The sequence below is a fragment of the Paenibacillus marchantiophytorum genome, from assembly GCF_014640555.1.
Classification (GTDB): domain Bacteria; phylum Bacillota; class Bacilli; order Paenibacillales; family NBRC-103111; genus Paenibacillus_E; species Paenibacillus_E marchantiophytorum.
In genome coordinates this window covers 1-57,671 of the sequence record NZ_BMHE01000042.1, presented here as the reverse complement: position 1 = coordinate 57,671, position 57,671 = coordinate 1, and the positions used below count along the sequence as shown (strand labels likewise).

Annotated in this window: 42 protein-coding genes and 2 pseudogenes (1 of these 44 running past the window's edge); 33 read left to right on the top strand and 11 right to left on the bottom strand. The window is 47.6% G+C overall.

Annotated elements, in window-relative coordinates; genetic code table 11:
- From IEY34_RS27615 to IEY34_RS27595, 6 genes and pseudogenes are all read left to right on the top strand, one after another.
- On the top strand, nucleotides 1-626 hold the 3' portion of the coding sequence (locus IEY34_RS27615; protein WP_189018085.1) for a carbohydrate ABC transporter permease. 220 nt of this gene lie to the left of the window's left edge; only the last 626 of its 846 coding nucleotides appear in the window; its start codon lies off the left edge, out of view; its stop codon occupies nucleotides 624-626.
- A gap of 325 nt (nucleotides 627-951) precedes the next feature.
- Nucleotides 952-2,160: pseudogene (locus tag IEY34_RS36985) on the top strand (family 8 glycosyl hydrolase); the annotation flags it as partial.
- A 27-nt stretch (nucleotides 2,161-2,187) separates the two neighbouring features.
- On the top strand, nucleotides 2,188-2,850 hold the full coding sequence (locus tag IEY34_RS36980) for a discoidin domain-containing protein (RefSeq protein ID WP_229757877.1): 663 nt from the start codon (nucleotides 2,188-2,190) through the stop codon (nucleotides 2,848-2,850).
- Nucleotides 2,851-3,183: 333 nt separating this feature from the next.
- The gene (locus IEY34_RS27605) at nucleotides 3,184-3,354 is read left to right on the top strand and encodes a hypothetical protein (RefSeq protein ID WP_189018078.1); all 171 of its coding nucleotides are present in this window, start codon (nucleotides 3,184-3,186) and stop codon (nucleotides 3,352-3,354) included.
- Between the two features lie 202 nt (nucleotides 3,355-3,556).
- Nucleotides 3,557-3,848 (top strand): annotated as a pseudogene (locus IEY34_RS27600) (transposase zinc-binding domain-containing protein); the annotation flags it as partial.
- An 833-nt stretch (nucleotides 3,849-4,681) separates the two neighbouring features.
- Entirely contained in the window at nucleotides 4,682-5,479 is a 798-nt protein-coding gene (locus tag IEY34_RS27595) for a sugar phosphate isomerase/epimerase family protein (RefSeq protein ID WP_189018072.1), read from the top strand.
- Between the two features lie 8 nt (nucleotides 5,480-5,487).
- Here IEY34_RS27595 and IEY34_RS27590 read toward each other — a convergent pair whose 3' ends face one another.
- Nucleotides 5,488-6,876 carry a sensor histidine kinase gene (locus IEY34_RS27590; RefSeq protein WP_189018069.1) on the bottom strand — a complete coding sequence of 463 codons (1,389 nt, stop codon included), beginning with the start codon at nucleotides 6,874-6,876 and terminating at the stop codon, nucleotides 5,488-5,490.
- The gene (locus IEY34_RS27585) at nucleotides 6,869-7,516 is read right to left on the bottom strand and encodes a response regulator transcription factor (RefSeq protein ID WP_189018066.1); all 648 of its coding nucleotides are present in this window, start codon (nucleotides 7,514-7,516) and stop codon (nucleotides 6,869-6,871) included. The genes IEY34_RS27590 and IEY34_RS27585 overlap by 8 nt, the downstream gene beginning before the upstream one ends.
- A 676-nt stretch (nucleotides 7,517-8,192) precedes the next feature.
- Here IEY34_RS27585 and IEY34_RS27580 point away from each other — a divergent pair.
- Both IEY34_RS27580 and IEY34_RS27575 read left to right on the top strand, forming a co-directional pair.
- Nucleotides 8,193-10,034 (top strand): glycoside hydrolase, encoded by a 1,842-nt coding sequence (locus IEY34_RS27580; RefSeq protein WP_373291356.1) that lies wholly within the window; start codon nucleotides 8,193-8,195, stop codon nucleotides 10,032-10,034.
- Between the two features lie 104 nt (nucleotides 10,035-10,138).
- Nucleotides 10,139-11,419: an L-cysteine desulfidase family protein gene (locus IEY34_RS27575; protein ID WP_189018060.1), complete on the top strand. Its 1,281-nt coding sequence runs from the start codon at nucleotides 10,139-10,141 to the stop codon at nucleotides 11,417-11,419.
- Between the two features lie 74 nt (nucleotides 11,420-11,493).
- Here IEY34_RS27575 and IEY34_RS27570 read toward each other — a convergent pair whose 3' ends face one another.
- Together IEY34_RS27570 and tgl are read right to left on the bottom strand one after the other, a co-directional pair.
- Nucleotides 11,494-12,084 (bottom strand): hypothetical protein, encoded by a 591-nt coding sequence (locus IEY34_RS27570; protein ID WP_189018057.1) that lies wholly within the window; start codon nucleotides 12,082-12,084, stop codon nucleotides 11,494-11,496.
- 81 nt (nucleotides 12,085-12,165) lie between these two features.
- Nucleotides 12,166-12,993 (bottom strand): spore coat transglutaminase TGL, encoded by an 828-nt coding sequence (gene tgl, locus IEY34_RS27565; protein WP_189018054.1) that lies wholly within the window; start codon nucleotides 12,991-12,993, stop codon nucleotides 12,166-12,168.
- 186 nt (nucleotides 12,994-13,179) lie between these two features.
- On the opposite strand from tgl, the gene IEY34_RS27560 reads away from it, so the two are divergent.
- The 13 genes from IEY34_RS27560 to IEY34_RS27495 all read left to right on the top strand — a co-directional run bounded on the left by IEY34_RS27560 (nucleotide 13,180) and on the right by IEY34_RS27495 (nucleotide 32,943).
- Nucleotides 13,180-14,994, top strand: a complete 1,815-nt coding sequence (locus tag IEY34_RS27560) for a cache domain-containing sensor histidine kinase (protein ID WP_189018051.1) — start codon at nucleotides 13,180-13,182, stop codon at nucleotides 14,992-14,994.
- Nucleotides 14,991-16,541, top strand: coding sequence for a response regulator (locus IEY34_RS27555; protein ID WP_189018048.1), 1,551 nt, complete (start codon nucleotides 14,991-14,993; stop codon nucleotides 16,539-16,541). The genes IEY34_RS27560 and IEY34_RS27555 overlap by 4 nt, the downstream gene beginning before the upstream one ends.
- Before the next feature lie 225 nt (nucleotides 16,542-16,766).
- The gene (locus tag IEY34_RS27550) at nucleotides 16,767-18,137 is read left to right on the top strand and encodes an ABC transporter substrate-binding protein (protein ID WP_189018045.1); all 1,371 of its coding nucleotides are present in this window, start codon (nucleotides 16,767-16,769) and stop codon (nucleotides 18,135-18,137) included.
- 92 nt (nucleotides 18,138-18,229) lie between these two features.
- Nucleotides 18,230-19,120 (top strand): carbohydrate ABC transporter permease, encoded by an 891-nt coding sequence (locus IEY34_RS27545; protein WP_189018042.1) that lies wholly within the window; start codon nucleotides 18,230-18,232, stop codon nucleotides 19,118-19,120.
- Nucleotides 19,121-19,279: 159 nt separating this feature from the next.
- Nucleotides 19,280-20,059, top strand: a complete 780-nt coding sequence (locus IEY34_RS27540; protein ID WP_229757876.1) for a carbohydrate ABC transporter permease — start codon at nucleotides 19,280-19,282, stop codon at nucleotides 20,057-20,059.
- A gap of 18 nt (nucleotides 20,060-20,077) precedes the next feature.
- Nucleotides 20,078-20,929 (top strand): metallophosphoesterase family protein, encoded by an 852-nt coding sequence (locus IEY34_RS27535; RefSeq protein ID WP_189018040.1) that lies wholly within the window; start codon nucleotides 20,078-20,080, stop codon nucleotides 20,927-20,929.
- Entirely contained in the window at nucleotides 20,926-22,137 is a 1,212-nt protein-coding gene (locus IEY34_RS27530; RefSeq protein ID WP_189018037.1) for a Gfo/Idh/MocA family protein, read from the top strand. Before IEY34_RS27535 ends, IEY34_RS27530 begins: the two co-directional genes overlap by 4 nt.
- Nucleotides 22,134-22,655 carry a GNAT family N-acetyltransferase gene (locus IEY34_RS27525; RefSeq protein ID WP_189018034.1) on the top strand — a complete coding sequence of 174 codons (522 nt, stop codon included), beginning with the start codon at nucleotides 22,134-22,136 and terminating at the stop codon, nucleotides 22,653-22,655. Before IEY34_RS27530 ends, IEY34_RS27525 begins: the two co-directional genes overlap by 4 nt.
- Nucleotides 22,656-22,667: 12 nt before the next feature.
- The gene (locus IEY34_RS27520) at nucleotides 22,668-23,510 is read left to right on the top strand and encodes an AraC family transcriptional regulator (protein WP_189018031.1); all 843 of its coding nucleotides are present in this window, start codon (nucleotides 22,668-22,670) and stop codon (nucleotides 23,508-23,510) included.
- Nucleotides 23,511-23,769: 259 nt separating this feature from the next.
- Nucleotides 23,770-24,582 carry an NHL repeat-containing protein gene (locus IEY34_RS27515; protein ID WP_189018028.1) on the top strand — a complete coding sequence of 271 codons (813 nt, stop codon included), beginning with the start codon at nucleotides 23,770-23,772 and terminating at the stop codon, nucleotides 24,580-24,582.
- 1,047 nt (nucleotides 24,583-25,629) lie between these two features.
- Complete coding sequence (locus IEY34_RS27505; RefSeq protein WP_229757873.1) at nucleotides 25,630-31,512, top strand: fibronectin type III domain-containing protein; 5,883 nt, start codon at nucleotides 25,630-25,632, stop codon at nucleotides 31,510-31,512.
- Between the two features lie 533 nt (nucleotides 31,513-32,045).
- Nucleotides 32,046-32,330 (top strand): ABC transporter permease subunit, encoded by a 285-nt coding sequence (locus IEY34_RS27500; protein ID WP_189018025.1) that lies wholly within the window; start codon nucleotides 32,046-32,048, stop codon nucleotides 32,328-32,330.
- Between the two features lie 265 nt (nucleotides 32,331-32,595).
- On the top strand, nucleotides 32,596-32,943 hold the full coding sequence (locus tag IEY34_RS27495; protein ID WP_189018022.1) for an extracellular solute-binding protein: 348 nt from the start codon (nucleotides 32,596-32,598) through the stop codon (nucleotides 32,941-32,943).
- Nucleotides 32,944-33,153: 210 nt separating this feature from the next.
- On the opposite strand, the gene IEY34_RS27490 is transcribed toward IEY34_RS27495, so the two are convergent.
- The gene (locus tag IEY34_RS27490; RefSeq protein WP_189018019.1) at nucleotides 33,154-34,494 is read right to left on the bottom strand and encodes a sugar phosphate nucleotidyltransferase; all 1,341 of its coding nucleotides are present in this window, start codon (nucleotides 34,492-34,494) and stop codon (nucleotides 33,154-33,156) included.
- A 72-nt stretch (nucleotides 34,495-34,566) separates the two neighbouring features.
- Entirely contained in the window at nucleotides 34,567-35,379 is an 813-nt protein-coding gene (locus IEY34_RS27485; RefSeq protein WP_189018016.1) for a DUF6492 family protein, read from the bottom strand.
- An 849-nt stretch (nucleotides 35,380-36,228) separates the two neighbouring features.
- On the opposite strand from IEY34_RS27485, the gene IEY34_RS27480 reads away from it, so the two are divergent.
- The 6 genes from IEY34_RS27480 (at nucleotide 36,229) to IEY34_RS27455 (ending at nucleotide 40,577) form a co-directional block, all read left to right on the top strand.
- On the top strand, nucleotides 36,229-37,035 hold the full coding sequence (locus tag IEY34_RS27480) for an alpha/beta fold hydrolase (RefSeq protein WP_189018013.1): 807 nt from the start codon (nucleotides 36,229-36,231) through the stop codon (nucleotides 37,033-37,035).
- A 108-nt stretch (nucleotides 37,036-37,143) separates the two neighbouring features.
- Nucleotides 37,144-37,578: a YciI family protein gene (locus tag IEY34_RS27475; RefSeq protein ID WP_189018011.1), complete on the top strand. Its 435-nt coding sequence runs from the start codon at nucleotides 37,144-37,146 to the stop codon at nucleotides 37,576-37,578.
- Nucleotides 37,575-38,831: an RNA polymerase sigma factor gene (locus IEY34_RS27470; RefSeq protein ID WP_189018008.1), complete on the top strand. Its 1,257-nt coding sequence runs from the start codon at nucleotides 37,575-37,577 to the stop codon at nucleotides 38,829-38,831. Before IEY34_RS27475 ends, IEY34_RS27470 begins: the two co-directional genes overlap by 4 nt.
- A 13-nt stretch (nucleotides 38,832-38,844) precedes the next feature.
- Entirely contained in the window at nucleotides 38,845-39,279 is a 435-nt protein-coding gene (locus tag IEY34_RS27465; RefSeq protein WP_189018005.1) for a YciI family protein, read from the top strand.
- 51 nt (nucleotides 39,280-39,330) lie between these two features.
- Nucleotides 39,331-39,672: a DUF1801 domain-containing protein gene (locus tag IEY34_RS27460; protein WP_189018002.1), complete on the top strand. Its 342-nt coding sequence runs from the start codon at nucleotides 39,331-39,333 to the stop codon at nucleotides 39,670-39,672.
- Nucleotides 39,673-39,773: 101 nt separating this feature from the next.
- A complete protein-coding gene (locus IEY34_RS27455; RefSeq protein WP_189017999.1) occupies nucleotides 39,774-40,577 on the top strand; it encodes a DUF2935 domain-containing protein in 804 nt (267 codons plus the stop codon).
- A gap of 60 nt (nucleotides 40,578-40,637) precedes the next feature.
- Here the strand turns inward: IEY34_RS27455 and modB are convergent, their stop codons facing one another.
- Both modB and modA read right to left on the bottom strand, forming a co-directional pair.
- Nucleotides 40,638-41,327: a molybdate ABC transporter permease subunit gene (modB, locus tag IEY34_RS27450; protein WP_189018100.1), complete on the bottom strand. Its 690-nt coding sequence runs from the start codon at nucleotides 41,325-41,327 to the stop codon at nucleotides 40,638-40,640.
- Between the two features lie 2 nt (nucleotides 41,328-41,329).
- A complete protein-coding gene (gene modA / locus IEY34_RS27445; protein ID WP_189017996.1) occupies nucleotides 41,330-42,190 on the bottom strand; it encodes a molybdate ABC transporter substrate-binding protein in 861 nt (286 codons plus the stop codon).
- A 309-nt stretch (nucleotides 42,191-42,499) separates the two neighbouring features.
- On the opposite strand from modA, the gene IEY34_RS27440 reads away from it, so the two are divergent.
- Nucleotides 42,500-42,898, top strand: a complete 399-nt coding sequence (locus tag IEY34_RS27440; RefSeq protein WP_189017993.1) for a MarR family winged helix-turn-helix transcriptional regulator — start codon at nucleotides 42,500-42,502, stop codon at nucleotides 42,896-42,898.
- Between the two features lie 68 nt (nucleotides 42,899-42,966).
- Here IEY34_RS27440 and IEY34_RS27435 read toward each other — a convergent pair whose 3' ends face one another.
- On the bottom strand, nucleotides 42,967-43,164 hold the full coding sequence (locus IEY34_RS27435; protein ID WP_189017990.1) for a PspC domain-containing protein: 198 nt from the start codon (nucleotides 43,162-43,164) through the stop codon (nucleotides 42,967-42,969).
- Nucleotides 43,165-43,413: 249 nt separating this feature from the next.
- Here IEY34_RS27435 and IEY34_RS27430 point away from each other — a divergent pair, with 249 nt between their 5' ends.
- Complete coding sequence (locus IEY34_RS27430) at nucleotides 43,414-43,869, top strand: GNAT family N-acetyltransferase (RefSeq protein WP_189017987.1); 456 nt, start codon at nucleotides 43,414-43,416, stop codon at nucleotides 43,867-43,869.
- Nucleotides 43,870-43,929: 60 nt separating this feature from the next.
- Here the strand turns inward: IEY34_RS27430 and IEY34_RS27425 are convergent, their stop codons facing one another.
- Nucleotides 43,930-46,173, bottom strand: a complete 2,244-nt coding sequence (locus IEY34_RS27425; protein ID WP_189017984.1) for an AraC family transcriptional regulator — start codon at nucleotides 46,171-46,173, stop codon at nucleotides 43,930-43,932.
- Nucleotides 46,174-46,408: 235 nt separating this feature from the next.
- On the opposite strand from IEY34_RS27425, the gene IEY34_RS27420 reads away from it, so the two are divergent.
- The 4 genes from IEY34_RS27420 (at nucleotide 46,409) to IEY34_RS27405 (ending at nucleotide 55,787) form a co-directional block, all read left to right on the top strand.
- Nucleotides 46,409-47,299, top strand: a complete 891-nt coding sequence (locus IEY34_RS27420; RefSeq protein WP_189017981.1) for a carbohydrate ABC transporter permease — start codon at nucleotides 46,409-46,411, stop codon at nucleotides 47,297-47,299.
- Nucleotides 47,300-47,358: 59 nt separating this feature from the next.
- Entirely contained in the window at nucleotides 47,359-48,912 is a 1,554-nt protein-coding gene (locus IEY34_RS27415; protein ID WP_189017978.1) for an ABC transporter substrate-binding protein, read from the top strand.
- An 85-nt stretch (nucleotides 48,913-48,997) separates the two neighbouring features.
- Nucleotides 48,998-49,918: an ABC transporter permease gene (locus IEY34_RS27410; RefSeq protein WP_189017975.1), complete on the top strand. Its 921-nt coding sequence runs from the start codon at nucleotides 48,998-49,000 to the stop codon at nucleotides 49,916-49,918.
- Nucleotides 49,919-50,027: 109 nt separating this feature from the next.
- Nucleotides 50,028-55,787, top strand: a complete 5,760-nt coding sequence (locus tag IEY34_RS27405) for a DUF4962 domain-containing protein (RefSeq protein WP_229757875.1) — start codon at nucleotides 50,028-50,030, stop codon at nucleotides 55,785-55,787.
- 75 nt (nucleotides 55,788-55,862) lie between these two features.
- Here IEY34_RS27405 and IEY34_RS27400 read toward each other — a convergent pair whose 3' ends face one another.
- On the bottom strand, nucleotides 55,863-56,891 hold the full coding sequence (locus tag IEY34_RS27400) for a Leu/Phe/Val dehydrogenase (protein ID WP_189017969.1): 1,029 nt from the start codon (nucleotides 56,889-56,891) through the stop codon (nucleotides 55,863-55,865).
- Nucleotides 56,892-57,671: the final 780 nt, after the last annotated feature.

Sequence of the window (57,671 nt, the reverse complement as noted above, 5' to 3'; positions counted from 1 at the left end):
CAATGGCCAATAGTTTGTTGGTTGCTGTTTCTGTTACTATGATTGCGCTTCTTATCGGTGGTTTGGCTGCGCATGCTTTTGCCAAGTATCAATTTAGATTCCGGCGACAACTCATTTATCTGTTCTTATTCACCTATATGATTCCATCCGTTGTCATTGTCATCCCATTGTATCTCCTGCTTCAAAAAATGGGGATGCTGGATTCCAAATTGACCTTAGTCATTCTTGATTTGACCTTTGCTATTCCGTTTGTGATATGGATTATGCAGAGTTATTTCAAACAGGTATCGCACGAATTCTATGAAGCGGCGTCGATTGATGGCTGCAGCCGTATGCAAATCCTGTATTTGATTGTAGTGCCTATCGTGCGACCTGGCATCTTGGCAACGATGATTTTTGTGTTTTTGCTGTCTTGGGATGAGTTTTTCTTCTCCCTGTTGTTTACTTCAACGCTTCGTGCCAAAACCATTTCGGTCGCCATTTCAGAATTTAGCGGTAAGAACGCAGTAGATTTCGGAATGGTAGCCACAGGCGGCGTATTGGCTTCCCTGCCACCCCTGCTTATTGCGATCTTGTTTCAGAAGTTCCTTGTTCAAGGAATGACTGCCGGTGGCGTCAAAGAGTAGGGTTGGCTAGTGTTTGACCAAGGATAACAGTGTTTCTGGGGCTGCGGGGGTGCTTCTCTGAAGCAGAGCTTTCGCAGCGCCTGATTCGCTTTTCCATATAGAATCACTTTTATCCTAAAAGTTTAAACGCTTATACTATCGGGCGATTGGCGAAAGGGGGATAGTGACAGAAGCAAGGGATCTGGAGCGTTCATAGGCTTGGAATAACAATGAACTAGGAGGCGTTAATATGAATATGGCCAAGGTAAACCCCGTCAAGAGTAAGTTGAAATGGTGCTCTATTGCTGTGATTTGCGTCACTTTTGTTTCGGCAACCTTGCTGACACCTGCTCTAGAACAAAGGGCTAGCGCGGCAGGTGAGCAGAAACCTTATCCACAGCAAGTCAGTTATAGTGGTATTACCAAACCTAATCATGTCACACAGGCACAATTGAATACGGATGTCGCGGCTTACTATAATTCGTGGAAAGCAAGCTATCTCAAAAACAACTTATCCTCCCTTCCTGGCGGCTATTATGTGAAAGGTGATATAACTGGCAGCGCGGATGGGTATAAACCATTGGGTTCTTCCGAAGGTCAAGGATATGGCATGGTGATAACAGCTTTAATGGCAGGCTATGATGCCAATGCCAAAACGATTTACGACGGTCTTTATAAGACAGCCAGAGCTTACAAAAGTTCACAAAATAATAATTTGATGGGGTGGGTAGTCGCAGATGCCGCGGGCGCTCAAGGGCATTTTGACTCAGCGACAGATGGGGATATCGATATCGCTTATTCCCTGATTCTTGCCCATTATCAATGGGGATCAGCAGGTACGATCAATTATCTGGCCGAAGCCAAAAAGATGATTACTAGTGGCATTAAAGTCAGCAATGTGACGACTAATAACCGATTGAACCTAGGCGATTGGGATGGTAATAGCGTGTTGAATACGAGACCGTCTGACTGGATGCTCAGTCATATGAGAGCCTTTTACGACGTAACGGGTGATCAAACTTGGCTGAATGTGATTAATAATTTATACAGTGTTTACACTTCATTCAGTGCTTCCTATTCGCCAAACACAGGGCTGATTTCGGACTTTGTGGTAGGCAATCCGCCGCAACCGGCTCCTCAGAATTATTTGAATGAGTTTCCGGAGACGAATGAATATAACTACAATGCAGCTCGCGTGCCTACCCGAATTGTGATGGATTATGCGTTATATGGTGATGTGAGAGGCAAAACAATTGCCGACAAAATCGCTACCTGGATTAAAGGGAAAACAAGCAACAATCCGAACAATGTGAAAGACGGATATAAATTGGATGGCACTGTGACGGGTTCGGCTAGCGGTCCAGCCGGCGTATTCGTTGCTCCATTCATTGCAGCCGGCGTATCCAGCAGCAGCAATCAAGCATGGATCAACAGCGGCTGGGACTTTATGAAAAGCCACAAAACGGGCTATTATGACGACAGCTTTACACTTTTAAATATGCTGTTCATCTCAGGGAATTGGTGGAAACCAGCGGCAGGAGGAACCGTTCCGGATACGCAAGCGCCTACGCTGCCTGCGAACTTGGCGGCAGCCGCTTCATCCAGCAGCCAAATTAATTTAACTTGGTCGGCTTCGACGGATAATGTTGGCGTTACTGAGTATCGGATTTATCGTGCAGGCACACAAGTTGGAACCTCAACAACGGCTTCTTACAGTGATACAGGACTTACGGCTTCTACTTCATACAGCTACACGGTCAAAGCGATTGATGCCGCCGGCAACCTGTCCGGGCCAAGCAATACAGCAACAGCTACAACAACCAGCGGAACGACACCGCCGTCCAATCTAGCTCTGAACAAGACGGGTGTCTCCAGTTCTAGCGAAGGATCGGGCTTTGTACCGGCCAAAGCCTTCGATGGCAATGCAGCTACAAGATGGGCAAGTGTCGAGGGAGTTGATCCTCAGTGGATCTATGTTGATCTTGGTTCTGTGAAGAACATAAATCAAGTGAAGCTAACTTGGGAAGCGGCTTATGCGAAGACTTACAAGATTCAAATATCTACGGATAGCGGAGCTCCTGCGAACTGGACCGATGTCTATTCAACATCAACTGGCGATGGCGCCATAGACAATATTACGATTGCCTCTCAGAGTGCCAGATATGTAAGAGTATATGGCACGGGTAGAGGAACTTCTTACGGATATTCGTTGTTCGAATTTGAAGTATACGGCACAAATCCATAATCATTTACTAAGAAATTTACAATCTGCTTTAACGTACCGCTCTCCAGTAGTACTAAATACAAATTCGGCGTCATGGGATTGAATGCGTACGTTCTCGCCAATTATTTCATCATGTATAAAGACAGAGATGGGTTGCTGAAATACTCTCATTCGCTCGAAGTCAGAAGGTTCTATGAGTTGACGTTGTTTGGGCATGGTGATCTCCTTAATAAGTAAGCATACTTTGTTACATTATGGCATACATTCAGACCCAGTTATAGCAGCAAGTATCTTACCGGAATAAAAGGCGAACCATCTTCTCATACTAACTGAGAGATGATGGAGGTGAATACTATGCCCAAGAATGACGCAGATCCCAAGTATGACCGCGAAGATAACAAAGCAGATAAAAAGAACAATCAGCAGAATAACGCTAGTTTCCTTGAAGAAGAGCAAACGCTCACGAGCGATAAGGCCGAAGATGATGTCCCGAGTCTAAATGGTATCCCCAAAAATCAAGTTTAAGTTCGACGATACAGCAAACTGTAGTCCTATAAAAGGCTGTCCCCAAGGTTATAACCTGAGGGAGGCCTTTTTTTAAATATATAAGAATTTATATGTTTTGGGGTGAGCGAAGCTTACCCCTTATTTAGAATAATAGAAAGTATAAGTTTATTTAGTGGATTTAGGGGATTCTACCTTTTTAGTTTTTTGGTACATTTAGAATATGAAACAGGACATCCTACACCGAATTTTCTTTGATGAGAATCGCTACTATGAAGCCAATAAAAGCAAGGATGGCAAAAAGATACGTCCCGAAGTGCTGAAAGAAATCTGGAAATTTCGAGTTTGTGGAGACCCGAAAAAAGGGTTTAAGCTGCTCGCATGTGAAGGGTGCCACGATCTTAAGGTGGTGCCTTTTTGGTGCAAAGGAGTGTTTCTGCACGACGTGTTCATGCGGAGGAACGGAAGAGTGGAGCCGTGTCTTGTCTGAGGACGTATCTCAAGTCAACCATCGACGAAGGTCTAAGAGACATGTTTTTGGGTTGGGGTGAGTGAAGCTGGCCCAGAATTTAAATGTTGGAGATGGACGCCAGTCTCCAGGCTTGGGTTGTAGGCGGCCCCATCACGATGGAGGGGTTCGATGCGGTGCGATGTGAAGAGAAGAGAAGAGAAGAGAAGTGAAGAGAAGAGAAGAGTTGTAATGAGATGCGATGATACGAGACCAGATGAGATGCGATGAGAACAAGGTAGCTGTGAATGTACTTATGTGTTCGAATTGCTGCTGGTTTGGAGGTATAAACAAGCTATTTGGCAGAATGAGATCCTCTAGCTTTGCAATCGCGCGGAGATAAGGGAACGTCAAGCCGCGATTGTAGGAAAATGTGTCATAATAAGGATCCAGAGGGAACTACAGTCCGCTATAATACCGAAAACCGCCATTATTCCACGCCAAAGGGAACTACGATCCGCTATTGCACCATTTCCCGGTTGGAATCAGCAGGTTCCGCTTAAATAGCGGATCTCAGTTCCCTTTCATGCTACGTTTACCCCAGTTCCCGCCATTTAGCGGATCATAGTTCCTTTTCACACGACGATCTCTGTCATTTCAAAGCCCAAAGGGAACTAGGATCCTCTATATTGCTGAAAACCGTTATGAAGATGCTCATCTCTCAGGGCGGCAAAGCCGCTTTTCTTAATTGCGTTTTCAGTCCCCGGAAATGCTTAACCAAGGGGAACTAATTCAGTTGACCAATTTGATATGGTCACTTAGAATAAGCTTTGAAAGCGGTGTTATATGTAGGAATAGACGCGCAAGAGACATGAATTTCAGTAACAGGGAGTGAAGAGAATGAAAGCCACATTATTCAAATCCTTTTGGGGGATGGAACATCTGTCCTTGGAGGAAAAGTTTGCATTAATTGCTTCCCAGGACTATTTTGCAGGGATCGAATGTCCGTTGCCGACAAAGGAAAACGAGAGCCAATTTCGAGAGCTGCTTAGTCAATATGGTTTCGATTATATCGCTATGATCTTTACGGCAGGTGACGACCATCTGTCATCCTTTGAAGCGCAAATTGAACAGGCGCTCCGCTTTAATCCTCGCCTGATTAATGCTCATAGCGCGAAGGATTCAATGCCGTATCAGCAGCAGCTAGATTATTTCGACAAAGCGATCGCTGTGCAGAAATCCATTGCTGTGCCTGTCGGACATGAAACGCACCGGGGAAGAGCGATGTTCACCCCTTGGGGAACCGCTCAATTGTTGCGAGATTTGCCCGAATTGCAACTTACGGCCGATTTCAGTCATTGGTGTTGTGTCTGTGAATCCCTGCTGGAAGATCAAAAAGAGAATCTCGCTCTTGCAATCGAACGAACGATCCATATCCATAGCCGAGTTGGGTATTCACAAGGTCCGCAGGTGCCTCATCCTGCTGCCGCGGAATATCAGCATGAGCTGGCTACCCATATGGGATGGTGGGAGCAGATCGTGGCTATTCAAGAGCAAAAGGGCCTACCGCCTATGACAATTACCCCGGAGTTCGGCCCTTCACCTTATATGCCGAGGGTTCCTTTTACGAACGAACCCGTCTCCGATTTATGGGAAGTCTGCTTATGGATGGCCGCGTATATTCGGGATCGGAAATAGCGGAGCGCTTAGGTCCCCTGGAGCAGAGGCAGCGTGAAGTAAAATGTAACGACGCCATCCCGAACAGTCAAGCCATAAGAGGCTTGATGCTGCTGAAGAATGGTACGGGTAATGGATAAACCGAGCCCGGTTCCGCTGAATTTTTTGCTTCGGGAGCTCTCTAGCACATAGAAAGGTTCCCAGACTCGATCCCACTCGGCATCTTCTGCAGCATGCGTGGGATTCGAAATTTGGAAGTGCAAGACATCCTCCTTGGTTTCCACCTTTATCGTAACGAAGCTTCCACTCGTATATTTCATCGCATTGCTCATCCAGTTGTTCAACACCGATTGCAGTTTCCTCCGATCCGCCATCACGCGAATATCCTCGGTCAACGCCACGTCCATTTGCAGTTCGATGCCTTGCTGGCGAAAAGCGATCCCATAGACCGCTATCGTTTCCATAAATAGCTTCTTGAAGTCGACAGGTTCAAAGAGAGAAGTGTCCTCCTGCAGTCCAGACAGCTCCAGCAGCCGGTCGATCAATCCGGCCATATCTTCGCTCTGCTTCCGAATGACAGCTGCATAAGTGCCATCATCTAGCCCGTCTTGAAGTCCTGATGCATAAACGTGAATTAAAGCTAATGGTGTTTTCAGTTCATGTGAAATATCCGAAATAAAATGCCGGAGATTGGCATTTTTCGCTTCCAACGATTGATGTGCTTCTTTTAAATTGTCACTCATTTGGTTAACGCTATGCGCAAGAGATTCGATTTCATCGCCAGTGCGGATGTCTGTTTTTATGAAAGTTAAGTGGGAAATCGCCTCTGCAGCCCTATTTAGTTCAGCCAGCGGCTTCACAATGCGTTTCGTATACAGCACGGACAACAGGACAAGCAGCACAAACATGCCTATCCATAGATACGCATTGAAGCGATTCACGATCTGTATCGTATCCTCGGAGTGAGAAATCGATTCGCCCACAGCAAATACGGTATCCCCCACGGTCACGAAATTGACGAGAAAGCTGGACTTGAGTTTGACTTGATCAAAGATTTTATTGACCCTTCCGCCGTCGCGGAGGATCACCATGTTCTCCTCGGTCAGCCAAAACTTGCTGAGGGTTATGCCTTTGCGGTTCAACTGCACCAACAAGTCGCTATTCAAATCATTGACGGACTCCGATAATGAACTGACTACGATGGTGACCTGATTGTGATCTGCAATGGTCTCAAGTTGTTCGACCAGTGTCTTGAGTTCCATTTGCTCGAGAGCCGTGACCAACTCGTCCAGCTTGTTTTTTTTCTCATACAAAAAGTATTTGGGCAGTAAATAAGTATTTACGCTGAAGGACAGGAGGAATACAACGCATAGCGTAAGGCTAATCTGCACAATTAGCTTCCGGGTCAGTCTACTCATGCGAATCCTCCAGACAATAGCCCATTCCTCGATGCGTTCTAATCCAGTGCTCGCCGATCTTCTCTCTTAGCCTGCGAATATGGGTGTCAACCGTCCGTTCCTCTCCGAAATAATCGAACCCCCATACTTGATCGAGCAGCATTTTGCGAGTTACGATTTGCCCTTTGTTGACGACAAGATATCTCATCAATTCGAATTCTTTATTCGTAGCCTGGATGTCCTTGCCACCGCGATATATCTTCTGGGCTTCCATATCCACAGTCAAATCGCCAATGACGGACTTCGCAGTTAAATTCAGCAATTTTTGCGCTCTTAACCGTAGAATGCGTGGATCGAACGGTTTGCGCAAATAATCGTCGGCTCCCGACTGCAAAGCAAGAAACTCGTCATCAGGATCACCTTTGGCTGTCAGCAGAAGCACCTTGGTTCGGCTTGTTTTCTTCATTTCCTGGCAAACCTCAATGCCGCTGCGTTTGGGCATCATCCAATCCAGAATGGCCAAGTCCACTTTATGCGTATAAAAGAGGTCGATCGCTTCTTCACCGTCTTGAGCGAGGAGCACGTTAAACCCATCTTTGACGAAATAAGCTTTTAAAATCTGCAGCATAAGCGTCTCATCGTCTGCGAGCAGCAAGTTCATACCGAACCCTCCTTCTTGTATGGCTGTAACGTTATCATTGTTTTGTTACATCAGTATGACAGATTCTCAAATCGCGAATCAAGTTGGGTAAGTTTCTTTCCTTACGTTTTGGCACATTGCTGTAACATAGCTCCTATACAATGACGTCGAACGATGATCATGAAATTGGAGGATGTGCCACATGAAAAAACAATTAACTACGCTGTGTGTAACAAGTATGCTAAGTATTTCCTTAACGGGATGCTGGGGCGGCGCGGCTACGCAATCATTACCTACAATAAACTTGCAGCCAACAGAATCCACTGCGGTGAAAGCCGCGGTGGAGCAGTTTCAATTTGACGTTGATCCGGAAACATTTGCGCTTGTTCTGATGAAAGATGGTGTACGAATTCCGGCATCGCTGCCTCTACCCAAAGCTGAGGTGACGAATTTGGTGAAGTCCAAGAATGCTGTCAAATGGACCTATCCGAATAAAGTCAACGTCAGTATCGAGCAGAAAAGCGATTATCTCGACATTCGGTTCGAATCTGTCGGGGCCGAGCAGTTCCAGTGGCCCTCTGTTCAGTCGGATAACTATATGCTGCCCTTAGGAGAAGGGAAAAACATTCCTGCAAGCGATGCGAACTGGCGCGAATTTCTGAAGGACCAGACGCTCAGTTGGAGCGAGTCGTTCTCCATGGACTTTTTTGCGCTTGGCAAGAATCAGTTATCTCTTGTCTATGTGGTCACGAACAAGTTCAATAATGAAATTCACTTCGATGCTTCACCGAATGTAGCCTTTCAATTTACCCATGAATTTCCTTCGATTAACAGCGATAAAAGCTACGGATTCCGCCTCTATGTAACGGCAAATGATCCACAGAATGTTGTGCTGCCCTACAAAAACTATGTGGCAGAGCAAGGCAAGATTGTCACTCTGAAGGAAAAAGCCAAGCTTAATCCTTCTATCAGCAAGCTGTATGGAGCACCTCAGATTTACTTGTGGAGCGAATCAATTCTTACGGATTCCGATGTCAAATGGCCTCAGCTTCGCTCGCTGCTTCCCAAAGGGCTCGGGTCGTGGCTTGTTAAGCTTCTGGCCCATACAACGGATGGAAGTGCAGAACTGGAACAGGTGCTCAAGCAAATTTCCAATCAGGATTTTATGGACAAATATCAGAAGAAAGTCGTTCTCACCGCGCTGAACCAGGCATTGAAAATGCGAGAATTTTATACGCAAGCCCAATTTCCTAACCCTGGTGAGGAAGCTCGCAAGCTCATTGGGATAGGAGTTGACAAGCTGAGTGAGGAAAAACTGTACGATTTGAACAAGCTGCTTCTCAAAAGTATTCTGCTGGATGCCGTTAGTGAATTAGCGGATTGGGGACAATCCGATTCGACGCAGTTAATCAAAGATATGCGGGAAGCGGGCATCGAAAATGCCTGGCTTGGCCTTCCTAACTGGTCGAGTGGCTTGATGAATCCTCAAATGGTTAGTGAGGGAAGCAAGAACGGCTACCTCATTGCTCCATATGATTCCTATCATTCTATTCATCAAAAAGGGGATCCTTCGTGGAATACGGCTTCCTTCCCAGATCCAGCGCTTTATGAGAATGCGACGGTAACTCGCAAGAATAACACCAAAGTAGCTGGATTTTTGCAGCGTGGGCGCAAGCTGAACCCTACACTGGCGATGCCAAGTGTCAAGCAGCGTGTGTCTGGCATTATGCAGGACGGAATCAGCTTTAACTCCTGGTTCGTGGACTGTGATGCCACGGGGGAAATCTATGACGATTTCTCCCCGGCCCATCCGACTACACAGCAGCAAGATTTGCAAGCGCGCATGGAAAGGCTCGATTATTTCGCCAAAGACAAGAAAATGGTTGTCGGTTCTGAGGGAGGCAACGACTTTGCCAGCAGCGTGATTGCGTTCGCGCAAGGTATTGAAAGTCCTGTCATTGCTTGGGGGGACCCCGATATGAGAGATCTAAAGAACAGTCCATACTATGTTGGAGGCTACTACGCCAAGGATGGAATTCCCGAGCGCTATGGCAAGCCTGTGCCCATTAAACCGCTCTATGAGAAAGTTTACATCGATCCGGCCTACTCTGTTCCGCTCTATAAATTGATCTACAACGATACCATCATTACAACAAATCATTGGGAATGGGGCAGCTATAAGATTAAAGGAGAGGAAGCAGACCGGATGCTCTATGAGCTGTTGTACAATGTCCCGCCGCTTTATCACTTGGATCGCAAGGCATGGGACAAAGATAAAGCAAGCATGCTTGGCTTTCTGAAGGTATGGTCACCTTTTCATCGAGAGGCTGTTAGCCGTCAGATGAGCGGGTTCTCGGTCCTTACGGAGGATCGCCTTGTGCAAAGCGCACAGTATGGGAATGATCTCAAAGTCATCGCGAATTTCTCGGATAAACAGGTAACGGTGGCAGGTGAAGTCATCTCAGCCAAATCCGCTGTTCTATACAATGGCAAAGAGCGTCAAGTGTTTGACGCGGCGGCGAATGCCAAACTGTTGTGACCGTTCTCAAAAATTACGAGTTGATCTACGCGAAGCAACTATAGTATATTTTAGGAATCATTCGAAGGTTTTTTGATGCCTTTCGGTGTTAAGGGAGGCTCATCATGAGGACGGATACATTCATAAACATACTGCAAAACGAACTCGTCGTCGCGCTTGGCTGTACGGAGCCGGTTGCGATTGCCTTAGCTGCTGCCAAGGCTAGGACTTATGTGGATGGCAATATCGATAAAATTACGGTTTACGCAAGCGCAGGCATTATCAAGAATGCACTTGCAGTCGGTATACCAGGGACTGGCCTGACAGGGATCGATTTTGTCGCTGCTTTGGGGGCAATTGCGGGAAATGCAGAGAAACAGCTTGAAGTGCTTGCTGATATTAAGCCGGAAGATATTACTGTGGCGCAGGAAATGGTGGAACGAGGGATTGCTGTTGTTCATCTCGCCGATACGCCCAAGAAATTATACATTGAAGTCATTATTGAAGCAGAGACAAGGTATGCGAAGGTTGTTATTACGGATAACCATACGAATATCACACTGATTGAAGTTGACGGGCAGATCATTGATAGGGGAGGCTGCGCTAACGCGAGTTTTAAGAGCTCCAAAGAAGATCGCAGTGAGCTAACGATTGATTCGATCGTCGAATTCGTGAATACGGTGGATCTTGCCGAGCTTGGCTTGGTTAAGATGAGCATTGAGCTAAACCGCAAAGCGGGACTAGATGGTTTGGAACATGCGTACGGTCTCGAAGTCGGTAAGACGATTAAAGAAAATGTGCAAAAAGGTATTTTGTCCGATGACTTAATCTCTCATGCCATGGCGCTTGCAGCGGCGGGATCAGATGCTCGGATGGCGGGCTCCTCCATGCCAGTTATGGCGAATTCGGGAAGCGGAAACCAAGGCATCGCCGCGACGAACCCTGTTATAGCGGCAGCCGAAAAGCTTGGCGCCACCGAGGAGCAGCTCATTCGCGCCGCTGCATTGAGCCACTTGGTCACGATTCATATCAAATCCAAATTTGGCCGATTATCCGCCTTATGCGGGGTCACCGTATCCGGCACCGGAGCAAGCTGCGGCATTACCTACCTGCTTGGCGGAGGTAAAGCGGAGATCAAAGCAGCGATCCAAAACATGCTCGGCAATGTGTCGGGGATGATGTGTGATGGAGCAAAGGGCGGCTGCGCGATGAAAGTAGCCACCTGTACGAGTGCGGCGGTGCAATCTGCGCTTCTCGCATCCAAAGGAATGACGATTTCCTCCACGAATGGATTTATCGAGAATGAAGCTGAGAAGACGATCGACAACTTTTGCCGTATCGGGAACGAGGCGACATCGGAGATTGATAAACTTATTCTCGAGATGATGCTGAATAAAGACATATAGTAAGAAAATGAAAGGCTGCCGGTGTATCGGCAGCCTTTTTGTAATGTTCGGCGTGAAGGGTGGGTCCGCCTGTGCTATTGATTTTGTTGTTGATTATGATGCTGCGGATTGTGTTGTTGTTGGGAATGCTGCCCATTCTGAGTATGCGTATGGTGGGTTTGATGATGCTGCGGATGTTGGATGTGATGAGCATGATGTTGTTGCGGATGCAGCATATGGTGATATTGTGGATGGTAGCCAAGGAGATGTACAGGATGGTAAGTATGATGATGCATCGGATGATAGGCATGATGGTGTACAGGATGATAGGCGTGATGATGCATCGGATGATAGGCATGATGATGTATAGGGTGAGCTGTTTGAGATTGGTGCGGATGGTAGACATGATGAGGTTGGGCATGGCCGGCATGTTGGAACTGTTGCTGTCCAGGTGGGTACACGACGGGTGTTGTCATCGGTTGTTGGTAGATGGGGAGATTATCCCCCGTCCATGTTGGAGCTTGTTGAACAGGTTGCTGGGCACCCATCCATGCTGGCGTTTGTTGAACTGGTTGCTGGGCTCCCGTCCATGTTGGAGCTTGCTGCGCAGGCATATGAACCTCCGTACGTGTAGCAGTTGGATAAATAGGGAGGGTTCCCTCTAGCGATACATTTTCTTGTGTCATGTTTTGTTCCCCTTTCGGTGTAGGCATACGTCATCCTATGCAGGTGATGGAAAATAGGGCACATGTCTATAAAAATTGGGCTTATCTGCCTGATTTGGGTTGCGTCCAACCTTGTTGGACATAAATCGCTTCGCCTACTTTGGCAATAATGGGTTGCCTCCGCTTGCTGCTTTGAAAGAGTGAGAAATAGGAGAAATCTGGATGCACGAAGCGATCCGTCCGAAAGGCGGACTGGGTGCTGCCAGGCATCCTGTGTTTATTCAGAATCATAATGACTTGTTGCTCGGAAGCGAGGTCCAGACCATAACCATGTCCATAATAATGATCGTTTTCCATCATAATGACGTTTTCTCCTTTGCCCCAAGGAATTGTGGGTTCGTATTCGGGGTTCTCAAAATAGATGATGTCCCCGCTTACGGCCTCTTCAATGACATCCCGGTCGATGAGATGCAAGTTGCTGTTAGAATGCCAATCGAATAGCAAAAGGTCCGAGAATAAGATATCGAATTGTCTGGCATCTATGGACTCTAGTATGGCTTTGTACATGATGATAACAACAGCCATTGAGCATTCGAATGCGTAAGAAGTGCCATTTTTGAAAATATCTCTTATGGCATCCTGCGGGGCAACGCCTGGTTTCAACTGATATCTCCCGTGATTTGTAAGGTGCCAATAAGCCGGATTGCATTGCGTATTGTCGAAACCAGCAAAATAGACACCGCTTTTACTCAGCGCTCTTGAGGACTCCACAATTTGGGTTCGCATGTCCAGTTCAAATAACAGGGTGCCAAGCGAATCATATTGATACGCTAGAGGGCTGTTCATCTTTTTTTGATAAATGGAAAATTCTAATTCAGACAGTGTATTTTCTCCAAAGACGACTCTGTTGTTGCCTTCGAATACGATCATGGGCTCCTCCCCAATTCCTAGATCAGTAAGCGTGATTCACCTATTTTTATGTGGGAACAGGCATTTATGTGCGGATTATTTCCTTCGGTTTGGTTTACACAAAACACACATTCCTTTTAATCTTTGGATAATGCGCAGCGACTATACTGTGTCATATACAAGCTGAAGGCTCAAGGAGAATGAAACATGCTGCCACAAGAAAAAATTAGAAGTCTGTTGAGCGGCTGGAAAATGCTGCTTTTTGCGCTTATTTCGTATACCGTACTGTTTCTAATTGCTTTTCAGGGAATGATTATTAGCAAACAATCGACGGCCACGATTCAGAAACAATACAATCAAATCGTATTTGATAAAATGGACTCGCTCTCTGTCAATCTCATTAACTATCTGAATTATATTGATGATTTTGCACGCACGTTATCCGTTAAGACGGATTTGATGCGCCGAATTCAAGACAATCACGATGTTCCCAAAGATGTCATTGAAGGGTATTTGAGTTATTTTCGGCTGCGGCTCCCCTTGTATATTCAAATTCTTACCGATCAAAACCGCGTATTCGCTTATCCGCCGATTGATCAAGAGGAGGAAGAGCGATTCAAAGCGACTTTGTCTGCAATGCCTTGGTATGGGACGCGTTTATTTCTCGACAACAGTTTTATTCACTCCGACGTAGCCCCTGATTTTCATTACCGTGCCTTCCCTCAAGCGCTGTACATCAGCAAAAATATGCTCCAAGATGACCATTCACTCGGAACGCTCACGATCAAAATGAACGGCTCTGCCATCGAAACGCTGCTCGATACGGTAAGAATAAATCCAATGAATGCCGTGTTTATTCTATCGCCGCAAGATCAGGTGCTGTTCGCCAATACGCAGCCTTCTTCAGAGGTATCCAGCTATCTGCAAGCGCTGGATAGAAAAAGGTTGGACGAGCTTATCGGCATCAACGGCGATGATACAGGTTCAGGCAAGCTGAAATTGGCAGGGCAGGATTGTTATTATATCTATAAGCAGATTCCTTCGACGACGTGGAAAGTGCTGTCGATCATGCCCATGGCATCGCTGCATGCCGAGAGTATTAGCATATGGCAGACGACAGGCATTACGACGGCTTTTTCGCTGCTGCTCATTGTCACTTTTGGCTACCTTCTGTATACGAAGCTGCTGCTTCCATTACAGAGAATGTCGCGAATTGTCCGCCTGGCGGGAGAAGGCGAGTCTCCGGAGAGGTATGTCTACAAAGGGTTTAAGGAACTTGAGACATTAAATGGAGGCATCTATCGGTTCTTCGAACAAATTCAGACACAGATTCAAACGATTAAGGAAGTGGAGAGGGAGAAGAGAAGGTTGGGGGTCCACGTGCTGCAGGAGCAAATGCGGCCGCATTTTTGGCATAATTCTCTCAATGCCTTGCGCTTCATGGCCGTTCTGCACGGGAACTCGATCATGGCTGACGCGATTCTAGCGCTAACCCGCATGCTCGATTATACGTTGAAAAATGCGCACACGCTGTTCAGCAAAGTGGAGGAGGAGAAGGAATATGCCCTCCAATACATCCGGTTTCAAGAGATACGCTCGATGCAGCGAATCGAAATGATTGTGGAGATTGAACCGCAGGCGCTGCAGGCTAGCATCCCCAAATTTACACTCCAACCTTTGCTTGAAAATGCGATCACGCATGGCTTCTGCACGCCATTCGACCGGAAGCCTACTCTTCGCCTACGTATTCATACGAGGGAGGAAGGATTGTGCATTTGGATTGAAGACAACGGCAATGGCATTGAGGAGGATAAGCTGCGAACGCTTCTGATTCCCCAAGATCAAGAAAGGAAGAGCGAGTCTACATCTGGCATCAGCCTGCTCAATTTGCAAGCGCGAATATCGCTGGAATATGGCAGCAACTTCGGGGTCCGAGTGCACAGCAAGCTGGGCGAAGGGACGCGAATCGAAATTGCATTGCCTTTGATCATAAACGAAGAGAAAGCAGGTGGCCCGTTATGAAGGTCATGATCGTTGAAGATGAAGTACTGGTGCGGCTAGGTTTAAAAAAGGCAGTTCCTTGGTCAACGCTAGGTATGGAACTTGTTTGCGAAGCAAGCGACGGTTCGGAAGCCTACGAAATGTTCGTGCGGCACCTGCCCGATATTGTGCTCGTGGATATTGAGCTGCCCAAAATGGATGGCTTGCGGTTCATTCAGTTTGCCAAGAAACACAGGGAGGATGCCAAATTCATTATCCTCACCTGCCAGCAGGATATGAAATATGCGCGAAGCGCAATTCAACTGCAGGTTACTGATTTTCTGCTGAAATCGACACTGGATATGAAGGAACTATGTGATATCTTGCAAAATATTTCGGTTGAATTGCGTCTCAAACGCCATGCGGGCAACGGAACAGACTCGCGTGACGCAGATCGGGCACAGCGGAAAAAAAGGTTCCTGCGCAGCTGGCTCGACGGTGTTCTACCTAAATCCGAGCCTGGGCGTTCAGATGCGCAGCTGGAGGAATTTGCGTCACTCATAGAAGCCAACCGCTTCCAAGCATGGGTGATCCAACTGGGGAAACAAGCTGTTGCGATGATGGCATGGCCTCAGATGGACACGGATCTCGAGCCGTTGACCCTGCATCATTTGGGGAGCCGCTGCTTGGGGCTGGTCGAGGATGCCTCCAAGCGCAGGCTGCACCTGATCTTCGCTGGAGCGCCTTCAACAGAGGAAACTCAGCGTTGGAAAGAAGCGGTACAGGATAAGCTGGATGTGCCAATAACTATCGCAATGAGTGCCATGTTCCATGATCCTTATGAATGGCGCGCACATGATCTTCAAGCTGCCGAGCTGCTGCAGCTTGAATTTTATAATTACAGCGGTGATATTTACTCTTCAAGCAAGCAATGGATTCGCGACACAGTTCCAGAGCCTGTTCAGAAATTGAAAAAAGAGATTTACGACCGAATCGGGGCTCTCCAATTTGCAGACATGGCTCCACTCATTGGGGCACTGTGCGAATCGCTTGTAGAGCCTCCTTTCCTGCATCCGCATATTGTCAAAAATATGATGACGGAGATGCTGTTCCGCCTGTGGTCTGCCTGCGAAGAAATGACAACGGCTGCTATTTCTACGAACCATCAGTTAGTTGACCTGATCTATGCGGCTCCCAGGCTCGAAGAACTGTCAGATCTGCTGTTGGAGGAAGTGCGCAGAGCCGGGAAGGCCGTAGCAGAGTGTTATGCGCAAGACGATAAGTCAACGCTTATTCTATTGATCAAACAGTATATCAAATCGAATATGCACAGGGAGTTCTCCCTGCAGGAGATAGCGGATACGTTTCATATGAATAATTCTTATTTGAGCCGTATGTTCAAAGAAGAGACGGATACAAGCTTCACCGAGTATGTCCTCTACGAGAAGACGGAAGCCGCTATGGCACTGATGAAGAACGGACTGCCTCTCACGCAAATTTCCGAGAAACTTGGCTATCAGAATTTAAGCTCTTTCACCCGCATGTTTAAAAAAGTAAGAGGGGTTTCCCCCTCGCGTTATCAGGACTAGTTGATAAATGGTTGGCAAAAAGTGATAAATCGAAGGGACAAATGGTGAAGTCGTTTACGCTCTCTTTAACAAAGCGATACATTCGCCTCGCATTCGCTCAGAGCTCAACAAATAGGTAAACAATCCGTCAAAGCCTGTCATGTCCCTGCATCAAATTCGCTTCTATACTAAATGAGAAGGGTGCAATCAAGCCTATGTGAACAAGAAAAAGGAGAGAAACGACCCATGCAAACCTATTTGAAATGGTTGTTGCTGCCAACTGTCGGTATGACACTTCTGGCAGGCTGCGGACAAACGGCTAACAAAACCGCGACATCAAGCCCCGCTTCCCCCACACCATCTACATCAGCTTCAACAGCACCTGCTGCAAGCGCAAAGACAGCGAATGAGCCCGTGGAGCTGACTTTCTACTATCCCGTTAACGTAGGCGGACCGGTCATGAAGGTGATCGACGGAATGACGAACAAATTCATGGAGACTCATCCGAATATCAAAGTGAAACCTGTTTATACAGGCAACTATGGAGACAACACGATCAAAATCCAATCTGGGATTCAAGCGAAGCAGCCGCCGGATGTGGCCGTCATGATGTCTACGGAACTATATACCATGCTGGACTCGAATGCGATTATCCCGCTGGATGATTTCATTGCCAAAGATCCCAGTATCAATATGAAAGATTTCTATCCGGCTTTTGTCGAAGATACGCAAACAGGCGGTAAAACGTACAGTATTCCGTTCCAACGCAGCACCATCGTTCTGTACTATAACAAGGAAATGTTTAAGGAAGCTGGGCTCGATCCAGAGAAACCGCCGAAAACGTGGGATGACCTGATCGATTACGCCAAGAAGCTAAAGCGAGACGGACATGCAGGCTTGGAGATACCAGGAAATGACGATTCATATTGGATGCTGCAGCTTTTCGCGCTTCAGAACCACACGGATCCTAAAGTTAATCTCATGTCTCCGGACGGCAAGAAAGTCATGTTCGACCAGCCTGAGAACGTAGAAGCCTTGCAGTTCTGGTTGGATCTTTCCCGCAAGCATAAGGCGATGGCGGAAGGAATTATCGATTGGGCAACGGTCCCGACTGACTTCATCCAAGGCAAAACAGCGATGATGGTTCATACGAGCGGGAATTTGACCAATGTGAAAAATAACGCGAAATTCGATTTCGGTGTTGCTTTCCCTCCGATGAAGAAACAATTCGGCTCACCAACGGGTGGCGGCAACATGTATATTTTCAAAGATACAGAACCGAAAAAACAAGCTGCAGCCTGGGAGTTCGTCAAGTTCATGACAGAACCGGAACAAGCCGCGCAGTTCAGTGTCGGGACGGGCTATGTAGGTGTGCGTAAATCCGCGTTCGAGACCGATACGATGAAGAAATACGCAACAAGCTTCCCGCAGGCGCTCGTTGCCCGCGATCAGCTTCAATATGCGCACGCAGAGTTATCCACACATAACCATGGCAAGGTATCGACGGCGCTCACGAACCAGATTCAGGCCGTGTTATCGGGGACGATCGATCCGGCAGCTGCGCTGAAGAAAGCGCAGGAAGAAGCGGAACGCGCACTCGCGCCATTTAACAAGTAAACACTGACTGTTTGTGAATGCCGCAGCCCATGGGCCCGCAATTCATCGCGCTTGGTCGATGGGCGCTGCATTTACTGAAGGAGACTTGCCTTATGAATACCGTCTGGAGCGAAAGACTCAAGCGGAACAGTTTGGGGTGGGGCTTGCTGCTCCCTTCACTGCTTATACTCGGTTTATTTACTTACTATCCGATCTTCAAGACAACCTGGCTTAGTCTATTTCGAATGGACTTATCCACACCCGTGCCGATCTTCAATGGGCTGGGGAATTATGCAGCGCTGCTGGAAGATCCTGTGTTCATGAAAGTGTTCATCAATAATATCTGGTTTGGCCTTGGCACTGTGCCAACTTCGATGGCGCTTGCTTTTGTAATGGCGTTGTTTGCTGATAAAGCGATTCGTGGAAAAGGCTTCATCAGGGTCGCCTATTTCTATCCGAATATGATTCCAATGATTGCTGTAGCTAATATTTGGCTATTTCTATACACACCTAAGTTTGGTTTGCTTGCTCATGTAGCTTCCTGGTTCAGTGAGCAGGAAGTCAGTCTACTGGGTCAGCCTGGAACGGTAATGGGCGCCTTGATCGTCATGATCATCTGGAAGGAAGCGGGCTATTTCATGCTGTTCTATTTAGCCGCCTTGCAGCAGATACCAAAAGATTTGTATGAGTCAGCCTCTGTGGATGGCGTTGGCATGTGGAAGGTGCTTTGGCGCATTACGATCCCGTTAACGATGCCGACTTCGCTGTTCGTCGCTATTGTGGCAATAACGAATGCCTTCAAGTTGGTTGACCACCTGTGGATTATGACCAAAGGTGGGCCGGATAACGCCAGCAGTTTGCTCCTTTACTACATTTACGAAACGGCATTCAGTTATAACGACCAAGGGATGGGAGCGGCGATGACGGTCGTGCTAGTCATTCTGCTGCTGATTGTATCTTCGCTGCAATTTTTTGGATGGGACCGCAAAATCCATTATGAGTAGCCAGGGTCGGGAAGAAAGCTTCATAGGAGGGAACGTATGAATCAAATTGAGCTGCAGCTTGGCCGTCAGGGAACGAACAGCCGCAAAGAAATACGGATGAGGACTGGCTTTCCCTCAAGCGTTCGCCGCCTCATCGGGCAGACACTGTGGCATGTTTGCATGTATATCCTTGGTTTGTTATGGCTCATACCGATGGCGTGGGTCGTTTGGACAGCCTTTCGTCCGAAAGATGCTGCGCTGGGCTTCCATTGGACCTGGGAATGGACACTTGATAATTTCATTACGGTATGGCAGGAGGCGCCATTCGGTCAGTATTATCTCACGACGTTAATCCTTACAGGCGGCGTGCTGTGCGTGCAGCTGCTTAGTCTAACGCTTGCCGCCTATGCCTTTGCGAGAGTACGTTTTGCTGGTCGGGACTTGGTATTTATTCTCTTCTTGGTGCAGATTATGGTGCCGCCAGATGTGCTTATATTTTCCAATTATCATGTGCTCAAAGAATTGGGGCTACTGGATACGAAGCTTGGTGTCATGCTTCCTTATTTCGCGTCTTCGTTCGGTATCTTCTTGCTGCGGCAGGCTTTCAAACAGCTCCCTTATGAGCTTGAGGAAGCTGCGCGTGTCGAAGGCTGCTCGCGTCTGGGGCTGTTGTGGCGAATTTATGTGCCGCTTTCACGGCCCGTTTACTTATCATTCGCTGTCGTTTCCTTCAGCTATCATTGGAATAATTTCTTGTGGCCGCTCGTTGTGACCAATTCTGTAGAAAATCGACCGCTTACCGTCGGTTTGGCGCTCTTCGCCAAATCCACCGAGTCGGGCGGCCAGTGGACAGAGGTTTGCGCAGCTACGCTGCTGGTGGTGGCGCCAATTTTTATTGGCTTTCTCATTTTTCAGCGGCAGTTTATTTCCAGCTTCATGCATTCGGGAATTAAAGGATAGAGCAGCGGAGGGATCAGTATGAAAATTGCTATGATTGGAGATTTGCATTATCCGTCTATGGTTCTGAACCGCCCTGAGGTGGTGAAAGCGCGTGACGCTTTCTTTGATTATGTGTTGTCTGCCTTTTTGGAGACAGAGGCGGATTATCATATCGCGATTGGCGATGTGGCCAATGCTGGAGAGCTTGTCGAATTCGACTATATTTTCAGCAAAGTAGAGAGCTGCGGAAATCGGGTTCGCTTCATCCATATTATGGGCAATCATGATACCTATACGCACGATAAGGCAGCTATTCTAGCGGCTACGGGGCTGAAGCCCTATGAGCGGATAGAAACAGAGCAAGCAACACTGATCATGCTGGATACGGCGCGAGAAACAGTAACGGATTGGAGCGGGTTCATGGAGGAGGAGCAGTTGACTTGGCTGGAAGCTAATCTGAGTGAGCCATCCGATAAACCTCTTCTCGTATTTGCCCATCATCCCATTCATGGAACAACTGCGCGATCAACAGAAGCGATGATGTCGCTGCATGAGGCTGTCCAGCTGCGCCGTATTCTGAATAAGCATACGGGTGTGGGCTTCTATTTCAACGGTCATAATCATGTCAACTCGATTGTAAGGGAGCAGGACTGGTATTTCGTGCAGACAGCTGCCATGCTTGATATTCCAGCAATTCGGCTGATTACGGTGGAGGATGGACAAGTGAGTGTGGAACTAATCAAGTTTGACGATAGGAATGTCAAGGAATGGGCTCATATCGTCAGTCGGCATATGCCTTATTTTGAACCCTTTCCTGCGGCCGAGGGAGATGCGTTATCGTCAAGCGTCAGCGCTCGGAAGGGTTCGTCGTTTGGAGGGCATCAGGGATGACAAAAGGGCCGCTGCGTCTTGCTATTGTTGGAGGCAATCGGGGAGGCCGATTGGAACGGGCGCTTGGGTTGCTGGCTGCCCAGATTCAACTGACAGCCATATGCGATGTCAACGAAGCTGTTCTGGGGGCTTGGCAGATTCAATACCCCGGCGTTACAACCTACACGAATTATCAGCATATGCTTCAAGACCAGGCCATTGAAGCTATCTATATCGCTAGCCCGATGCCCTTTCACGCTCGGCAGTCCGTGGAGGCTCTGCTGGCGGGGAAGCATGTGCTTAGCGAGGTTCCTGCCTTTCAGACCTTGGATGAGGCATGGGAATTGGTGGAAACCGTGCAGCGAACAGGCTTGTGTTATATGATGGCCGAAAATTATTGCTTTTCCCGCGCGGTTCTTACCGTGGGGCATTTGATCGATCAGGGGTGTCTGGGCGAGATAACGTATATGGAAGGCGGTTATCTTCACGATTGCCGCCATCTCATCGCACAGGCTGACGGCTCGCTCACGTGGCGTGGACAGCTGCATCGTGATTATAATGGTATGAATTATCCGACGCATTCGCTCGGCCCGCTAGCACATTGGCTCGGCACGAACCAAGCTGGCGGGGATCGGCTGAAGAGTTTAACCGCCTTCACTTCGCCTTCCAGATCGCTGTATAATTACTTCCATGAACAATATGGCGGCCAGCATCCAGCCGCGCAGCAAGGCTATTGGCAGCAAGGAGATTCCTCTGTAGTGGTTATTCAGTCAGAGCGAGGGGTATTGATTACTTTGCGCGTAGACTGGACATCTGCAAGGCCTCCCAATCCGACGCATTATGTTGTGCAAGGAACGGAGGGGGCGTATGCGTCAGGTCGCCATGAGCAGGAGCAGGATCTGATTTGGCTGAAACAGGTATCGTCTCAAGAAGATGACGGGCGAACGGCTATGTGGGAGCCGCTAAGCCGCTACCAGCCTCATTTCGATCATCCGCTCTGGCAGGCGTGGGGCCATGAAGCGGCTCATTTCCGGCATGGCGGCGGCGATTTCCTCGTCTTCGTGGAATTTGCCGCAGCGATTAGGGAACAGCGTGCTCCTATGGTAGATGTCTACGATGCGGCGACATGGAGTTCCGTGTTTGCGCTATCGATGGCATCCGTAGCAGATGGAGGCAAAACGATGTTATTTCCGGACTTTAAGGTCAAGAATGGAGGGAAAGGCGCTTGAACGAACCCCTATCCAAGCTGTTTATGCATAAGGAAAGTTTAGCCGATTTGTCGGCACTTGAACTTCTTCCAGGATACTCACTTCGTCATTTCGAGCCAGGTGATGAAGCCGTCTGGGAGCATATCATTGAGCGCTCTTTTGAAAAAAGAATCACCTTCGAGGAAAAGATTGGCGGATCTCCCTATTTTCAAATGGCGCGTGTGCAGTTTATATGCCGAGGGAGCGAGCCTGTAGCAACCGCAACGGCCTGGGAGAGGGAAGAAACAGGGGAGGATTCCGGTTACTTGCACATGGTTGGGGCTTTGCCTGAGTATGCAGGACAAGGTCTTGGGCGTGCCGTAACCTTGGCGGCACTGCACAAGATGAGAAGTGAATGCCGCAGCAGCGCGACTCTCAAAACCGACGATTTCCGGTTAGCAGCGATTCAAGTCTACTGGAGATTGGGTTTTCGCCCTACCTATCTTGGTGAAGATCATGAGCAGAGATGGACTCACATCATGGGGTTCATTCAGAAGTAGTTGGTTGAATGAATGGAAAATAGGGTGATCAATTTGCAGAGTCCTGCCTTGTCAAGCGAAAAGTTGCGTTGGGAAAACGTGCGTTTCTTCTATTGGCCGAGCGTTCCTCCTTATTTCAAGGACAATGATGAGGCCGAACTAGATGATGGCAGCCAGAAAGTCGTTACCATTTATGGCTGCTCGGGTCGTTCAGCGGAAAGCGGTGAGCTGCACATCTGCCCTCACGGATATCCCAATAGGTTGATACAGCAAGAGGGCTCGCTCTTCCTCATTGAAATTGCTTCCTCTTTCCTCGATACAATGGCTTACGAGTCGGGGTTCGGTCAGCCGGGCTCCATCGAAATCAGGCATAAAGCGCAGGTGCAGGATGCGAAGCTATGGCAGCTGGGCAGCTGGATGCTGGAGGAAATCAGAAGCGATGGTGTTCATGGCACTCTGTATCGAGACGCTTTGGCGACGATGACCGTTCTCCATCTGCTCCAGTATTATGCTGTGAGTTCACGTCCGCTGGCTGCTCTTAGCCGATTTACACATCAACAAATATCTGAAGTTATTCAGTACATGCGCGAGCATCTAGACCAGGACCTTGCACTGACCGAACTGGCCTCGGTAGCTAAGGTGAGTTCGCCCCATTTGATCCGTCTTTTCAAAAAACAAACCGGCTATACGCCTCACCAATATTTTATCCGCATGCGGGTAGAACGCTCCAAAGTGTTGCTCCAGTATGGCAAGGAAAGCCTGAAAACGATCGCCTTACAGGCGGGGTTTGCTGATCAAGGTCATTTCACGAGGCTGTTTAAAAGGCTGACGGGCATTACGCCGATGCAGTATGCGAATGAATGTATTTCTAAGTGATGATAGGGTTAAATCTCTCTTATGTAGGTTTGCCCGAGCATAAATTCATCACAAACAGGCTGTCCCAAGGTCTTATGGCCATGAGACAGCTTTTTCCTTTTTTGTGCAAATTTTTGCGTGTGAAGGTGCCGTCTTCTTCAAAAAAACGATACAAACCAAGACGATTTTGTTCAATGAATTACGTGTTTTGTTCAATAACGAATGGGGGAAAAGGCTTACGATATAGAAGAGTTAAGGTTGCCAATCTAAGGAGGAATGAATGATGAAAATGGGTAAGAAAATTTCGATGTTGGCGGTAAGCACGATGCTGATAGGCTCTCTGGCAGGTGTTGCTTCGGCAGCGGCGTGGCACCAGGTTTCGAGTCAAACTTACTGGCTGCTCGATGCGTTGGAACGTGGGCAAGGTGTTACTTCAGATGGAAGCGGCTGGATTTTCAATTCAAACGCTGGCTTACTTCGCACGAGTATTGACGGCAAGACGGTTCAAGCCCGCAACGCATTGGCGATTCCTTCAGCGATTTCCAGTTTGGGCGGTGATCATATTGGCGACATCAGCTATTATAATGGCAAAATTTATGCCCCAATCGAAGACGGTTCCAACTATCAACATCCCTTCCTTGCGCTCTATGATGCAAAAACGTTGCAATATACAGGTACTTCATACGCGTTGCCGTTGAACCTGCATCCAGGTGGAGTGCCTTGGGTTGCCGTTGACGCTCAGCGTGGTCAAGTGTACACGGCACAGTGGAGCAATGCGAGCAACCTGAATGTGTTTAGTCTCGATGACATGCATTTCATCAAAACCGTTCCGCTCACGCAAAGCATCGATCGCATTCAAGGAGCCGAAGTATACAACGGTCAGCTGTATGCGTCTACGGATAACGGCACGCAATCGGTCTATACGATTGATCCGGAAACAGGCAGCGTAGCGCTTGCGTTTAACCGCAACTTGTCCAGCGGGACAGAAGCTCAGGGGATTGCTGTGCTGCCAACAGCTAATGGCGCATCTCTGCATATCCTCGACGTCGGATCTAACCGTATCAGCGTCAACTTCCGTCACTATGCGGAGTAGCGTTTAGTTATTATCAAAGGCTGGCATCGATAATCTCGATGCTGGCTTTTTTTATGTAATAATAGCGATTTAAGGGGTTCTCCCTATTTAGTTGACGTCCACCGCAGACCTCTTTGCTTTGGAGGTTTTCGGTCTTGAGTGGCATCTAATGAACTGTAGGACGCTTAAAGACGAGAAAATAGCTGCTTTGGAGATGTAATGAACTGGATTGGTGTTATCGACTAATTTATTGACCGAATGGTTATCAATTGCTTGAAATAGCGCATCTGGCATTCATTAGATTTTCAGAATGAGCAATTTTGGCCGAATAAAGGTTACTGAGTTCGTAAGGAGGCTTGCGAAGGTGCAGGGACTTGAAGACCTAGCAGCAGGCTAGGTCTTTCTTAAACATATAAGAGTTTATATGTTTTGGAGTGAACGCGGAGTTACTTCAGCTACCTCGCACGGAGGGACTACGGTGCGCTGTTCTAGCCAAAAGTGTCCCTTGTCGCGAGGCTGAGGGAACTACAGGGCGCTATAATGCTGAAAACCGCCATATTCCACGCTCGAGGGAACTACGATCCGCTATTTCACCGTTTCCCGGTTGGAATTAGCAGGTTCCGCTTAAATGGCGGATCTCAGTTCCTTTTCATGTTACTTTTACCCCAGTTTCCGCCAGTTAGCGGATCATAGTTCCTTTTCACACGACGCTCTCTGTCATTGCAAAGCCCAAAGGGAACTGCGATCCGCTACATTGTTAAAAACCGTTATGAAGATGCTCATCTCTAAAGGCGACAAAGCCGCTTTCTTACGAAAAAGATAATATCGGATAACGAAGTATAAATAATCCCATATCTTTGACACACGATTCATCCTATATTAATCCTTGTAATCCGTAATAACGGCAAATTTTCAACCCTCACGAATCTGGATAAAGGATGTGATTTGGCTGCGGATAACGTTACAAAGGTAGGAAGAATGCACAGCTGCTGAATGAATCACAGCCTTGTCCCATCAGCCCCGGCGTATGCTTAGAAGTTATACTAAATTTTAGGAGGGGATTCATGTATGAAGAAATTGGTCGCATGGTTGTTGCTTTGCACAATGGTTATCGCGCTTTTGCCTGCCATGCAAACACGTGTTCAAGCATCCAATATGAACGTAGTCAATCCTGGATTTGAAGAAACGACGCTGAATCAATCGAAGCTAATTCCTACGAATTGGACGACTTCCTTATGGAGCAGGACGACTGCAGTCGATACGAGCGTAACTACAGCGGTGTACAACAGCGGGACCAAAGCGCTTTATATCAGCGCGACGGATGCAGGAGCCGCTGGCTGGACGTCCAAAGCGATTCCGATTGAAAGCGGTATGCAAACTATCAAAACCACGGTGAAAGTGAAGAAGTCGGCTGATTATGCCGGGAATAACCCATGGGTGTTCATCAGTTATGGGAATAGTGGCGCATTTCTTGGCACAGCCTCAGCTCCGGCAACTGCTTTGAGCAGCAGCGAGTGGACCACCATATCGCTAACGATTAATAGCAACCAATTTCCTGCTGGAACGAATATGATCTGGCTGAATCTGGCTACGAGCAAAGCAGGGGCTGCAACGAATGCGGGCTTTCTCTATTATGATGATGTCACGATGGAACTGCTTGATACTCAAGCGCCTACTGCTCCGAGTAATCTTGCCATTACAGGGCAAACGGCGACAAGTGTTCAACTAACTTGGAATGCGTCGACAGATCAGGTAGGCGTCACGGGATATGACGTGTACAATGGGACAACACTTCTTGGGTCTACGACAGGCTTATCTTATATTGTAAGCGATCTTAATGCGAGTACCAGTTACACCTTTACTGTAAAAGCCAAAGATGCAGCGGGTAATCAATCAGCAGCGAGCAATGCTGTAAACGCTACCACGCCATTCTCTTATGAGATAGCCAACCCTGGATTTGAATTAACAACAGTAAGTCAAACGAAGCTTGTGCCCCTTAATTGGAGCTCCTCCCTGTGGTCTCGAACGATGCCTGTCGATACAGGCGTAACCGCAGATGTGGCAAATAGCGGCACGCATGCGCTGTATATAAGCACAGTAGATGCCGGAGCTGCTGGTTGGACGTCTAAAGCGATTCCTGTTGACAGCAGCGTGCGAACCTTTAAGACGACAGTAAAAGTGAAAAGTTCGGCTGATTATGCCGGCAATAGCCCATGGGTGTTCATCAGTTATGGGAATAACAACACATTTCTTGGCACAGCAGTTGCTCCGGCCACCAGCCTTAGCAGCAGCGTATGGACAGAAATAACGTTAACGATCAACAGCAACCAGTTTCCAGCTGGAACCAATAATATCCGGTTAAATTTGGCTACGATCCGCGCAGGTGCCACAAGCAACCAGGGGACGTTGTATTACGATGATGCCTCGATGGAATTGGTCCCGGATACGCAAGCGCCTACGGCGCCGACCAATCTTCATGCAACAGGCCAAACGGCTGAAAGCGTAGATTTGGCATGGAATGCCTCAACAGACAATATCGGCGTGAGCGGGTACCATGTTTACCAAGGTGCGACGCTGGTTGGAACGGCAACAGGGTTAACGTTTACGGTGAGTGGTCTTCTTTCAACGGCAAGTTATGCTTTTACGGTGAAAGCTATAGATGCTGCGGGGAATGAATCTGTTGCAAGCAATGCGTTTGTGACCAATGATACGCAGGCCCCGACAGCGCCAACCCATGTAGTGGCGTCAGCGATTAAGATGAAAAGTGTCACTCTGACCTGGGACGCTTCAACCGACAATGGGGGCGTGACTGGCTATGATATTTTCCAAGGGTCGACGCAAGTAGGGACAGTGACTGGAGTAACGTATACAGTGAGCGGTCTTGAAGCGTATAGTGGCTATACCTTTACCGTGAAAGCTCGAGACGGGTCGGGGAATATATCAGCAGCCAGCAGCCCGGTAGACGTCATTACCTCAAATTATTACGATTTATCGAATCCTGGATTTGAAGAAACGCGGATGAGTGAATCGAAGCTAGTCCCGATCAGCTGGTCATCATCCCTGTGGAGTGGAGCGCATGCGGTGGATACGGGGATTACTACAGCGATGAAATACAGTGGTACCAACGGTCTTTACATTAACTCGACGGATGTGGGAGCTGCAGGCTGGTCTTCCAAAATGATCCCAATCGACAGCAGCATGCAGACAATTAGAACTTCGGTAAAAGCGAGAAAGTCCGCTGATTATGCGGGTAATGGCTCGTGGGTATTTATCAGCTATTTCAAGGATGGCACGTTCCTCGGAACAGCGGCTGCGAACTCACCTGGGATTAGCAGCAGTACATGGACAGAGATCGCTTTTACCATTAATAATACGCAGTTTCCGGCAGGAACGAATCAAATTCAGTTGAACCTTGCTACACTCAAAATGCCTAACGTAAGCAATCAGGGAACGATTTATTACGACGACGCAAAGATAGAGTCTATTGAATATTTTCCGCTGAAAGCAGATACGTTCGCAAACTGGTGGAAAATCGGCCAGAATGTGGTGTTCAAGGCAATCGAAGGTCAACTGCCAAGCAGGGTGCAAACGGTGACTGGTACGATCTACGATACGGATAATCAGGTGGTAGCGCAAGCTGCGGTAGATCGCCAAACGCTGCTTACGACTGGTTGGAGTTGGACACCTGCTCACGAAGGCTACTATGAGGTCGCTTTCGACTATACAAAACAAGGGATTACGGGTTTACTTCCGCTTCAACAATCGTATCAAATTATGTCCAGCCCGAAACGAACGTCTGCGGAATTTGTCCGCAATCGCTACTCGGTGGCCGTGGTTGAAAGCCAGCCCAAAAGCATGGCCGACCGCAATTCCCTGTTCGGTTTCAGCTATGGTCTTGATGGTGACGTCTCCATCCAACTCGCGGATAGGGTCGGTTTTGATTTTGCGAGAATTCATACCGTCCCATGGGGAGGTCAGTTCGGTGATACCAGTTTGGCGCTTGAGCCAAGTCGCGGCACGTTTAATTGGGCTGCGTTCGATGCACATATCAATAAACTGACGAGCCAAAATTTAGAGCTTATTGGCAACATTGTATTCACGCCGCAGTGGGCTTCTCCTCATCCGGAAGATACAACAATTTATATTGCTGTTCCCGGATATGCCTCTTACGCTCCGGTAGATATGAATGATTTTGCCGTTTTCCTGCAGGCGCTTGTCACACGTTATGGCGATCGAATTAAAAAGTGGGAAATATGGAATGAGCCTCATTTGAAAGGGGGAAGTATTTTCTGGAATGATACGCCAGAGAAGTTCGTGGAATTGCTTCGAACGGGTTATGAGACGATCAAAAGTGTTCAGCCAGATTCCGAAATTTGGATCGGCGGCATGGGAGGCTACAGATACCTGCCATTCTACAACGAGCTGCTGCGTCTCGGCGGCGCTAGTTATTTCGATAAGCTATCGCTGCATGGCAAATTTCCAGATCCAAGAGATTATCAGAAATATGATCAATTATATGGGGTGCCTTCCAAGCCGTGGGTAACATCGGAAAGCCATGCGGGCCTCTATGGTCCAACTCTTTTGAAAGATATGCTGACAGAGCCTCAGGTTGCCCAAAAGATGCTGCTCGATTATATGTTCCAGATGAAGCATCAGGTTGAGCAGATCGCTTATTTCGAAATGATAGATTTAACGGAGCCCGAAGCACTGCCATTCGCCCAAGCAGAAGGCTGGTTTACGAATTCTGCGGGATTGTTCCGCAAGAAACCGCAATTAGAGCCGAGACTTAGTTCCGTCGTCATGCATAGATTTGTTGAGACACTTGGCAAAAATGTCGTCTATCGCGGTGAATATTCGCTTAGCGGCAATCAGAAAGCGGTTTATTTCGAGAGTGACGGAGAGCCGCTGCTCATCGTATGGACCGAAAATGCGAATGCGGCGCCAATTGCTGCTAATCTTACTGGGGCTTTTACCAATGGGACCGTTGTTCGGGATTGGACGGGAAGCACAGAGACCGTATCTCCTTCTTTGCAGCTGAAACCTAACAAGATGTACTTTATTAGCAACGTCAATGCAGCCTATTTGGCTAGTTTGACTTCAACAAAGGATGTGCTATTATCCGATTACGAGAAATCCCGACAAAGCACCAACACGCCTACAGGATTAGGGGAGAAAGGCATGTTGTTTGATCGTACGACGGGCGCTTTGAGCACCGATATTCATTGGATTGACCAGGACTGGGTATTTCAAACCATTAATGCCGCGCAGCCGTCAGGCTTTGCAGCAAAGGCTGCTGTAGGCGTTGCGAATGATGGCCTCGATCTGGTCATTGATGTTTCGGATAACGTATTCGTACAAAACGAAACGAAAGGAAACTATTGGATTGGCGACAGCATTCAATTCGGAATTGATACATCGGGGATTGGCTTAGCAGGGGCGCAAGTGGAATTCCAGGCAGCTCTTACCGCTAACGGTCCTGTCCTCTACAAGTCCTCTGTGCCTTATATCGGCGGGGATCTGCCGTCAAACTGGACGCAAGCAGGCCAATTCGTACAATACGGCAGCATGCTGGTAGACAGTACTCAGAGCGGGAAGAAGATTTATAAGATACATCTCGCTTGGTCGGAATTGTATCCTTATATTTCTGATGTAACGAAGCCATTATATGTATCGCTGCTTGTCAATGATAATGATGGTGCCGGGCGGCTCGGTTGGCTGGAATGGGCCAGCGGGATTGGCAAAGCCAAGGATGTAAGTGTGTACGGCAAAATAGTATTTGATCAGCAGGCACCTGTTACGACGGCTTCGGTGTCGCCAGTTCAGCCAGATGGGCCAAATGGCACGTATGTGAACCCGGTCACCGTCGTATTGGCCGCGACCGATAATTTGACGGGTGTGGCTAAGACAGAATACAGCCTAGATAACGGGCACACGTGGCAGCCTTATACGGCAGCGGTGACTTTTAGCAGCAATGGCCAATATACTTTGAGCTACAGGTCAACGGATCAAGCGGGAAATGTTGAATCTCGTCAACAGGTTAGTTTTAACATTGCCACAACAACGGTAAGCGTTCAATTGAAGGACAGCAGCGGAAACCCAATCAGCGGGGGAACCGTAACCTACTATGATGGAGAATGGAAGACTTTCGGTGTTACAGATGCCTCTGGAACGGTAAGCAAGTCTTTGCCGCATAAAAGCTATACGTTTGCTATGAACTATGAGGGAACGTATAAGGAAAAGGTGCAGCATACAGGAACGGACTCTGTTATTGTGTTTAATACTGTCAACGTCAAGGTACAGTTGAAGGACAGTCTGGGGAACTCGCCAGGCAGCGGCACGGTGAGTTACTACGCAGGAAGCTGGCGGAATATCGGCAGCACAGTTGGCGGCGAGATCAACAAAGAATTATTGCCCGGCTCCTATACGTTTGCTATGACGTACGAGGGGACCTATAAGGAGAAGGTGCAAAATATTGGTACGGATGCAGCGGTCGTCTTTCAAACCGTCAACGTGAAGGTGCAGTTGAAGGACAGTCTGGGTAATCCGCTTATTGGTGGTATTGCGAGTTACTACGCAGGAAGCTGGCGGCAGTTTGGCAGCATAAGCGGCGGCGAGATCAACAAGGAATTATTGCCTGGCTCCTATACGTTTGCTATGACATACGAGGGGACCTATAAGGAGAAGGCGCAGAATACCGGAGCGGATACAGCGGTCGACTTTCAAACCGTCAACGTGAAGGTGCAGTTGAAGGACAGTCTGGGTAATCCGCTTGACGGCGGTATTGCGAGCTATTATGCAGGAGGCTGGCGGCAGTTTGGCAGCATAGTTGGCGGCGAGATCAACAAGGAATTACTGTCCGGCACCTACACCTTCGGCATGACATATGGGGGAGTGTACAAGGAAACAGCCAACAACACCACAGCTAACCCAACGGTCATCTTCCACATGTAAAAGGTGAAAAAGCAAACGGAACTAAGCCAAGGGCTTGGTTCCGTTTTTGGTTTGAAGCTGGAGTGATAGATGAGTTACACCAGCTGCTTAACGCGGCGGGAACTATTGGAAAAGCGCCGAAGCACCCGCCGTAACGCTGAATTTCAGCGTTAACGAGCGCGAAACGTTCGTCTGCCACTCCATAAGGATGAAAAACAACCTAAGAGCAGTCGAATCCTGGGAAAAGCGCCGAAACATCCACCGTAGCGCTGAAATTCAGCGTTAACGAGCGCGAAACGTTTGTCTGCGACTCCATAAGGATGAAAAACAACCTTAAAGTAGTCGAATCCTAGGAAAAGCGCCGAAACACCCGAAGCTTTGCAAAAAACCTAACATCAATAGCATGAGGAACCTCATTACATTGGATAAATCCAATGTAATTGTGAATTTGGCCGCCCAAGGGGCTGTTTGATTGCAGCCAAAAATTTATTGCGTCTTTCCGAAATTCGGTCATTAAAACCGTTGTTGGTACGCTGCTTAATGTGACACTTACGGTGTTTACGGGCTACGCGTTGTCCCGAACACGACTGCGTGGAGCCAAAATTGTGATGATGATGTATGTGTTTTCGATGCTGTTCAGCGCAGGCATTATACCGACTTATATGATTATTGTCCGCCTCTACTTTTTTGGGATTCCAGATAGTCTGGAGGAGTCAGCGAAGATGGATGGCGCAGGCAATTTAAGGATTTTGTTTCAAATCATGATACCGCTTGCAATTACTTTCATTGCCACCATCGCCCTCTTCTGTGCGTTATTTCGATGCGTTGATGTACATTAACGATTACAATTTGCTGCCTTTGCAAGTATTTTTAAGGGAAATGATTATGAGCGCCTCGGATGCAACGAACAATATTGATATGTTAGCCCAGGTTCATGTTTCCCAAAGCGTTATTTTGTCAAAGGTATGGTACTTAATGCCGTAAAAGGCTAAAATAAGCAAACAATATGGGAGGTTTTTAACATGAAGAAGAGAGTCTATAAAGCAAGCGGAATTATTCTCAGTACCGTATTAATGTCAAGTATGCTTGCAGCCATGAGTACCGTTGCTTGGTTTGGCCAAGCTCACCTACCTTCCAATGCCGACAGGCGACAATGGTTCCAGTGGATTTTCGAAGGTTCCTTCGCTAACCAAATATTTCATGGTTCCCAAAGCGAGCAAGCATCCGAAGGAAATCATGCAATTTCTGAACAAAGCGGTTAGTGAGGAAATCATCAATTACATCTCATTTGGGAATGAAGGCAAGCATTATGAGAAGAAAGACGGTAAATTCATCGCTACCAAAGAAGCAGACAATATCCGTTTCCGCGTCTATTACAATATGTTTGATACCGTAGCTCTTGGTGTGCAGCGTATTGATCAAAAAGAGCAAAGAACTCAAAGATTTACGTGACGAGTACTTTATGAAAATGATTACTGGCGCCCTTCCGTTGTCAGCATATGATGAGTTTGTGTCCAAATGGAAGCAAGCAGGCGGAGAAGAAGTGGTTAAAGCGCTTAACACCGCTTATAACAGCAAGTAAATAAAAGCGATCGGTTTCCCGCAAAATACGGGAAATTGATCGCTTTGTTTGATTCGGCGCCTGGAGAAAATCGTACTCATCTACCACTTATGAGCCAAACGGGTGATATCATCCTCCGCCAGGTCTTTTCCCAACAAGACTTCCATGAAAATAAGCGGCGTAATTGCCTTGATTCCATGCTTCATACCTGCCGGAATTTGCATAACATCGCCCGCCAGCAGCTTATAGCGTATATCCTCAAGTAGAATTTCCGCGCTGCCTGAGAGAATCGTAATGATTTCTTGCCGCAGATGATGCTGGTGATAGCTGGTAGCTTTCCCTTGGGATAGCTCAACTTGCTTGATCATCGTTTCAGTTCCAAGTTCGTCTTTGCAATAATGGAGTACTCGATAGACGCCCCAGCTTTTCTCGCCATACTTCGGTGTAAGCGATACCGTTGTGTACCTTTCTTTGATTAGATTGGCTTGTTCCTTGTTAGCGATCAGAATGCCATCCGCACTTGCCGCAACAATGATATCTGGTACGCCAATCACCTCAATGGGATAGGGAAGTTCGTTGATGACATGGGTATTACTGGAATTATCTGATATTCGGCCTGTTCCAATAACGCGATTATTAAAGTGCTCCGTTAATGCCTTCCAACTCCCCAGATCATTCCATAATCCGTCATAAGCAAGGACAATCGCAGGCTGCGTGTGTTCGACGACCTCTCGATCGAAGCTTTCGTTGGCCAGTTGTTCGTAATTAGCACGCCATGTATCAACTTGGACAGGATGCCCCATGTCCTGCAAATAGCTCAGCATGAACTGCAAGGAGAAGGCAAATACCCCACAATTCCAAAGAGCCTGTTGCTCGATTAAACGACTGGCCGTCTGTTCGTCTGGCTTCTCCCTGAACTGACGGATGAAAGCATAGCCATCGGTCTCCTTGGGGAGAACAGGAACGATATAGCCGAACTGATCCGAAGGTTGATTAGGCTTTGTCCCAAGTAGAGCAAGAGCTGCTTTGGACTGTGCCAGAACATCAGGAAAGCGATGAAGCAGTTGGAAAAAGGCGGTATCTGCGAAGGTGTCCACTGGAAGAATACAAATCGTTTCATTCGGTTCCATATGCATGTTCTCATGCAAATAACTAATCGCTAAACCGATGGCCGGGAAAGTTCCTCTTTTATAAGGTTCGCTTATAATTAGGATGTCTTCTCCCACATAGGTGCGTGTAATCTCAACTTGGCTGTGGTGAGTGACGATGCAGGTGGATTGCAGCAATCCCACCTCATCTAATTGTCGGCATATTCGTTGAATCATCGATTCTCTGGTCCCATCCGCGGATTTCAAAAGCTTGAGAAACACCTTGGAGCGAATCTCGTTGGATAGCGGCCACAGTCTCTTTCCTGATCCCCCGCACAATAGTACAATACGCAAGCCCAATTCTCCTTCCTCGGGGAACATGACTCTTCCTCTTGATTGCTTGGCTAGAATGATATCATGTAGAGATTATTTTGACTGCTTTGAATAGCCTTTGCGTTTGTGAAGAGAGATTGATCTGTATTTCTTTGCTAAAGGAGACAATTTGGCGTGCGAAAATTGCGAAGTGCTCCAATGAAAGCTTTTATTCAAAGCAGGTTTCAAAATCATTTTGTCACGTGATGACGAATAGAGAAAATTCCCGTACGTTTCAAACTCGGAAAAAGCAAACTGTTTAGATTTATTCATACTGCGCATAATTGCCGAGTACCAGCTTCGGTTATGTTTGGACGCAATCGCTTGTTTCAACTGCTTTACCTTTGATTTTTCGAACAGCATGTAATGGGTAACGAAAGATATACGAGAAGATCGGTTCCTGCCCATTAGCTTTTTATACGTATTGAAATATTCGTTCTGACTCCAGTTTCTACAGTAAAACACTGTCTTATCGCCGACCTTGAAGACGTGCGGACGAATGAGCACGGTATCAGCGTCTATGACCATATAATAGTCGGACGAACACAGTTTATCGCCGTTCAGCTTGAGCAGTTGTTGATAAAGCCAACCGGAACGATCCCAACTTTTGGATTGGTAGTGGATGTCCTTCTTCGTTATAGGGAGAACGGTATCCTCATGAACGAACCGGCAGCCCTTTTTTGCACAAAGGTCAAGAATTCTTTGTTTCCTTGGAGCCACAATAATGATTTCTCGAATAGGGTGCTTCACATATTTACGAACAGAATCAATAACAAAGGGGAGTGTCCCCAGATCCTTCTCAATGGCTGGGATTAGCACATCAATTGGTGTTGTGTGGCTAAGCTCCGCTTTTTTTTCTATTGGCATATGCTCATCTCCATTAATTAAATGTATGAATTATCATATGTCAGGAGAGTGAAATGGAATGGGTTTCGTGAGGTTAATCTGACCTAATCTTGAATAAAAGAATTCATGTATGATAAATTCATGCGCTTCTACGCAACATGAAGCGGCAAGGATAGATGGCGTTAATTGCGAGTATCGCGAAAGCGGTTTCGATTCATTTTGAGAAGAGGTCGGATCCAGGCCGAAATGAGAAAAGAGGTGCAGTCAAGATGATTCGGTAGGCGCAGTTCCCACAGCGTGGGCAGATGGAAGTACGGAGACGCTGTGCAAAGACACAACGTATCAAACGATTTGGGATTCGGTGGTGCTGCCAACCATACGGTTTACCGTGTTGAAAGAATCGAGGAGTTACCCAGCTACCTTGTATGGGAGGGAACTACAGTGCGTTATTATAGCAAAAAGTGCCAGTATCATGAGGTGGAGGGAACTACAGTTCGCTATTATGCTGTTTTGAGTGGAAATTTAGCTCATTTCGTGGATATAAGGTCCTGTAGTTCCGGTATCTCCTTCGAATCCCTGCAAATTGCAAAAATAGCGTACTGTAGTTCCCTTTTAGTAGAGTTTACTCAAAGGGATTCCCTCAAGGGGACTCCATTAATAGAATTCCTTAGCGGGATCCCCGCAACCGGACTCTCATAATAGGATTCCCGTAACAGAACTCCCACAACAGAATTCGTCACGCTTAAGAAGCACATTTCTTACGGCGTCTAAGCCGTTTTGCACAATTTTGAAATTTTTTTTGCGGATGTGTCGATTTTGATTAATACGGTTCGTCGTCTTTATAGAAGCTGATAACAAAGGAGACTTACGATGAACTCATTCCTTTCAAAAGACGGCACCAAGATCGTCTATGACAAAGTTGGTCAAGGACCAGCGCTCATTCTGGTGGCAGGCGCTTTCAGTTACCGGAAATTCCCAGGGGTGGTGAAGTTGGCTAATCTGTTGTCAGAACACTTCACCGTCTATAACTACGATCGTCGAGGTCGAGGCAATAGCGGAGACGCGGGATGTTATGACACTGCGCGTGAGATTGAAGACTTGCAGGCAATGATAGCCGAAGCCGGCGGCGCGGCATCTGTGTGGGGATTGTCATCGGGGGCTGTTCTTGCTCTACAGGCCGCAGCGAATGGGGTTATGATGACGAAATTAGCCCTCCACGAGCCGCCCTTCGTGGTCGATGCAGCAGATCGCAAGCCACCGGAAGATTTTCTGCGGCACATTACTGAGCTTATTGCAGCTGACCGCCGGGCCGAGGCTATTAGATATTTTATGACCAAGGGAATGGGCGCTCCTTCGTTTGTCGTCGGCATGATGCGCATGATGCCAGGAGTGTGGTCGAAGCTTATGGCCGTTGCGCACACACTTCCTTATGATGCAGCTTTGTTGGATGGATTCATGGATGGCAAGGCTTTGCCATCCCAGCTATGGAGCAACGTCAAGATGCCGACTCTTGTGTTGGAAGGTACGGAGAGCCCGGCTGGGCTTCGCCATGGTGCTCAAGCACTTGCCCATGTGCTTCCTAACGCGCAGCTGGTAAGTAAAAAAGGACTCGGTCATACGAAGAAACTGGATGCTAAATTCATTTCCTCAGAGCTTACCGCCTTTTTTGGTGGATAAATCAGGGATGTCTTATCGTGGCGGCAGGAACTTCTCTGCGTGCAACGAAGCAGTAGGAAGGGATATCGATTCGCACAAATTATTACGATTAAACAGGAGGAATAACTAATGAGATTTATGATGATTGTCAAGGCAACAACGGATTCAGAGGCGGGAGTTTTGCCCAGCGATGAGCTGATTGCGGCTATGCAGAAATATAATGAGGAAATGATCAAAGCTGGCGTGCTCCTTGCTGCCGATGGCCTGCAACCCAGTTCCACGGGAATACGGATTTCCTATCCGGAACCTGGAGGCAAACCTAAAGTGGTGGACGGTCCTTTTACAGAAGCCAAAGAAATGATTGCCGGCTATACGTTGATTGAAGTTAAATCCAGGGAAGAAGCCATAGAATGGGCTTTACGCATGCCAGACCCCCATGGATTCGGCCAGGGTGAGATTGAACTTAGACAAGTGTTCGAGTTCGAGGAGTTAACGGATAATGCCGAAACGCAGGAGAAAGAAGCGGTGCTTCGCCAAGAGATTGAAGGCCAGCGAAGAGGATGAGTTCGTCCCAGACACATCGGACGGTCGATGCGATATGGCGAATGGAGTCAGCCAAGCTGATCGCAGGGTTAACGCGCATGGTGCGGGACGTGGGGCTTGCCGAGGATTTGGCTCAAGATGCTTTGGTCATCGCGCTCGATCGTTGGCCGGAGATCGGCATTCCGGACAATCCGGGGGCCTGGCTGATGACGACGGCGAAGCGGCGAGCGCTCGATCTGCTGCGCAGGAATAAGGTGCGTGACCAGAAGTACACAGAAATTGCTCACCAGATGGATTTATACACAGAAGATGATGTGGATCAGGCTTTGGATGGGGAAATTGGTGACGATCTTCTTCGCATGATATTCATGACCTGTCATCCGGTATTGTCCCAGGATGCCAGAGTTGCTCTCACGCTTCGCTTGCTATGCGGGCTAACGACAGATGAAATCGCGCGTTCTTTCCTCGCGGCTGAATCAACGATTGCCCAGCGGATTGTCAGGGCGAAGCGAACGCTTAGCGCTGAGAAAGTGCCTTTTGAGGTTCCGGTTGGCAAGGAACTCCAAGACCGTCTGTCCGCCGTGCTTGAGGTGATCTATCTGATGTTCAATGAAGGATATTCAGCAACCTCGGGGGATCAATGGATCCGTCCAATACTGTGCCAGGAGGCGCTGAGATTGGGACGTGTCCTTGCCGCAATGGCCCCGCAGGAAGCCGAAGTTCACGGACTGGTTGCCCTCATGGAGATGCAATCTTCGCGGTTTAGAACCCGGGTTAACGTCAAGGGAGAACCCGTTCTGCTCATGGATCAAAATCGTGCCCAGTGGGATCAACTGTTGATCCGCCGTGGGCTGGCAGCGCTGGAACGAAGTCGCAAGCTGGGACGAACGCTCGGGCCTTACTCGCTGCAGGCAGCGATAACCGCTTGCCATGCACAAGCGCCCTCAACAGCCGAAACAGACTGGATTCGCATTTCCGCTCTCTATGAAGCACTGTCGCGTGTAATGCCTTCACCGATCGTTGAATTAAACCGGGCGGTTGCCATATCGATGGCATTCGGACCAGCTTTCGGTTTGCAGATTGTCGACGAGTTGAATGCCGAGCCTGCTCTGAAAGGATATCATCTACTGCCTAGCGTTCGCGGTGATCTCCTTGTGAAGCTCAAGCGGTACGAGGAAGCGCGAGTGGAGTTCGAACGTGCAGCAGCAATGACTCGCAATGAGCGTGAACGGACACTTTTGCTGAATCGAGCTGCCGAATGTGAGTTTGAATAGGGAGGATAACCATATGCGATTTATGTTAATTGTGAAGGCGACTGGGTATTCGGAAGCAGGCCTCCAGCCAAGCGGAGAACACCGAGAGGCAGCTACGGACTTCAAGAAATCATTGGTACAAGCTGGTGCGTTCCTTGATGAAGACGAACTTCTGCCTAGTTCGACCAGTGTTAGGATCGTGTATCCTGCGCATGATTGTGAGCCGAATTTAGAGTCAGGTCCATTTCCGCTGCAGCAAGACCTGATGGCGGCATATACGCTGATTGATGTTGCCTCCGAGGAAGAGGCTCTGAATTGGGCGCTCCGCATGCCAGTCCCGCCGGGTCGCGGCCCATATAAGATTGAATTGCGGAAGCTGCAGGAACATACGGACTCCTTACGCAAGCCTAATCTTCATGCTTTGGAGGCTGCGCTCAAGGACCAACTAGACATGTTAAGAAAATGCTAAGAAATGCTCGGTTCCTATAAACCATTGTGATCTTAAAGGAGAAATTACAAAATGAATCCAGAAGTAACTGATTTTATTGAAGCGTTAAAAGAACCATGGCAGGGGGAACTCTCCGCACAGCTGAGAGAGCTTGTTAAACAATCGATTCCGGATGTAAGTGAACGTATGCAGTATAAGAAGCCCCACTTTATGAAAAACGGCAAGTATGCCGCTGTCATTTCAACTTCCAAAGATGCGGTTAGTTTTACTATCTTCAACACGACTGGATTGGAACTTCCAGAAGTCATGTTTGAAGGGCCGCCGGAAAGAAAGACGTTGAAGCTGAGAAAAGGGGATGCATACAATTCAACACAGTTGGCTTCTTGGGTCAATCAGGCTTCAAGTTCACTTTAAGCATAGGGCAGTTGATTAATCAAAATTTGGAAACTGGCATATTGGCAACACTACCTCCTTATACATGGTATGTAGGGCTTATTTGAGAGGAGAGTGCCAAATTGTCAGATGAGTTTATTTTGCGTTCGTTGGATGAGATTCGCTTCTGGTCACGTATTATGAAAGAGCATTCGTTATTTCTAAAACTGGGTTTTCGGTGCGAAGATACACAACTAATCCAAGAAGCGAATCATTATTATCACATTTTTGAGCACATCGAAGGCCGGTCCCATGCCTATAATGAACAGACAGATCCGGAACAAATCCGAAGATTTAATGTCGAAGTGCATGCGGCCGTTTCACACATCTGGGCTTTTAAGAGGAAAGTCCTCGGGCTCATTATCCAATGCAAACTTCCAGGCGGCAACAACTTTCCGTTATTGGTTGACCATACAAGCAGAGAAGCCAACTATTTCAGAAATCGATTAGAGGAATTAAACGCGGGCAGGTTGGAGCCATTACCAGATGCAATCATTGATGAAAATATCTTCTTCTTGCGAATCATGGCTGACCATGCCAAATTTATTGGGCATCTGCTGGATCCATCTGAACGCCAATTAGTGGAACAAGCGCGGAACTTTAGTCATGATTTTGACCAGCTTCTCTTTCAAGCCATTGATTTAAGCGGAATGCGGCCGCAATCACAAACAGAACCGCTCCTTGATCAATTCCTGGACCAAAACCGAGTTTCTGTCGTTTCGCTGCGCGACTTCAAACAGACAGCGCGAGATTTAATCGAGGCTTGTCGGATCAAAAGCATTATACATCCTCTGCTTGCTGATCACGTATTCCGTGAGGCTGAAAGATTTTTACATATTATTGATATGTTCGAACGATGTTTAACTGGAAATGTCAGCAGGAACTAACTAAAAGCCCAGAAACCAAGCAGGTGATCCTGCAGGAGCTTCTGGGCTTTATAAGCTGCGTTATTCGTTATTATTCGCTGTTCTCCTGGTTCGCTGATTAACGATGAATAGGAGCCCAAAGGAGATGAGTATAATGGCAGCGGCCCAGCACCAGGCAAGCGACTGGTTGCCGGACTCCACGGCTATATAGATGGCGGTAGGGAGTGTTTGCGTTTTGTGAGGGATATTTCCTGCGATCATCAGGGTTGCGCCGAATTCCCCCAGACCACGGGCAAAGCCGAGAATGTACGAGGCCATCAACGAGCGCCATGCCAGAGGAAGGGTGATATAGCGCAGCACTTGCCACTCGCTCGCCCCGATAGATCTCCCCGCATCTTCCAAATCCTTGTTGACCAGTGAAAAACCGGTAGACATCGTTTGATAAACGAGCGGAAATGCTACGACGACCGAAGCGATGACAGCTGCGCCCCATGTGAAGATGATCGAGTGGTTGAATAGGCTTTCCATCCAGTATCCAATCCAACTCTTTTTCCCCAATAGGACTAATAAGATAAAACCTACAACTGTCGGAGGAAGTACTAATGGCAGAAGAAAGGTCGCTTCTAAAACGGTTTTTCCGCGGAAATGACGCCGCGACATCCCCCAAGCTGCTATACCTCCTATCAGTAGAACGAAGATGCTGGATACGACGGCTACTTTCAGAGAAAGCAGGATGGGAGAAGCGAATTCTGTCCAGTTAATCGAATTCATCATCATTTTGGAATCGAAAAACCGAATTTAACAAAGACATCTTGTGCTTCTTTTGTTTGCAGGTAGGCATAAAAATCGGCTGTTTCTTTGCTGTGTTTCGTTGCCTTGACAATGCCTGCTGGATATTCGATAGGTGTATAGGATTTGGGATCAACACTGAAGGCTACTTTGACACTTTTGGAAGTTAGCGCATCGGTTTTGTACACAAAACCAGCTTCGGCATTCCCCGACTCTACATAGGTTAGCACTTGGCGTACATCCTTGCCCTGAACGATTTTGGGTTGAAGCGTATCCCATAGTTTCGCGTTCGTCAAAGCCTCTTTGGCGTAACTGCCGGCAGGAACGGTTTGCGGTTCTCCAACGGCCAAATGTTTGATGGCATCATTGGTTAGATCGTCTGCTTTCTGAACAGCTGCTTTGCCATCCGCAGGAACTACAACGACTAATTCATTGATCAATAAATTCTTTTGCTGCGTTGTGTCTATCAATTGCTTGTCAACTAGTGCTTTCATATTTTTGGTCGCAGCCGAGAAGAACAAGTCAGCTGGCGCCCCTTGCTCGATTTGCTGCTGCAATGCCCCCGATGCTCCGAAGTTGAAGTTGAGTTTGATTTGTTTGTTCTTGCCCTCATAATTTGCTTGAATCTCTTTGAAGGCATCGGTTAAGCTTGCTGCTGCGGAAATCGTTAGTTCAACTTTTTCCGTAGGTACAGGTGATGAAGTGGCTGCTGCTGTAGCTTGAGCGGTTTGAACTGGCGTTGAACTAGCAGCAGGCTGTTCTTTCTTGCTTGCACAACCTGTCAAGACCAATGTGGCTATAATGAAACATGATAAAACATAACTAAACTTGTTTAATTTCAACATAATTTCCCCTCCAAGGTTGAATATCTATCTATTTGATTATAAGTAGAATTATATAATCATTGTTCATTATATTAAAGCGTCTATGATTAGTAAACATCTTTTGCGTAGCGCTTTGACTGTGACATCTCGGAGATGTCAAATATGTCATAAAACATAACATTTAAATCAAATTATTCTCATAACTTCATTCGATTCACGCACTCGCGTTATGTAATATAACTCGAAAATCATAAAAATGCTGATCTTTCATTGTCCGATGAGAGTGAATGTTGTAAACTACATGTATTCCGTTATTCCAAGGAGCACACGATGAATGAAAAGCGACTGCCCAAGCATGTATACGAGCAACTAGCAATATTCCGCTATCAAATTCGCAAATTTATTCGTTTCAGCGAGGAAGCTGCGCGGGAGAAGGGACTCACACCTCAATATCACCAATTGATGTTGTCCATTATGGGATTCCCTGATCGCGAGTTCGCTACGCCCAAAGAGCTATTTGAACGGTTGCAGATCACTCGCCATGCCTGTGTAGAGCTTATTAAACGGTGTGAGGAGATGGATTTGGTGCAGCGGTTCCCGAACGAAGAGGATAAACGAAGTATCTTCATCCGATTGACGTCTTACGGCATGGGGATATTGGAGGAGTTGTCCGAAATTCATATCGATGAGCTAACGAGAGCTGGATTGCTTGAGTTTCAAAAAGAATAAACATACCAAAAAGGACCGCGCCAGTTCAGCGGGTCCCGTATTAGTAAGGATGTTAGCTTTTACAAAGATTAGATGTGACTGTATGGCGCTTTAGGGATTAAGAGGCTTGCTGCGAAGTACATCAGTGTCACCGTTCCAAAGCTGCATAGAGCCGCTGCTACGAGTAGCAGACGAATGAGGGTTGCGTTAACGCCAAGCCACTCGGCCATCCCACCGCAAAGTCCTGTTAATTTACTGTCAGTCGTCGATCTGAATAATTTGTTCATGTGAATAAGTCTCCTCTCAAGTATCAAGCGTATTTGAATTTGCTTCAACGTCGTTCTTATATCTTTATTGTAGCTTCTTCAATCGTTGGCGCAAATGGACCTCTGGCGGTTTTGGAAGCCCTACTTAAGTCGGGGACGCTCCACAACTTCAGTTGAGCTTGGTCACTTTTGTAATAATTAACATCGACGTTATATTAAATAGCACGTATACTAATGTTTTGAAAAATAGATCATATGGAGTGGATGGCTGTGGAAATTAAATTGGATGATTTGACAGGTGCCCAAGTAATTGCCTTGGTGAGCGAACATTTTCTGAGTATGTCGGCTCAATCTCCGCCTGAAAGTATGCATGCGCTGAATCTGGATGGGCTAAAAAAGCCGGAAATTACGTTTTGGAGTGTATGGGATCACAATGAGATCATGGGCTGCGGGGCAATCAAAGAACTCGGCGGGCAGCATGGAGAGATTAAGTCTATGCGAACATCCACGTTGCATTTGCGAAAAGGTGTTGCCAAGCGCCTTCTTGAACATATGATTGAAGAAGCGAAGAGACGCGGCTATGTGCGTTTAAGCTTGGAAACGGGTTCCATGGCATCTTTCCAACCGGCGATTAAGCTGTATGAAACCTTAGGATTTCATTTTTGTGAGCCGTTCGCGGATTATATCGAGGATCCGAACAGTGTGTTTATGACCAAGGAATTGTAAATCAGGCGGAATAGGAAAAAGGCTTGCGCAGGCAACTTCATGCGCAAGCCTTTTTCCATGTTAAGTTCCGTTATTTCGATATTCAGCAGGTGTAATACCGGTATATTTTTTGAACACTTTATAGAAATAAGTACTATTGTTGTAACCGGTCTTCTGTGAGATTTCTTCAATAGAGTCATGCGTGGAAATGAGCTTTTCCTTCGCTCTCTCGATGCGAAACTCATTTAAATAGTCGGGAATCGACTTGTTGGTGAGCTTTTTGAAAATACGACCGAGATAGGCCGGGGTGAAATCCAGGATCTCCGCGATTCGGAATAGCGACAATTCACGGTCAGCATAATTTTGATGAATGATGGTATCAATGGATACGATCAAGTTGTCATGTTTTGAACTTTTTTTATCTTTAAATCCAAGGCATAGCTGGTCAATCAATTCGTAGAAATGATCTTGCACATCGTGCAAAGTTTCCAATTTGTGCATGTGATGGATAAAAGATCCGAAATCGTGATCGAGGAGTAAGCCAGCGTTTCGATCCATGTTGATTGCGGCCGTACTTAGCGAGAATGCCAGCTGATTAAACAGCATGTTATAAACCATATAGGAGGGCGGCTCCACCGTCTGAACGATCTCATCAAACCATTTCTTCGACTCTGTCGCTTTGCCCAGCTTCAGCGTCTCCAACATATTGTTTTCAAGCAGGTTGGGATGAACGAATGGGGCAAGCGCTTGCTGGCGAGGTTGTCGACTATGCAGAATGCAGCGATAGCCCTCAACAAATTTGTATTTCAACTGCTGCTGTGTTTCCGAATAGAGGTCAGATACTTCAATTAAGCTGTCGCCGGTTCTGCTGATGGAGGCGGACAACGATAAGTTCAGAAATTGGTCGGTGGAATCTTGAACTTGCTTTACCAGATCAATCCATGAAAGTTCCGCTTGAAAGCTGCCATTCAGAAGAACGGCAATGGTTTTCTCATCTATATCGATACATTCGCAGCTGCCAGCTTGAGCGAACGTTTCGGAAGCGATATTCATAATGCCATATTTCAGGAGCACCCGGTCTTCGAAGTGATATTGCCGGGAAAACGAGTCAAAACGGTCGATTACGAAAAGAATGAGCACGTAATCGCTGGCGGGGTCCATCGCGATTTCAAATTCCTTGAGTTCCCTTTCGATGTCAAGCGGCTTTTTATACCCGCTTGTATAGACAAGTTGACGCAAAAAATGCTGTTTCAGTTTGTACTGATTATTGCGTTTTTCTTTTATTAATACATTTAATTTGGATGTGACTTTCTCGATGGGTTTATACAGCGATTTGGACAAGAAGAAAGAGATGCTGAGCCCGATTAGCAGGATGAAGAAACAGACTAGAAGAACGGTCTTCTTAATCGTTTCGATTTTCCCCATGATGGTGTTATAAGGCAGCACGCGGATGAAAAGCCAATTGGTGACGTCATGCTTGGAGTAGACAACCAAGGATTTGACGCCTTCCACCTGATCCACAAAATAGCCGGATGCTTGACTGGATGAAGTGTTCAGTATCTTTTGGACATAAGGCTTCTCATGAAGATCCGCAAGGAACGGCATGGTGTCGGTGCTGGTTACCAATGTGCCTTTGCTGTCGATGATGAAGGTCGAGCCATTTTTATCCATATCCAGGCTGGTTATCGCATCTTTCATCCAACGCTCTGGCACGTTGAGCATAATCATATTGTCGAGATCGGAGGATTGACCTTGCAGATCATAAAAGACAAAAGTGTATACATTAGCTGTTTTGACCTCTTGAAACGGCGTTTGAACGGGTATTTCCCGGGGAATAGGCGCCAGACGCTTGTAATTGCTGAAATGTTCAATCAGCTTGCGCGCATCCGCATCATAGAAATCATCGAAATGCTGAATCGCATTGCCAGAGGATAACGTGGAGGCATAAAACGTTTTGGAGTTCTTGCCATAAATATAGATGGAATGAATGAAATAGTTCATATTCAAATAAGCATTCAAGCGAGTTAACGCGGTGGTTGTCTCGACATTGCCTGGGGAAGTGTAATGCAGCAGCTTATCCAAAAGTGGATCGGCGTATATTTGAAGCGCGTAGCTTGTCGAGTTTTCAATCATCGATTTTGCGCTATAGCTCGTCTGAGACAAGCTGCTTTTTTCAGATGCATAGATGTTGGACAAGGCGATTTTCTCGAAGCTTGCGTAGAGCGCAGAAGATAAAGTCACGATGGTAAGGATGATGCAAACGATGAGCGAAAGGAAGATGTTGGCGTAAAGCTTATTGGGTGTTCGAGCCATTGTGAGTTTCATCAGCAAGTCTAAGCTCCTTCGTTAGGCAGGATCGATGTATTCATTATTATAGTGAAAAATTTGTAAACAGGTAAGTGTACATACAAAAAGTATAAAGCTGAACCAATTCGTATAGGCGCTTTTCGCAAATAAATGGAGTCGTTTAACCAGTTTGTAAAGTATACGGGAAGCAGGATCGTGAACTAGTATGGAGTTAGGAAACCGGTTATCCTAATCACAGCTGATGGAGGGCTCCATGGAGAGAAGGCAATCTGTAGAGAAATATGTGTTCCAAGTCATCGGCTATGTCTTCATATCGCTGCTGGCGATGATGTGTTTGATTCCCTTCTTAATGATTGTCATAGGCTCAGTGACAGAAGAATCGAGCATTATTAGAAACGGATATAGTCTCATTCCGAGTGTGTTTTCATTAGATGCTTACGCCTTTATATTGAAAAATCCCAAACAGATCATATCCGCATATCAAATTACATTGTTGGTTACGATCGCGGGTACAGGGATCGGGCTGTTCCTTACAGCGATGACGGCGTATGTATTGCAGCGCAAAGACTTCAAGTACCGCAACGTGTTCTCCTTCTATTTCTTCTTCACCACTTTGTTTTCCGGGGGACTTGTGCCCTGGTACATACTGATCGTCAAGTATTTGGGGTGGAAGGATTCGCTCCTGGCCTTGATGATCCCTCCCTTATTAAACGTATTTTATATCATTATTATGAGAAGTTTTATCAGCTCCACAATTCCAGATGCGATCAGCGAATCAGCCAAAATTGATGGTGCGGGTGATTTCCGAATCTTCTTCTCCATGATTCTTCCGCTAACGAAGCCTGCACTGGCTACGATCGGCCTGTTCATTTCTCTTAATTATTGGAATGATTGGTATCATGCGACCTTGTTTATTAACAAAGAGCACCTGTATCCACTGCAATATTTTCTCTATAAAATATTGAGCAGTATCGCTTTTGCCAACTCTTCCGTGGCTTCCCAAGGATCTGTCGTGATGGATACGCCTAAGGAATCGTTCAAACTGGCGATGACGGTGATCGCGACGGGGCCGATTATATTGCTCTATCCTTTTGTTCAGAAATATTTTATTCAAGGAATTACGATAGGCGCCGTCAAGGGATGACACCGGCTTAGGCTGTTGATCATAGATGCGTGTACGAGAGTAAAGGGGAGGATTTATCGATGAAACATGTAAAGACGCTGATGGCTGTCAGCTTGGCGGCTGTCCTGCTGCTGGCAGGCTGCTCGACTAACAGGGGCCAAGAAACGGCATCACCTAAACCGTCGGCTGGCACAAGGACGGACACGGGTTCCAACAAAGTGGATATTTCCAAAGAAGTGAAGCTCAAAATGTATCTGATTGGCGATCAGCCCAAGGATATCGGACTTGTCTATGACGAAATCAACAAGATGCTCAAGCGTGATATTAATGCAACTGTTGAGCCTGTTTTCCTCTCTTGGGGAGACTACCTGCAGAAGTATCCGCTTCTATTCGCGACGGGAGAAGATTTCGATCTGGTGTTCTCGGCGAATTGGATCAAGTATGGGGAACAAGCGATCAAAGGGGCGTTCCTTGAACTTACGCCGGATATGATAACGAAATATGCGCCACAGACGATGAAGGAAATGCCTAAGGAAGCCTGGGAGCAGGCGAAGGTCCAGAACAAAATCTATATGGTGCCTGCCTCAACCAAAGACTTCTCTATGGCTGTTGTCGGCGTCAGAGGGGATTTGCGAGCGAAATACAACATTCCTGAGTTGAAAACGATCAATGATTTCGAGAAATATTTGGAAGTTATATCCAAAAACGAACCTAGTATGGTGCCTTTCGATGAAGGCATTAACGCCTATACAATGTATGATTTCATGGTCGGTACGGAACTAACGCCTAAACTCATTATTGGCAATTCGCTCGTTTCCGTCGATCTGAAAGATAAGTCAGGGAAGCTGATTGATGTCGCGCAAACCCCGCAATATTTGGAATTTGCCAAGAAAATGGCCGATTGGAACAAGAAAGGCTATTGGTCCCAGAATGCTCTGCTCAATAAGACGCCAGTGAAAGATTCCTTCCTGGCTGGCAAAAGCGCTTCGATGGCTGGAAATATTCAAGATATGAGTCTGGGTGTAACAACAGCGAATCAGAAGCATCCAGAATGGAAAGTCGAACTGTTTGATCTATACAACGGCAAGGCGACTTATGTGAACCCTTACATAGGCAACGGTATGTCGATCAACGCAAATGCCAAAAATCCTGAGAGAGCCTTAATGTTGCTTGATCTATTCCGGAATAACGAGGATTATTTCAACCTTACGACGTACGGGATCAAAGACAAGCATTACGATTTGACGGCAGATAAAAAAATTCAGGCTCTGGGCGGAACGGATTCCGGTTACAAAATCGATTCGGGCTCCCCGTGGGGCTGGAGAACGCAAGGACTGATCAAGCCGCTCGCGGATCAACCGAAAGAAGTTGCAGCAATTCAAGCGGCTTGGACCAAAACTGCGATAACGAATCCACTGCTCAACTTTGTGTTCGATACGACGAATGTGAAGAATGAGCTCGCAGCGATCAAAAATGTGAAGGATCAATATCGCAATCCCCTTACCTTAGGTGTAGTGAATGATCCGCTCGAAGCTGTCAAGACACTCAATACCAAAAATAAAGAAGCGGGTCTGGATAAAGTGGTTGCTGAAGCACAAAAGCAGCTTGACGAATTTGTAAAGAATAACAAATAACAAATAACAAGTGAGAAAGGACGAGAGGGCTGCGACGATCATGCAAACAGTCACTCTCGTTTTTGGTTATCAGGAGGAGAATTCGATGCATACGAAGGGTTTTCTAGGCGATTTGCGGAAAAATCGCACGCTGTATATGATGATCGCGCCCGCCGTTTTATTTTTTCTTATTTTCTGCTACTTCCCTATGGCGGGAATGGTAGTTGCTTTCAAATCTTATTCCTATAAGGATGGTATTTTTGGAAGTCCTTGGGTTGGTTTGGCTAATTTTGAATTCTTTTTTCAATCCGGCAAAGCGTTCCTAGTTACGAAAAATACGATCGTATATAACTTCTTGTTTATGATTGTGAACAACCTGCTGGAAATGAGCATCGCCATTGTGTTATTTGAGCTGGCAGGCAAGTACGTCAAAAAGTTTTTGCAGTCGGTGATTTTTCTGCCTTATTTCATTTCGTGGGTCGTAGCTGGAGCGATTGTCTATAATTTTCTGAATTATGAGTTCGGTGCAGTGAATACGTTTTTGAAGTCATTAGGCTTCATGCCCATAAACTTTTATAATAATCCAGCTTTGTGGCCTTATATTTTGATCTTCTTTAGCGCTTGGAAGTCCGTCGGGTATGGGACCGTTATTTACCTTGCGAGCATCGCAGGCATTGATGCGGAAATGTATGAAGCATCCAAAATCGACGGCGCGAATGTGCTGCAGCGGATTTTCCATATTACGATTCCTTCGATTATTCCAACCATGATTGTCCTGCTCTTGCTGAAAGTCAGCCAAATCGCACGAGGTGATTTCGGCTTGTTTTACCAACTGATCGGTGACAATGGACTCTTATACGATAAAACCGATATTATCGACACGTTTTCCTTCCGGGCGCTCCTTGATTTGCAGGAATTCGGCATGGCAGCAGCAGTCGGCTTGTATCAGTCTGTCCTGTGCTTTCTAATTATTGTGATCACCAATGAATCTGTAAAAAGAATTAAAAAAGAAAGCGCCTTATTTTAAACGCAGGAAGTTGTGAGAGGGGGGATGCAGGGCAGAAGTCGAGGTTGGCTAGGAAGGAAGGGTTGGTTATAAGGATATAGGAAAGATGAAAAGGAGCTGATTATTGAAAATGATGGTCCGCAAAAGAAATCGTCAACTCGCACTTATGATGGGATTGGTCATGATCTTTAGTTGTTTCAGTGCTTTGCCGTTTGCCCGTATGCCCGTAGCGAAAGCCGCTGAGGGCTGGCCAGCAGCGGTTCTTTCGGGGACGAATATGCCATTCGGACCTGTGGATTCCCTCGTCACGACGCAGAATCCGCCCGACTTCCGTTGGCCTGCCATCACGGGGGCAGACACTTACACGCTGCAGCTTAGCCGCAGCCAAACTGTAGCGACTGTCGTATATGAACAAGAAACGCAGACGTCAAACTTCTATAATTTTAATCATATATTGGAGGCTGGAACTTGGTATTGGCGTGTTCGCTTCCACAAGCCTGGCATGGAGGGGTCGGAATGGAGCGATATTCGCAAGTTCCGCATTGAGGAGCAGAATGTGCCGTTCCCGGTTCCTTCCGTCAACCAACTGTTAAGTAATATAAGCCCTACACACCCGCGTATTTGGGCTAACTCATCCACGCTTGCTGATTTCCGCAACCTGCGATATACGGTCGGCCAAGAGATGTTTCAAAGGATAAGTGGGTCTGTGAATACTAATTTGTGTACGCCGACTGTGCAGGAACTGAATAAATGCAAATTGGTCGAACCGACTTTCCCGTATCCGGCTACTTATAGTCATAGTGCCCCTGAGTACGTGAAGGCGCAGCAAGATCTGCGAAACAAAGCAGAAGCAGCCGTTAATAAGATGTTCAATGCAGCGTTCCTGTATTTCTTGACGCAGTCGCCGGAAGTCGGCCAATATGCGAAAGACCGGTTAGTTGATCTGGCAGGCTGGAATCCGAACGGGTCAACAAGTTATTACATTCACGATCAGGTGCATCGGATCATTGCGCTTGATTCGGCCATGGCTTACGACTGGCTGTATGATCTTCTTTCACCAACGGAAAAGCAAGCGGTGCTGACGATGGTGAAAACACGCACCTCTACGATGGTGGAGGAAATCGTCAACAAATACCCGATACAAAACAATCCGTATGATTCACACGGATGGACGGCATTCGGCTTTATCGGCATCATCGCCACGGCGTTGTTGAATGATACACCCGAAGCGGAGTCATGGTTTCGGCGAGTCGTCCCTGCCTATATCAATATCTTGCCGCCTTGGGGCGGAGAAGACGGAGGCTGGTCCCAGGGAACTGGCTACTGGCAGTGGTCGTCGACACTTTCCAAACAGTTCATGGACGTCCTGCTGAGCGCAAGCGGTTTTAATCTCTACGACAAAGCTTATTCCCGCAATGAAGGCTTGTATCCGCTGTATGCGTTTCCTAAGGGCAGTCCTTCGGGAATCTTTGGCGACGATAGTCAATATACGCCTGGAACGCCGAGCGTGACTGTCTATAACCGCCTCGCGCAAATGTATGGCGACCCTCGGTTGAAATGGGCAGCGGGCACCATCGGAACGGGTATGAACGGGGAGCTCAGCAACTATTTTTATGGCGATAACAGTCTTGCCGCAAGGCCGCCGGTGGATTTGCCGGATGCCAAATGGTTTCAGGACATCGGTCTGGTGACGATGCATTCGAAGTTATACGATCCAGACCGTGTATCGCTTTACTTCAAATCAAGTCCGTTCGGCACGTTCAATCACAGTCGCGCGGATCAGAACGGCATCATCGTGAATGCTTTCGGCGAAGCACTCGCCATTGAGAGCGGCTTCTATGATTACTACGGCAGTAAGCACGATGTTCATTATGCGAAACAAACGTATGCAACGAATGCGATCACAGTGGATCGCAAGCAAGGACAGCCGTATGACAATCTCGATGCGGACGGCAAGATCATGAGCTTCGTCACGCATCCGGACTTTGATGCAACAAGCGGCGATGCGGCAGCCGCTTATGCCGGCAAGTTAAATAAGGCTAATCGCAGCATTGTTTATGTCAGACCGGATATGTTCGTTGTCATCGACCAACTGCAAGCGGCTGATCCGCAGGGCTCCGAATTCGAATGGCGGCTGCATGCCGATCGGGAACTTGAGATTGACGAAGATCATGCTGGTGCGACGATATGGCGAAGAGATGCTGGGCTGAAAGTGCGTTTTCAAGCACCGACGGGACTTCGAACAACATTGGAGAATCAATATCTGGATGCCGACGGAACGGAATGGAACCCGGATGCGGATTCCGTTTATGCCGACAAGAGGCAGCTTCATGCAGCTTTCATTACGCCCAAAACGAGTAATACGACTTTCGTCTCTACGATGGAAGCTTTTAAGAAAGGGACTGAACCTCAGCAAGTGGTTTCCGAAAATCACGGAACGTATATGAAACTTTCGTTCAGCGATGGATCGATCGTTTATGTACGGTTAGCTGCGAGCGGGGAAGTGGATGCCGGCAGCATCCGTTTTGATGGTACGGCTGTTGCGGTGAAAGGGAGTACGGTGCTGCTCGTAGAGGGGACCAAGCTAGTGAAAGACGGGACCGTGCTGATTCAGAGCAATCAGCCTGCGACTGTGGTGTACGGCGGAGATCAACTTTCGGTGTCGAGTGCTTCGGAAGCACAAGTGCAGGTACATGTGAATGGAACGGTGCTGGTGCGTGATGCGGAGAGCGGCCGGGAAATTCCAAGCGGCGGTTCTGTTGGGGAAGCCATGGGACTGCGGGGAGTGCAGTGGAGCTCGGTAGGGGGAACGCTTACACTTCATGCCGAGCAAGGACAGCATGCCTTCAAGCTGAGTAATGCGCCGATGCCGCACGCGATGGCTCCGGCGACGCTGCAGACAGAGATTAACGGGGTACAGGGATCGGTAACGCTGCAAGTGTACAGCGATTTGCAAGGTATTCCTGTAGCGTGGGGCAAACTTAACAATTCGGCTGGCTTATACCACGTTGAAGCAGCGCCGGAGGGCTTTATTTTTGAGAAACACGGCCGTCCGAATGACGTCTACCTGGAAGCGAATGCCTCCCTGCTGATTCGTGGTCCATTGAGCACAGTCAAATTGGTCAAAACTGCCGGGGATCAGGTTGCGCAGACAGAATCTTGGACGGATCCGGAAGCGACCAAAAACAAACTGTTTTTTGACTGGATAGAAGCAGAGTCTTATGCGGATGCAGATCCTGGGGTTAGTGTGTATGCAACACGGGCGTTTCTGTCTGGCAAGAAAGGGGTGGGCACCTGGGATCAGCAAGGGCAGGAGGTGGAGTGGAACTTCCGAGTGCCTAAAGCGGGAACTTATGATTTGGTGATGAAGCATGTAGCCGGATGGGGCATGAATCCTGGTGAGCTCACAAGGCGGAGCGTGATGATCGGGGATCAAGCGGCTACCTTCGAGGTACCTAAGACTTACGATTACGGGACGGAACCGCAATATTGGCAAGGGCTTCGCGTTAAGTTGGGGCAGCCGTTGGCAGCAGGACCCGTTACCATTAAAATGTGGAATGACAAAGGTCCGATGAATCTGGATTGGATTGGACTCATCGAACGGAAAAGTGATGAAGAACGTCCGACAACGCCTGAGGGCATCCAGGTTGTTTCGCAAACAACGACGTCCGTTAACGTCCTTTGGCAGGCATCGACGGATAATGTCGCCGTTAAAGAATATGCCCTATATGCGAATGGCCAATTGAAAAAAAGAGTCCCTGCCGGTACATTGGCAACGGCAATTACGGGACTGGAGGTAGGTCATGCGTACAACATAACGGTAGCTGCTGTAGACACGAGCGACAATTTCTCGCTCATAAGTGAAGGTGTTTACGCATTGACGGATGATCAAGATGCGCCTACATGGGATGCCTCGGCAACGCTCCGTTTGGTGCAGTGGCTGCCGGGAGCAGCCAGATTGGCTTGGGAACCGGCGGCGGACAACTCCGGCAAAGTGTCCGCCTATACGATGTATCGGAAGGAGGCAGCTCAAGCCTCTTATGTCAAAGTAGGGACAGTAAGCGGCGCGGTTTATGACTATGATGTGACAGGTCTGCAGACGGACAAAACCTATACGTTCCTGGTGCAGGCGAAGGATGGGGCGGGCAACGAATCGGCAGATGGCCCGAGCAAGACAGCGAAGATGCCAGCGGCTAGCGGAACAGGCGAATACTATGAGTCGTTTGACGACAGACCAGTGGGCCCTATGACAACTGGTGGCGGCTGGACGGTGAGTGCGGAGACAGGGTCTTCCGTGTCGATCATAGCATCACCGGATTTGAACGGCAACGTGCTTGAACTGACCGATCAATATGCGCCTACGCAGACGGATTCAACGGAAAGGCCTATAGTTCTAAGAAGCAATACAGCGGTAAGCGGGAAGGTTACCTTCGAAACTAGATTTATGTTTAAAAAAATGGACAGCGACATCGGCAACTTCGAGCTCAAGCTGCGCGGTTCCGGGACAGATGTCGTGCGAATCAACGGCTTCTCGGATGGCACATTCGGCTACTGGAATGTGCTGGGCGGTGCGAATACGTCTGTCAAAGTTCCTGGATCGGGATTCAAGCTGCCACTTGATCAATGGCTCTCACTTCGTGTGAATTTGGATACTGCGACGCATAAATATGACCTCACCATCCAGTCAGAAGCTTTCAAAACCTACACTGGCACTGTGGACGATGCCGGAAAACTGGATAGGAAAACAGGCACTTACCAAGTCACCGGAGTTCCATTTTATAACAATAATACGACGGCTGCCTCCATTGACACCTTCCGGTTCAGTTCATTCAGATTCACTAGCAAGTTCCTGCTGGATTATGTGGCGCTGTATAAGACCATCGATCTGGATACAACGGCGCCAACATGGGGGGGATCCGCTGCACTCCAACCTGTTAACTTGTTCCCGAACGCCGCTAGATTGGCGTGGACTCCTGCAGCAGATCTTTCAGGCGAGGTAGCTTCCTATGTGATCTACCGCAAGGAAGCAGCACAAACTTCCTTCGTGAAAACAGCGACGGTAAGCGGAAGTACGTACGGCTATGACGTGACTGGCCTGCAGCCGGGAGCAACATATACGTTTCAGGTGCAAGCGGTCGATGCACAGGGCAACGAATCGTCCGACGGACCAAGCTTGGCGGTGACACTCCCCGCTGCAGGCAGCAGCGGCGCCTACTATGATTCCTTCGATGATTGGGTGACAGGGAACATAGCGAATGGAAATAATTGGACAGTGAGCACGAACAGCGGCACGACTGTTTCGGTCGTAGCTTCACCGGATGGTGTGGGGAAAGCACTCCAACTGCTGGACAATTATGCTTTATCAGACAGCGATTATACGGAAAGTCCTGTTGCGTTGAGAGCAAATGCCGCGCTTGGCGGCAAGCTCGCATTCGAAACTAGATTCATGTTCAACAAGGTGAACAGCGATATCACCAATTTCGAACTCAAGCTGCGCAGTGCCGGAACCGATATCGTGCGGTTCAATGGCTTCTCGGACGGTACTTTCGGCTATTGGAAGATGATCGGTGGCGTCAACTCGAATGTCAAAGTTCCAAGAGCCGCTGGCATAGCGCTCCCACGCGATCAGTGGATCACGCTTCACTTAGATTTAGATATGACTGCAAAAACGTTTGATATTCGTATGCAGGCGGATATCTTCAAAAGTTACACAGGTACCGTGGATTCTCCAGGTACACTCGACAAGGCAAGCGGCACTTATCGTATCAATGGCATACCGTTCTATAACAACAACGCAACAGCAACGTCCATCGATGCTTTCCGTTTCAGCACATCGCGTTACACGAGCAAAATCTTGCTCGATTACGTCATGCTGTACAAGAATCCCTAAACATTGGCTGATGCTGCCTATTAGCAAGGGCTATTCCCATTCCGTTTGACAGCGGAAGGGAATAGCCCTTCGTTGTTACTTGGCTAGGAGCTGCATGGTAAGATCATCCGCAGCAGCTGAAGGCGAGATGCCTTTGTTGTCAGCGATAGTGAAAACGTTCGTTAACGTGTCGAAGATTTTCTCCACTTCCTGCTCAGCTGTGGGGGCATCTCCGCCTGCCAGTTCAACGGAAGTGACAATAATTCCGCCAGCGTTTATCACATAGTCCGGGGCATATAAGATACCAAGTTCATGAAGCTTGTCGCCATGCCGACGTTCCGCTAGCTGATTATTGGCGCCTCCGGCAATAATCCGGCAATTAAGCTGCGCAATCGAATCATCATGCAAGATGCCGCCGAGCGCGCAAGGAGCGAAAATATCGCAGGTTGTCTGAAGGAAGTCCTCTGGCGGCAGCGCCTTGGCCCCGAAGTCTTGGACAACTTGTTGCGTTCGCTCGGAGTTAACATCGGATACGACTAATTGAGCGCCAGCCTGATGCAAATAACGACATAACTGATAACCTACTTTGCCTAAGCCTTGAACGGCAATCACTTTATGTTGGAGTGCTTCCGTACCATAAGCACGTTTAAGCGCCGCTTTTATGCCCAAAAATACCCCGTACGCCGTCATCTTCGCTGTAAATTCTCCTTCTGCGCCGAGGGAACCGCTTGTGTCCGTGACATAAGCAGTTTCCTGACGTATCCAATCCATATCTGCAACGCCTGTACCCAGGTCCATACCTGTTATATAACGCCCTTGCAGGCTCTCTATATGTCGACCTAATGCTCTAAATAACTGTTCACGTGAGCCTTGACCTGGATGACTAAGAATTACCGCTTTGCCGCCTCCGAAAGGGAGTCCTGAAACAGCCGATTTGGATGTCATTCCGCGGGCTAGCCGCAGTGCATCTTGAATGGCGTCTTCCTCACTTTCGTATTGCCACATCCGACAGCCACCAAGGGCAGGCCCTAACTTCGAGTTGTCAATCACGATAATCGCTTTGAGGCGAACGATGGGATCTTGGAGGAAAATAAGCTGTTCATACTTTTGCTCGAATACGTCCATGTTAAATCCTCCTTTTGCAGCCTTAGTGAGCGCTTTAGGTTATATCCTATTCAGGAAAGGCTGGTTGGGCTACTGCGAGAAAGGACCGTGAGCCAAGGTCTTACGAACTCCATAGACCCTATTTGATCAAAAAGGGGCATTTAAAAAATCTAGCGAATTCAAAAGTCGCTATACCAAACAAATGATCACAATTCCGCCCATATCCGACTACATAATGCCAATACAATTCGTTAGATTTCAAAAGTAGCCATTTTCTCGTCTATAAGCATCAATCAGTTCGTTAGAGTGTGACAGATTGATTGTGGGAGGCGGCTCCCCGAGGTGCAGCGCCCCGGCGCGCAGCTTTACTAATGGCAGCGCCACGGCGCGCAGCGTTACTCAGCGCAGCACCCCGGCGTTCAGCTTTACTCAGTGCAGCACCCCGGCGCGCAGCGTTACCCAGCGCAGCGCCCGGGCGTTCAGCTTTACCCAGTGCAGCACCCCGGCGCGCAGCGTTATCCAGTGCAGCACCCCGGCGCGCGGCTTTACTCAGTGCAGCTCCCCCAGCGCTCCCCCAGCGCTCCGCTTCGCCAAGTGTCTTTTCCATAAAACGAAAGGCTGTGAGCCAGCCTCTTACGAACTCTATAGAGCCTATTTGATCAAAAAGAGGCATTAAAAAAATCTAGCGAATTCAAAAGTCGCTATACCAAACAAATGATTACAATTCCGCCCATATCCGACTACATAACGCCAATACAACTCGCTAGATCTCAAAAGTAGCCATTTTCTCGTCTATAAGCA

Bases quoted from the DNA above. Each gene is read 5' to 3' on its own strand.
- IEY34_RS27605 (WP_189018078.1), top strand. From the start codon at position 3,184: ATGCCCAAGAATGACGCAGATCCCAAGTATGACCGCGAAGATAACAAA.
- IEY34_RS27595 (WP_189018072.1), top strand. From the start codon at position 4,682: ATGAAAGCCACATTATTCAAATCCTTTTGGGGGATGGAACATCTGTCC.
- IEY34_RS27590 (WP_189018069.1), bottom strand. From the start codon at position 6,876: ATGAGTAGACTGACCCGGAAGCTAATTGTGCAGATTAGCCTTACGCTA.
- IEY34_RS27585 (WP_189018066.1), bottom strand. From the start codon at position 7,516: ATGAACTTGCTGCTCGCAGACGATGAGACGCTTATGCTGCAGATTTTA.
- IEY34_RS27580 (WP_373291356.1), top strand. From the start codon at position 8,193: ATGGACTTTTTTGCGCTTGGCAAGAATCAGTTATCTCTTGTCTATGTG.
- IEY34_RS27575 (WP_189018060.1), top strand. From the start codon at position 10,139: ATGAGGACGGATACATTCATAAACATACTGCAAAACGAACTCGTCGTC.
- IEY34_RS27570 (WP_189018057.1), bottom strand. From the start codon at position 12,084: ATGACACAAGAAAATGTATCGCTAGAGGGAACCCTCCCTATTTATCCA.
- tgl (WP_189018054.1), bottom strand. From the start codon at position 12,993: ATGATCGTATTCGAAGGCAACAACAGAGTCGTCTTTGGAGAAAATACA.
- IEY34_RS27560 (WP_189018051.1), top strand. From the start codon at position 13,180: ATGCTGCCACAAGAAAAAATTAGAAGTCTGTTGAGCGGCTGGAAAATG.
- IEY34_RS27555 (WP_189018048.1), top strand. From the start codon at position 14,991: ATGAAGGTCATGATCGTTGAAGATGAAGTACTGGTGCGGCTAGGTTTA.
- IEY34_RS27550 (WP_189018045.1), top strand. From the start codon at position 16,767: ATGCAAACCTATTTGAAATGGTTGTTGCTGCCAACTGTCGGTATGACA.
- IEY34_RS27545 (WP_189018042.1), top strand. From the start codon at position 18,230: ATGAATACCGTCTGGAGCGAAAGACTCAAGCGGAACAGTTTGGGGTGG.
- IEY34_RS27540 (WP_229757876.1), top strand. From the start codon at position 19,280: ATGTATATCCTTGGTTTGTTATGGCTCATACCGATGGCGTGGGTCGTT.
- IEY34_RS27535 (WP_189018040.1), top strand. From the start codon at position 20,078: ATGAAAATTGCTATGATTGGAGATTTGCATTATCCGTCTATGGTTCTG.
- IEY34_RS27530 (WP_189018037.1), top strand. From the start codon at position 20,926: ATGACAAAAGGGCCGCTGCGTCTTGCTATTGTTGGAGGCAATCGGGGA.
- IEY34_RS27520 (WP_189018031.1), top strand. From the start codon at position 22,668: ATGGAAAATAGGGTGATCAATTTGCAGAGTCCTGCCTTGTCAAGCGAA.
- IEY34_RS27515 (WP_189018028.1), top strand. From the start codon at position 23,770: ATGATGAAAATGGGTAAGAAAATTTCGATGTTGGCGGTAAGCACGATG.
- IEY34_RS27505 (WP_229757873.1), top strand. From the start codon at position 25,630: ATGAAGAAATTGGTCGCATGGTTGTTGCTTTGCACAATGGTTATCGCG.
- IEY34_RS27485 (WP_189018016.1), bottom strand. From the start codon at position 35,379: ATGCCAATAGAAAAAAAAGCGGAGCTTAGCCACACAACACCAATTGAT.
- IEY34_RS27480 (WP_189018013.1), top strand. From the start codon at position 36,229: ATGAACTCATTCCTTTCAAAAGACGGCACCAAGATCGTCTATGACAAA.
- IEY34_RS27475 (WP_189018011.1), top strand. From the start codon at position 37,144: ATGAGATTTATGATGATTGTCAAGGCAACAACGGATTCAGAGGCGGGA.
- IEY34_RS27470 (WP_189018008.1), top strand. From the start codon at position 37,575: ATGAGTTCGTCCCAGACACATCGGACGGTCGATGCGATATGGCGAATG.
- IEY34_RS27465 (WP_189018005.1), top strand. From the start codon at position 38,845: ATGCGATTTATGTTAATTGTGAAGGCGACTGGGTATTCGGAAGCAGGC.
- IEY34_RS27460 (WP_189018002.1), top strand. From the start codon at position 39,331: ATGAATCCAGAAGTAACTGATTTTATTGAAGCGTTAAAAGAACCATGG.
- modB (WP_189018100.1), bottom strand. From the start codon at position 41,327: ATGAATTCGATTAACTGGACAGAATTCGCTTCTCCCATCCTGCTTTCT.
- modA (WP_189017996.1), bottom strand. From the start codon at position 42,190: ATGTTGAAATTAAACAAGTTTAGTTATGTTTTATCATGTTTCATTATA.
- IEY34_RS27440 (WP_189017993.1), top strand. From the start codon at position 42,500: ATGAATGAAAAGCGACTGCCCAAGCATGTATACGAGCAACTAGCAATA.
- IEY34_RS27435 (WP_189017990.1), bottom strand. From the start codon at position 43,164: ATGAACAAATTATTCAGATCGACGACTGACAGTAAATTAACAGGACTT.
- IEY34_RS27425 (WP_189017984.1), bottom strand. From the start codon at position 46,173: ATGAAACTCACAATGGCTCGAACACCCAATAAGCTTTACGCCAACATC.
- IEY34_RS27420 (WP_189017981.1), top strand. From the start codon at position 46,409: ATGGAGAGAAGGCAATCTGTAGAGAAATATGTGTTCCAAGTCATCGGC.
- IEY34_RS27415 (WP_189017978.1), top strand. From the start codon at position 47,359: ATGAAACATGTAAAGACGCTGATGGCTGTCAGCTTGGCGGCTGTCCTG.
- IEY34_RS27410 (WP_189017975.1), top strand. From the start codon at position 48,998: ATGCATACGAAGGGTTTTCTAGGCGATTTGCGGAAAAATCGCACGCTG.
- IEY34_RS27405 (WP_229757875.1), top strand. From the start codon at position 50,028: ATGATGGTCCGCAAAAGAAATCGTCAACTCGCACTTATGATGGGATTG.
- IEY34_RS27400 (WP_189017969.1), bottom strand. From the start codon at position 56,891: ATGGACGTATTCGAGCAAAAGTATGAACAGCTTATTTTCCTCCAAGAT.